This is a genomic window from Cupriavidus necator A5-1 (assembly GCF_000744095.1).
In the GTDB taxonomy this organism is placed as follows: domain Bacteria; phylum Pseudomonadota; class Gammaproteobacteria; order Burkholderiales; family Burkholderiaceae; genus Cupriavidus; species Cupriavidus necator_A.
Window position 1 is genome coordinate 1 of record NZ_JQLI01000003.1, and the last position, 56,053, is coordinate 56,053.

General features: G+C 63.1%; 58 protein-coding genes, 4 tRNA genes and 2 rRNA genes (1 of these 64 cut by a window edge). 60 read left to right on the forward strand and 4 right to left on the reverse strand.

What is annotated here, in order from left to right:
- The first annotated feature begins 275 nt into the window (after positions 1–275).
- The 52 genes from K307_RS20960 to dsbD all read left to right on the forward strand — a co-directional run bounded on the left by K307_RS20960 (position 276) and on the right by dsbD (position 43,901).
- Positions 276–3,153, forward strand: a 23S ribosomal RNA gene (locus K307_RS20960).
- A gap of 116 nt (positions 3,154–3,269) precedes the next feature.
- Positions 3,270–3,383: ribosomal RNA gene (rrf, locus tag K307_RS20965) — 5S ribosomal RNA — on the forward strand.
- Between the two features lie 292 nt (positions 3,384–3,675).
- A tRNA-Tyr gene (locus K307_RS20970) sits at positions 3,676–3,761 on the forward strand.
- Between the two features lie 51 nt (positions 3,762–3,812).
- Positions 3,813–3,886: transfer RNA gene (locus tag K307_RS20975), tRNA-Gly, on the forward strand.
- A gap of 37 nt (positions 3,887–3,923) precedes the next feature.
- Positions 3,924–3,998 (forward strand) — tRNA-Thr (locus tag K307_RS20980).
- A 44-nt stretch (positions 3,999–4,042) separates the two neighbouring features.
- A complete protein-coding gene (gene tuf, locus K307_RS20985; RefSeq protein ID WP_022536864.1) occupies positions 4,043–5,233 on the forward strand; it encodes an elongation factor Tu in 1,191 nt (396 codons plus the stop codon).
- An 85-nt stretch (positions 5,234–5,318) separates the two neighbouring features.
- Positions 5,319–5,394, forward strand: a tRNA-Trp gene (locus tag K307_RS20990).
- A gap of 59 nt (positions 5,395–5,453) precedes the next feature.
- A complete protein-coding gene (gene secE, locus K307_RS20995; protein ID WP_042882505.1) occupies positions 5,454–5,834 on the forward strand; it encodes a preprotein translocase subunit SecE in 381 nt (126 codons plus the stop codon).
- A gap of 10 nt (positions 5,835–5,844) precedes the next feature.
- On the forward strand, positions 5,845–6,426 hold the full coding sequence (nusG, locus tag K307_RS21000; RefSeq protein ID WP_010810468.1) for a transcription termination/antitermination protein NusG: 582 nt from the start codon (positions 5,845–5,847) through the stop codon (positions 6,424–6,426).
- Positions 6,427–6,585: 159 nt separating this feature from the next.
- Entirely contained in the window at positions 6,586–7,017 is a 432-nt protein-coding gene (gene rplK, locus K307_RS21005) for a 50S ribosomal protein L11 (protein ID WP_042882508.1), read from the forward strand.
- The gene (rplA, locus tag K307_RS21010) at positions 7,018–7,713 is read left to right on the forward strand and encodes a 50S ribosomal protein L1 (protein ID WP_042882511.1); all 696 of its coding nucleotides are present in this window, start codon (positions 7,018–7,020) and stop codon (positions 7,711–7,713) included.
- Positions 7,714–8,120: 407 nt separating this feature from the next.
- The gene (gene rplJ, locus K307_RS21015; RefSeq protein ID WP_042882512.1) at positions 8,121–8,642 is read left to right on the forward strand and encodes a 50S ribosomal protein L10; all 522 of its coding nucleotides are present in this window, start codon (positions 8,121–8,123) and stop codon (positions 8,640–8,642) included.
- Between the two features lie 69 nt (positions 8,643–8,711).
- On the forward strand, positions 8,712–9,086 hold the full coding sequence (rplL, locus tag K307_RS21020) for a 50S ribosomal protein L7/L12 (protein WP_012354151.1): 375 nt from the start codon (positions 8,712–8,714) through the stop codon (positions 9,084–9,086).
- Between the two features lie 428 nt (positions 9,087–9,514).
- The gene (gene rpoB, locus K307_RS21025) at positions 9,515–13,621 is read left to right on the forward strand and encodes a DNA-directed RNA polymerase subunit beta (RefSeq protein ID WP_042882515.1); all 4,107 of its coding nucleotides are present in this window, start codon (positions 9,515–9,517) and stop codon (positions 13,619–13,621) included.
- Between the two features lie 127 nt (positions 13,622–13,748).
- Positions 13,749–17,993 carry a DNA-directed RNA polymerase subunit beta' gene (rpoC, locus tag K307_RS21030; protein WP_042882516.1) on the forward strand — a complete coding sequence of 1,415 codons (4,245 nt, stop codon included), beginning with the start codon at positions 13,749–13,751 and terminating at the stop codon, positions 17,991–17,993.
- Between the two features lie 190 nt (positions 17,994–18,183).
- A complete protein-coding gene (gene recQ / locus K307_RS21035) occupies positions 18,184–20,031 on the forward strand; it encodes a DNA helicase RecQ (protein WP_042882518.1) in 1,848 nt (615 codons plus the stop codon).
- A gap of 362 nt (positions 20,032–20,393) precedes the next feature.
- A complete protein-coding gene (gene rpsL, locus K307_RS21040; RefSeq protein WP_010810460.1) occupies positions 20,394–20,771 on the forward strand; it encodes a 30S ribosomal protein S12 in 378 nt (125 codons plus the stop codon).
- 225 nt (positions 20,772–20,996) lie between these two features.
- Positions 20,997–21,467: a 30S ribosomal protein S7 gene (gene rpsG / locus K307_RS21045; RefSeq protein WP_010810459.1), complete on the forward strand. Its 471-nt coding sequence runs from the start codon at positions 20,997–20,999 to the stop codon at positions 21,465–21,467.
- A 117-nt stretch (positions 21,468–21,584) separates the two neighbouring features.
- Positions 21,585–23,693, forward strand: coding sequence for an elongation factor G (gene fusA / locus K307_RS21050; protein WP_022536865.1), 2,109 nt, complete (start codon positions 21,585–21,587; stop codon positions 23,691–23,693).
- Between the two features lie 81 nt (positions 23,694–23,774).
- Complete coding sequence (tuf, locus tag K307_RS21055; RefSeq protein ID WP_022536864.1) at positions 23,775–24,965, forward strand: elongation factor Tu; 1,191 nt, start codon at positions 23,775–23,777, stop codon at positions 24,963–24,965.
- 78 nt (positions 24,966–25,043) lie between these two features.
- Positions 25,044–25,352: a 30S ribosomal protein S10 gene (gene rpsJ, locus K307_RS21060; protein WP_006160488.1), complete on the forward strand. Its 309-nt coding sequence runs from the start codon at positions 25,044–25,046 to the stop codon at positions 25,350–25,352.
- 228 nt (positions 25,353–25,580) lie between these two features.
- Positions 25,581–26,810 (forward strand): dienelactone hydrolase family protein, encoded by a 1,230-nt coding sequence (locus K307_RS21065; protein ID WP_042882523.1) that lies wholly within the window; start codon positions 25,581–25,583, stop codon positions 26,808–26,810.
- 300 nt (positions 26,811–27,110) lie between these two features.
- A complete protein-coding gene (gene rplC / locus K307_RS21070; protein ID WP_042882524.1) occupies positions 27,111–27,761 on the forward strand; it encodes a 50S ribosomal protein L3 in 651 nt (216 codons plus the stop codon).
- A 12-nt stretch (positions 27,762–27,773) separates the two neighbouring features.
- Complete coding sequence (gene rplD / locus K307_RS21075; protein ID WP_022536862.1) at positions 27,774–28,394, forward strand: 50S ribosomal protein L4; 621 nt, start codon at positions 27,774–27,776, stop codon at positions 28,392–28,394.
- Entirely contained in the window at positions 28,391–28,705 is a 315-nt protein-coding gene (gene rplW / locus K307_RS21080) for a 50S ribosomal protein L23 (protein ID WP_006576245.1), read from the forward strand. The genes rplD and rplW overlap by 4 nt, the downstream gene beginning before the upstream one ends.
- Positions 28,706–28,707: 2 nt before the next feature.
- A complete protein-coding gene (gene rplB, locus K307_RS21085) occupies positions 28,708–29,538 on the forward strand; it encodes a 50S ribosomal protein L2 (protein WP_022536861.1) in 831 nt (276 codons plus the stop codon).
- A 22-nt stretch (positions 29,539–29,560) separates the two neighbouring features.
- Entirely contained in the window at positions 29,561–29,836 is a 276-nt protein-coding gene (rpsS, locus tag K307_RS21090; protein WP_010812394.1) for a 30S ribosomal protein S19, read from the forward strand.
- A 9-nt stretch (positions 29,837–29,845) separates the two neighbouring features.
- Positions 29,846–30,175 (forward strand): 50S ribosomal protein L22, encoded by a 330-nt coding sequence (gene rplV / locus K307_RS21095; RefSeq protein ID WP_010812393.1) that lies wholly within the window; start codon positions 29,846–29,848, stop codon positions 30,173–30,175.
- Between the two features lie 9 nt (positions 30,176–30,184).
- Positions 30,185–30,985: a 30S ribosomal protein S3 gene (rpsC, locus tag K307_RS21100; protein WP_022536860.1), complete on the forward strand. Its 801-nt coding sequence runs from the start codon at positions 30,185–30,187 to the stop codon at positions 30,983–30,985.
- A 2-nt stretch (positions 30,986–30,987) separates the two neighbouring features.
- Entirely contained in the window at positions 30,988–31,404 is a 417-nt protein-coding gene (rplP, locus tag K307_RS21105) for a 50S ribosomal protein L16 (protein ID WP_006576240.1), read from the forward strand.
- 11 nt (positions 31,405–31,415) lie between these two features.
- On the forward strand, positions 31,416–31,610 hold the full coding sequence (gene rpmC, locus K307_RS21110; protein ID WP_010812390.1) for a 50S ribosomal protein L29: 195 nt from the start codon (positions 31,416–31,418) through the stop codon (positions 31,608–31,610).
- Entirely contained in the window at positions 31,607–31,885 is a 279-nt protein-coding gene (gene rpsQ, locus K307_RS21115; RefSeq protein WP_010812389.1) for a 30S ribosomal protein S17, read from the forward strand. The genes rpmC and rpsQ overlap by 4 nt, the downstream gene beginning before the upstream one ends.
- A 280-nt stretch (positions 31,886–32,165) precedes the next feature.
- Positions 32,166–32,534, forward strand: coding sequence for a 50S ribosomal protein L14 (rplN, locus tag K307_RS21120; protein WP_010812388.1), 369 nt, complete (start codon positions 32,166–32,168; stop codon positions 32,532–32,534).
- Between the two features lie 9 nt (positions 32,535–32,543).
- Positions 32,544–32,852, forward strand: a complete 309-nt coding sequence (gene rplX, locus K307_RS21125) for a 50S ribosomal protein L24 (protein ID WP_010812387.1) — start codon at positions 32,544–32,546, stop codon at positions 32,850–32,852.
- A 25-nt stretch (positions 32,853–32,877) separates the two neighbouring features.
- Positions 32,878–33,420 carry a 50S ribosomal protein L5 gene (gene rplE / locus K307_RS21130; protein WP_010812386.1) on the forward strand — a complete coding sequence of 181 codons (543 nt, stop codon included), beginning with the start codon at positions 32,878–32,880 and terminating at the stop codon, positions 33,418–33,420.
- Positions 33,421–33,429: 9 nt separating this feature from the next.
- Positions 33,430–33,735, forward strand: coding sequence for a 30S ribosomal protein S14 (gene rpsN / locus K307_RS21135; RefSeq protein ID WP_042882530.1), 306 nt, complete (start codon positions 33,430–33,432; stop codon positions 33,733–33,735).
- A gap of 27 nt (positions 33,736–33,762) precedes the next feature.
- Entirely contained in the window at positions 33,763–34,158 is a 396-nt protein-coding gene (rpsH, locus tag K307_RS21140; RefSeq protein ID WP_010812384.1) for a 30S ribosomal protein S8, read from the forward strand.
- Between the two features lie 9 nt (positions 34,159–34,167).
- Positions 34,168–34,701, forward strand: a complete 534-nt coding sequence (gene rplF / locus K307_RS21145; protein ID WP_042882531.1) for a 50S ribosomal protein L6 — start codon at positions 34,168–34,170, stop codon at positions 34,699–34,701.
- Between the two features lie 11 nt (positions 34,702–34,712).
- A complete protein-coding gene (rplR, locus tag K307_RS21150) occupies positions 34,713–35,069 on the forward strand; it encodes a 50S ribosomal protein L18 (protein WP_026201241.1) in 357 nt (118 codons plus the stop codon).
- Positions 35,070–35,090: 21 nt separating this feature from the next.
- On the forward strand, positions 35,091–35,609 hold the full coding sequence (gene rpsE / locus K307_RS21155; protein WP_006160449.1) for a 30S ribosomal protein S5: 519 nt from the start codon (positions 35,091–35,093) through the stop codon (positions 35,607–35,609).
- Positions 35,610–35,619: 10 nt separating this feature from the next.
- Complete coding sequence (gene rpmD, locus K307_RS21160; protein WP_010812381.1) at positions 35,620–35,802, forward strand: 50S ribosomal protein L30; 183 nt, start codon at positions 35,620–35,622, stop codon at positions 35,800–35,802.
- 22 nt (positions 35,803–35,824) lie between these two features.
- Positions 35,825–36,259, forward strand: coding sequence for a 50S ribosomal protein L15 (rplO, locus tag K307_RS21165; protein WP_012354135.1), 435 nt, complete (start codon positions 35,825–35,827; stop codon positions 36,257–36,259).
- Between the two features lie 44 nt (positions 36,260–36,303).
- Positions 36,304–37,647, forward strand: coding sequence for a preprotein translocase subunit SecY (secY, locus tag K307_RS21170; RefSeq protein WP_042882533.1), 1,344 nt, complete (start codon positions 36,304–36,306; stop codon positions 37,645–37,647).
- Positions 37,648–37,670: 23 nt separating this feature from the next.
- Complete coding sequence (infA, locus tag K307_RS21175) at positions 37,671–37,889, forward strand: translation initiation factor IF-1 (RefSeq protein WP_010812378.1); 219 nt, start codon at positions 37,671–37,673, stop codon at positions 37,887–37,889.
- Between the two features lie 31 nt (positions 37,890–37,920).
- Positions 37,921–38,037, forward strand: a complete 117-nt coding sequence (rpmJ, locus tag K307_RS21180) for a 50S ribosomal protein L36 (RefSeq protein ID WP_008642959.1) — start codon at positions 37,921–37,923, stop codon at positions 38,035–38,037.
- A gap of 19 nt (positions 38,038–38,056) precedes the next feature.
- A complete protein-coding gene (rpsM, locus tag K307_RS21185; RefSeq protein ID WP_010812377.1) occupies positions 38,057–38,422 on the forward strand; it encodes a 30S ribosomal protein S13 in 366 nt (121 codons plus the stop codon).
- A 24-nt stretch (positions 38,423–38,446) separates the two neighbouring features.
- Positions 38,447–38,845, forward strand: a complete 399-nt coding sequence (gene rpsK, locus K307_RS21190; RefSeq protein WP_010812376.1) for a 30S ribosomal protein S11 — start codon at positions 38,447–38,449, stop codon at positions 38,843–38,845.
- A gap of 291 nt (positions 38,846–39,136) precedes the next feature.
- Entirely contained in the window at positions 39,137–39,760 is a 624-nt protein-coding gene (gene rpsD, locus K307_RS21195; protein WP_042882534.1) for a 30S ribosomal protein S4, read from the forward strand.
- A gap of 170 nt (positions 39,761–39,930) precedes the next feature.
- Positions 39,931–40,911 (forward strand): DNA-directed RNA polymerase subunit alpha, encoded by a 981-nt coding sequence (locus tag K307_RS21200; RefSeq protein ID WP_010812374.1) that lies wholly within the window; start codon positions 39,931–39,933, stop codon positions 40,909–40,911.
- Between the two features lie 145 nt (positions 40,912–41,056).
- Positions 41,057–41,452 (forward strand): 50S ribosomal protein L17, encoded by a 396-nt coding sequence (gene rplQ, locus K307_RS21205; RefSeq protein WP_010812373.1) that lies wholly within the window; start codon positions 41,057–41,059, stop codon positions 41,450–41,452.
- 113 nt (positions 41,453–41,565) lie between these two features.
- Positions 41,566–41,922: a divalent-cation tolerance protein CutA gene (gene cutA, locus K307_RS21210; RefSeq protein ID WP_042882537.1), complete on the forward strand. Its 357-nt coding sequence runs from the start codon at positions 41,566–41,568 to the stop codon at positions 41,920–41,922.
- 71 nt (positions 41,923–41,993) lie between these two features.
- The gene (gene dsbD, locus K307_RS21215) at positions 41,994–43,901 is read left to right on the forward strand and encodes a protein-disulfide reductase DsbD (RefSeq protein ID WP_042882538.1); all 1,908 of its coding nucleotides are present in this window, start codon (positions 41,994–41,996) and stop codon (positions 43,899–43,901) included.
- A 25-nt stretch (positions 43,902–43,926) separates the two neighbouring features.
- Here the strand turns inward: dsbD and K307_RS21220 are convergent, their stop codons facing one another.
- The 3 genes from K307_RS21220 to yihA form a co-directional block, all read right to left on the reverse strand.
- Complete coding sequence (locus K307_RS21220; RefSeq protein WP_042882540.1) at positions 43,927–45,141, reverse strand: magnesium transporter CorA family protein; 1,215 nt, start codon at positions 45,139–45,141, stop codon at positions 43,927–43,929.
- A gap of 10 nt (positions 45,142–45,151) precedes the next feature.
- Entirely contained in the window at positions 45,152–46,144 is a 993-nt protein-coding gene (hemB, locus tag K307_RS21225; protein ID WP_042882542.1) for a porphobilinogen synthase, read from the reverse strand.
- A 351-nt stretch (positions 46,145–46,495) separates the two neighbouring features.
- Positions 46,496–47,233: a ribosome biogenesis GTP-binding protein YihA/YsxC gene (gene yihA / locus K307_RS21230; protein ID WP_042882545.1), complete on the reverse strand. Its 738-nt coding sequence runs from the start codon at positions 47,231–47,233 to the stop codon at positions 46,496–46,498.
- A 522-nt stretch (positions 47,234–47,755) separates the two neighbouring features.
- Here yihA and K307_RS21235 point away from each other — a divergent pair.
- The 8 genes from K307_RS21235 to msrQ all read left to right on the forward strand — a co-directional run bounded on the left by K307_RS21235 (position 47,756) and on the right by msrQ (position 55,916).
- Entirely contained in the window at positions 47,756–48,415 is a 660-nt protein-coding gene (locus K307_RS21235; RefSeq protein ID WP_042882547.1) for a c-type cytochrome, read from the forward strand.
- A 171-nt stretch (positions 48,416–48,586) separates the two neighbouring features.
- Positions 48,587–50,815: a cytochrome c biogenesis protein ResB gene (locus K307_RS21240; protein ID WP_051975085.1), complete on the forward strand. Its 2,229-nt coding sequence runs from the start codon at positions 48,587–48,589 to the stop codon at positions 50,813–50,815.
- 59 nt (positions 50,816–50,874) lie between these two features.
- Positions 50,875–52,044: a c-type cytochrome biogenesis protein CcsB gene (ccsB, locus tag K307_RS21245; protein ID WP_196251604.1), complete on the forward strand. Its 1,170-nt coding sequence runs from the start codon at positions 50,875–50,877 to the stop codon at positions 52,042–52,044.
- A gap of 150 nt (positions 52,045–52,194) precedes the next feature.
- Positions 52,195–52,635: a lipoprotein gene (locus K307_RS21250; protein WP_042882768.1), complete on the forward strand. Its 441-nt coding sequence runs from the start codon at positions 52,195–52,197 to the stop codon at positions 52,633–52,635.
- 30 nt (positions 52,636–52,665) lie between these two features.
- Positions 52,666–53,205, forward strand: a complete 540-nt coding sequence (locus K307_RS21255) for an RNA polymerase sigma factor (RefSeq protein WP_042882550.1) — start codon at positions 52,666–52,668, stop codon at positions 53,203–53,205.
- Positions 53,202–54,044, forward strand: coding sequence for an anti-sigma factor family protein (locus K307_RS21260; RefSeq protein WP_042882552.1), 843 nt, complete (start codon positions 53,202–53,204; stop codon positions 54,042–54,044). Before K307_RS21255 ends, K307_RS21260 begins: the two co-directional genes overlap by 4 nt.
- A 157-nt stretch (positions 54,045–54,201) precedes the next feature.
- Positions 54,202–55,206 carry a protein-methionine-sulfoxide reductase catalytic subunit MsrP gene (msrP, locus tag K307_RS21265; protein ID WP_042882554.1) on the forward strand — a complete coding sequence of 335 codons (1,005 nt, stop codon included), beginning with the start codon at positions 54,202–54,204 and terminating at the stop codon, positions 55,204–55,206.
- 14 nt (positions 55,207–55,220) lie between these two features.
- Positions 55,221–55,916 (forward strand): protein-methionine-sulfoxide reductase heme-binding subunit MsrQ, encoded by a 696-nt coding sequence (gene msrQ / locus K307_RS21270; RefSeq protein WP_042882556.1) that lies wholly within the window; start codon positions 55,221–55,223, stop codon positions 55,914–55,916.
- Between the two features lie 18 nt (positions 55,917–55,934).
- On the opposite strand, the gene lysA is transcribed toward msrQ, so the two are convergent.
- A protein-coding gene (lysA, locus tag K307_RS21275) for a diaminopimelate decarboxylase (RefSeq protein WP_042882558.1) crosses the window boundary here: on the reverse strand, positions 55,935–56,053 show its end. It continues 1,141 nt past the right edge of the window; the window shows 119 of its 1,260 coding nt (coding positions 1,142–1,260); the start codon falls outside the window, past its right edge; it ends in the stop codon at positions 55,935–55,937.

Sequence of the window (56,053 nt, forward strand, 5' to 3'; positions counted from 1 at the left end):
TCAAATGAAAGCGCATCGCGACGATGAGGTTGCGAGTGTTTTCATTTGGCATTGCCAAGCGATCGCAAGATCGGCTGTTTCTTTAAAAATATGGGATGTAGTAAAGGTGTCGTGAAGCCTTTGATGAGAGGCTGCAGTACAAAACACGATACCGGGTTGTGATTGTATCAACCAAAATGTATTTAAGTGATCGAAAGATGACTTGGAATACGGCACAAATGCGAGAACTCATCCTGTAGCGACGGTTTCGAGCGATCGAGACACACTCGTTATAGGGTCAAGCGAACAAGTGCATGTGGTGGATGCCTTGGCGATCACAGGCGATGAAGGACGCGGTAGCCTGCGAAAAGCTTCGGGGAGCTGGCAAACAAGCTTTGATCCGGAGATGTCCGAATGGGGAAACCCGGCCCGTATGGTCATCCCACACTGAATTCATAGGTGTGGGAAGCGAACGCGGCGAACTGAAACATCTAAGTAGCTGCAGGAACAGAAATCAACCGAGATTCCCAAAGTAGTGGCGAACGAAATGGGAAGAGCCTTGTACTCTTTAGCAGTGGTGTTAGCAGAACGGGATGGAAAGCCCGGCCATAGCAGGTGATAGCCCTGTATGCGAAAACACGATTGTGGAACTAGGTGTACGACAAGTAGGGCGGGACACGTGAAATCCTGTCTGAAGATGGGGGGACCATCCTCCAAGGCTAAATACTCGTGATCGACCGATAGTGAACCAGTACCGTGAGGGAAAGGCGAAAAGAACCCCGGGAGGGGAGTGAAATAGATCCTGAAACCGCATGCATACAAACAGTCGGAGCCTGGCAACGGGTGACGGCGTACCTTTTGTATAATGGGTCAGCGACTTACATTCAGTGGCAAGCTTAACCGATTAGGGAAGGCGTAGCGAAAGCGAGTCCGAACAGGGCGTTGAGTCGCTGGGTGTAGACCCGAAACCAGATGATCTATCCATGGCCAGGTTGAAGGTGCGGTAACACGTACTGGAGGACCGAACCCACTAACGTTGAAAAGTTAGGGGATGAGCTGTGGATAGGGGTGAAAGGCTAAACAAATCTGGAAATAGCTGGTTCTCTCCGAAAACTATTTAGGTAGTGCCTCGTGTCTCACCTTCGGGGGTAGAGCACTGTCATGGTTGGGGGGTCTATTGCTGATTACCCCGCCATAGCAAACTCCGAATACCGAAGAGTGCAATCACGGGAGACAGACATCGGGTGCTAACGTCCGGTGTCAAGAGGGAAACAACCCAGACCGCCAGCTAAGGTCCCCAAATATGGCTAAGTGGGAAACGAAGTGGGAAGGCTAAAACAGTCAGGAGGTTGGCTTAGAAGCAGCCACCCTTTAAAGAAAGCGTAATAGCTCACTGATCGAGTCGTCCTGCGCGGAAGATGTAACGGGGCTAAGCCATATACCGAAGCTGCGGACGCGCGCAAGCGCGTGGTAGGAGAGCGTTCTGTAAGCCTGTGAAGGTGTCTTGTAAAGGATGCTGGAGGTATCAGAAGTGCGAATGCTGACATGAGTAGCGATAAAGGGGGTGAAAGGCCCCCTCGCCGTAAGCCCAAGGTTTCCTACGCAACGTTCATCGGCGTAGGGTGAGTCGGCCCCTAAGGCGAGGCAGAGATGCGTAGCTGATGGGAAGCAGGTTAATATTCCTGCACCGTCGTATGATGCGATGGGGGGACGGATCGCGGAAGGTTGTCCGGGTGTTGGAAGTCCCGGTCCCTGCATTGGAGAAGGCGCTTAGGCAAATCCGGGCGCGGAATTCAAGGATGTGGGGCGAGCGGCCTAGTGCTGCGAAGCAATTGGAAGTGGTTCCAAGAAAAGCCTCTAAGCTTCAGTCATACGAGACCGTACCGCAAACCGACACAGGTGGGCGAGATGAGTATTCTAAGGCGCTTGAGAGAACTCGGGAGAAGGAACTCGGCAAATTGGTACCGTAACTTCGGGATAAGGTACGCCCTGGTAGCTTGACTGGCCTGCGCCAGAAGGGTGACGGGGTTGCAATAAAATGGTGGCTGCGACTGTTTAATAAAAACACAGCACTCTGCAAACACGAAAGTGGACGTATAGGGTGTGACGCCTGCCCGGTGCCGGAAGATTAAATGATGGGGTGCAAGCTCTTGATTGAAGTCCCGGTAAACGGCGGCCGTAACTATAACGGTCCTAAGGTAGCGAAATTCCTTGTCGGGTAAGTTCCGACCTGCACGAATGGCGTAACGATGGCCACACTGTCTCCTCCCGAGACTCAGCGAAGTTGAAGTGTTTGTGATGATGCAATCTCCCCGCGGCTAGACGGAAAGACCCCATGAACCTTTACTGTAGCTTTGCATTGGACTTTGAACCGATCTGTGTAGGATAGGTGGGAGGCTTTGAAGCGTGGACGCTAGTTCACGTGGAGCCGTCCTTGAAATACCACCCTGGTTTGTTTGAGGTTCTAACCTTGACCCGTGAATCCGGGTCGGGGACAGTGCATGGTAGGCAGTTTGACTGGGGCGGTCTCCTCCCAAAGTGTAACGGAGGAGTTCGAAGGTACGCTTGGTACGGTCGGACATCGTACCTAAAGTGCAATGGCAAAAGCGTGCTTAACTGCGAGACCGACAAGTCGAGCAGGTGCGAAAGCAGGACATAGTGATCCGGTGGTTCTGAATGGAAGGGCCATCGCTCAACGGATAAAAGGTACTCTGGGGATAACAGGCTGATACCGCCCAAGAGTTCATATCGACGGCGGTGTTTGGCACCTCGATGTCGGCTCATCTCATCCTGGGGCTGTAGCCGGTCCCAAGGGTATGGCTGTTCGCCATTTAAAGAGGTACGTGAGCTGGGTTTAAAACGTCGTGAGACAGTTTGGTCCCTATCTGCCGTGGGCGTTGGAATCTTGACGGGGGCTGCTCCTAGTACGAGAGGACCGGAGTGGACGTACCGCTGGTGTACCTGTTGTCTCGCCAGAGGCATCGCAGGGTAGCTATGTACGGAAGAGATAACCGCTGAAAGCATCTAAGCGGGAAACTCGCCTGAAGATGAGGATTCCCTGGAGGCTTGACCTCCTTGAAGGGTCGTTCGAGACCAGGACGTTGATAGGCTGGGTGTGGAAGCGCAGTAATGCGTTAAGCTAACCAGTACTAATTGCCCGTAAGGCTTGATCCTATAACCAGTGTGTTTTACCTGGTGTGTGTGATCGTGTCTGTGCCAGATACGCACAACCCCCAACTACATCCCTATTCGTGACGCTGGCCTCAACCCCAGCGCCACAACCCCTTATGCCTGGTGACCATAGCGAGTTGGAACCACCCCTTCCCATCCCGAACAGGTCCGTGAAACGACTCCGCGCCGATGATAGTGCGGATTACCCGTGTGAAAGTAGGTCATCGCCAGGCTCTTATCCCCAAAACCCCTCGACAGCGTGTGCTGCGAGGGGTTTTGTCTTTTCCGGCCGCAGTTTCGCTCGGGCTTCCAGCTGCCTCTGACGGACCCTCAGAGCCGCCAGGAGCGCCGCTGCGAGAGCCCTATAGGGTGAGAACGCAGAAATCTAAACTGCGCTTGTGGGTGCGGTCAGGCAGCGTCAGACGCCAAGCCGGAACGTCCTCCCGAGTCTCGCCAGGTGCAGAATCCGCAACGGAAAGTGCTTGACAGATTAGGTGAGTAGGCCCATAATCGATAGTTCTCTGCGGAGAGGTGCCCGAGTGGCTAAAGGGGGCAGACTGTAAATCTGTTGGCTTACGCCTACGCTGGTTCGAATCCAGCCCTCTCCACCAGAATGCAAGACGGCAGCCGGCAGTGCCGGTGAAGAAGCAGGAAAGAACCGGGCGGGTGTAGCTCAATGGTAGAGCAGAAGCCTTCCAAGCTTACGACGAGGGTTCGATTCCCTTCACCCGCTCCAGTCGCGCGGTTGCTGTCAAAGTAGTACGTCAAGTTTCGCCCATGTGGCTCAGTGGTAGAGCACTCCCTTGGTAAGGGAGAGGTCGGCAGTTCGATCCTGCCCATGGGCACCAATACCACGCACTGGCAAAATCGCTACCGAGACAGGAGTCGCGAAATGGCAAAGGAAAAGTTCGAGCGGACCAAGCCGCACGTGAACGTTGGTACGATTGGTCACGTTGACCATGGCAAGACCACGCTGACGGCAGCGATCGCCACGGTGCTGGCTGCGAAGTTCGGCGGTGCCGCCAAGAAGTACGACGAAATCGACGCAGCGCCGGAAGAAAAGGCACGCGGTATTACCATCAATACCGCCCACGTCGAGTACGAGACGGCCAACCGCCACTACGCGCACGTTGACTGCCCGGGCCACGCTGACTATGTGAAGAACATGATCACGGGTGCTGCCCAGATGGACGGCGCAATCCTGGTCTGCTCGGCCGCTGACGGCCCGATGCCGCAAACGCGTGAGCACATCCTGCTGGCCCGCCAGGTTGGCGTGCCGTACATCATCGTGTTCCTGAACAAGTGCGACATGGTGGACGACGCTGAACTGCTCGAGCTGGTCGAGATGGAAGTTCGCGAGCTGCTGTCGAAGTACGAGTTCCCCGGCGACGACACCCCGATCATCAAGGGGTCGGCCAAGCTGGCACTGGAAGGCGACAAGGGCGAGCTGGGCGAAGTGGCCATCATGAACCTGGCCGACGCGCTGGACAACTACATCCCGACGCCGGAGCGTGCCGTTGACGGTACCTTCCTGATGCCGGTGGAAGACGTGTTCTCGATCTCGGGTCGCGGCACCGTGGTGACCGGCCGTATCGAGCGCGGCGTGATCAAGGTCGGCGAAGAAATCGAAATCGTCGGTATCCGCCCGACCGTGAAGACCACCTGCACCGGCGTGGAAATGTTCCGCAAGCTGCTGGACCAGGGTCAGGCTGGCGACAACGTCGGTCTGCTGCTGCGCGGCACCAAGCGTGAAGACGTCGAGCGCGGCCAGGTGCTGTGCAAGCCGGGTTCGATCAAGCCGCACACCCACTTCACCGGCGAGGTGTACATCCTGTCGAAGGACGAAGGCGGCCGTCACACCCCGTTCTTCAACAACTACCGCCCGCAGTTCTACTTCCGTACCACCGACGTGACCGGCTCGATCGAGCTGCCGGCGGACAAGGAAATGGTGATGCCGGGTGACAACGTGTCGATCACCGTCAAGCTGATCGCCCCGATCGCCATGGAAGAAGGCCTGCGCTTCGCTATCCGTGAAGGCGGCCGTACCGTCGGCGCCGGCGTCGTGGCAAAGATCCTCGACTAAGCTGTTCGATAGCGAACGCGGCACCAACCGGCCGCGTTCGTTGCCAGAAAAGGGGTTGGCGCATGCGTCGGCCCCCAGTTGTTTTAGGGGTATAGCTCAACTGGCAGAGCGTCGGTCTCCAAAACCGAAGGTTGGGGGTTCGATTCCCTCTGCCCCTGCCAAATCAATCAGCCGCGTCGCGAAGAACAATCGTGACGCGGCTTAGTCTCGTTTGCGAAACATGGCCAATCCCAATGTTGAAACCGTGAACGCCAACAGCGGCAAGTGGATGCTCGGCGTCGCGGTGCTGCTGGTGGTTGCCGGCGTCATCGGTTTCTATGCACTTGCACAGCAACCGTCTTATGTACGTGGCGCTGCGCTGTTCGGCGGTATTGCACTGGGTATCGTGGTTGCGCTGGTGTCGGCACCAGGCAAGGACTTTATCGGGTTCGCCAAGGAATCGTACCGGGAAGTTCGCAAGGTCGTCTGGCCGACGCGCAAGGAAGCCGGGCAAATGACGGGGCTGGTCTTCGTCTTTGTCGTCGTCATGGCGCTGTTCCTGTGGTCGGCGGACAAGCTCATCGAGTGGGTCGTCTTCTCGCTCGTGCTGGGCTGGAAATAAGAGGTAGCACATGACGGATAACGCTCAGCAGGAAACCACCGCGCCGGAATCGCCTTCGTCGAAGAAGCGCTGGTATGTCGTGCATGCCTACTCCGGTATGGAGAAGAGCGTGCAACGCGCGCTGCAGGAGCGCATCGAGCGCGCCGAGATGCAGGACAAGTTTGGCCGCATCCTGGTGCCGTCCGAAGAAGTCGTGGAAATCAAGGGCGGCCACAAGTCGGTCACCGAACGCCGTTTCTTCCCGGGCTACGTGCTGGTGGAAATGGAAATGACCGACGAGACCTGGCACCTGGTGAAGAACACCAGCAAGGTCACCGGTTTCGTGGGCGGCGCCCGCAACCGCCCGAGCCCGATTTCGCAGCGCGAAGTCGACAAGATCATGACCCAGATGCAGGAAGGGGTCGAGAAGCCGCGTCCCAAGACGCTGTTTGAAGTGGGCGAAATGGTGCGCGTCAAGGACGGCCCGTTCACCGACTTCAACGGCAACGTCGAGGAAGTGAACTACGAGAAGTCGCGCCTGCGCGTCTCGGTCACGATCTTCGGGCGCGCAACGCCGGTCGAACTCGAGTTCGGCCAGGTCGAGAAGGTTTAAGGAATTTGCCGGCTGCGGCCTGAAGGGGCGGCAACTGGCAACGGCGACGCCCCGGTGGCGGCGCCAAGAGGAGCGTGAGGCCGTGCCGATGGTGCGGCGACAGCGCGTTACGACTCAACAGGATCGCATCCCGAAAGAGCGATCCGGATTGGAGTAGAGATGGCCAAGAAAATCATTGGCTTTATCAAGCTGCAGATTCCGGCTGGTAAGGCAAATCCCTCCCCGCCCGTTGGTCCCGCACTGGGTCAGCGTGGTCTGAACATCATGGAGTTCTGCAAGGCGTTCAACGCCCAGACCCAAGGCATGGAGCCTGGTCTGCCGGTGCCGGTGGTGATTACCGCCTTCGCCGACAAGAGCTTCACGTTCGTGATGAAGTCGCCCCCCGCGACCGTGCTGATCAAGAAGGCAGCCGGCGTGGCCAAGGGTTCGCCGAAGCCCCACACCGACAAGGTTGGCAAGATCACCCGCGCCCAGGCTGAAGAAATCGCCAAGGCCAAGAACGCTGACCTGACCGCCGCCGACCTGGACGCCGCCGTGCGTACCATCGCCGGTTCGGCTCGTTCGATGGGCATCACCGTGGAGGGTCTGTAAATGGCTAAGGTTTCCAAGCGCGTCGCCGCCAACAAGGCGAAGATCGAGCGTACCAAGTTCTACCCGATCGACGAGGCCCTGGGCCTGGTGAAGGGCTGCGCCTCGGCGAAGTTCGACGAATCGATCGACGTGGCCGTGCAACTGGGCATTGACGCCAAGAAGTCGGACCAGGTGGTTCGTGGTTCCGTGGTGCTGCCCGCCGGTACCGGCAAGTCGGTGCGCGTGGCTGTGTTCGCCCAGGGCGAGAAGGCCGAAGCTGCAAAGGCAGCCGGCGCCGACATCGTCGGCATGGAAGACCTGGCTGAGCAAGTCAAGGCCGGCAACCTGAACTTCGACGTCGTGATCGCTTCGCCGGACACGATGCGTATCGTCGGTACGCTGGGCCAGATCCTGGGCCCGCGCGGCCTGATGCCGAACCCGAAGGTTGGCACCGTGACCCCCGACGTGGCCCAGGCCGTGAAGAACGCCAAGGCCGGTCAGGTCCAGTTCCGTGTCGACAAGGCCGGTATCATCCACGCCACCATCGGCCGTCGTTCGTTCGAAGACACCGCGCTGAAGAGCAACCTGGCCGCGCTGCTGGACGCGCTGGTCAAGGCCAAGCCGGCCACCAGCAAAGGCGTGTACCTGCGCAAGGTTGCGGTTTCGTCGACCATGGGCGTGGGCGTGCGTGTCGACCAGGCTACGCTGGCAGCCTGAGCTGACGGCAAATTGCTGACCGGGACCCGATAACACCGGTCGGTAAGAAGAATTGAAGATCCTCGCCACGGCGGGGATCGTCTCCGGACCACAAGGAAAGGAGCAAGGCTTTGGGCAGTGGTGCCGGCCGGATGCGAAAGCATCGGCAGGCACCGCTGGTTATCAAAGACCGCTGGTGTCCTTGTCCGCGGCAGTGATGCGGAAAGGGCTTAATCGGTCGGAACGTGCGCGAAGGCTTCCAAGCCTGAGCGACGTCTTCCGGCCAGCCAGCGCAGATGGCGCACCCGAAGGGATTGAAGAAGCCGGGCACTGCCCCGGTCGATTCGGGCCAATCGGACGCCGTTCGTTTGTGCTGACGTGAAGCCTCCGGTATTGCCGGAGACACAGCGTCATTTTGGAGCTAAACCGTGCCACTTAATATTGAAGATAAGAAGGCCGTCGTTGCTGAGGTCTCGGCGCAAGTCGCCAAGGCCCAGACCATCGTCGTGGCCGAATATCGCGGCATTGCGGTTGGCGATCTGACCAAGCTGCGTGCTTCCGCTCGCCAGCAAGGCGTGTACCTGCGTGTTCTGAAGAACACGCTGGCCCGCCGTGCCGTCGAAGGTACGCCGTTTGCAGGCCTCGCAGAGCAGATGACCGGTCCGCTGATCTACGGTATTTCCGAAGATGCAGTGGCCTCGGCCAAGGTTCTGAACGACTTCGCCAAGACCAACGACAAGCTGGTCCTGCGCGCCGGGTCGTATGACGGCAAGGTTCTCGACGCTGCCGCCGTGAAGGCGCTGGCCTCGATCCCGAGCCGCGACGAACTGATTGCTCAGCTGCTGGGCGTGATGCAGGCACCGGTGTCGGGCTTCGCCCGTCTGCTGGCTGCACTGGCTGCCAAGAACGCAGAAGGCGCTCCCGCGGAAGCGGAAGCCGCCGGCGCCTAAGGCAATCCAGGCCGCGCATCGAAAGATCGCATTACCGATACCGAATCAAATCTAGTAGGAGTATTTCAAATGGCAATCACCAAAGACGACATCCTGGAAGCCGTTGGCGCGATGTCCGTGATGGAACTGAACGACCTGGTCAAGGCGTTCGAAGAGAAGTTTGGCGTGTCCGCCGCTGCCATGGCCGTGGCTGCTGCCCCGGGCGCTGCCGGCGCTGCTGCTGCCGAAGAACAGACCGAATTCAACGTGATCCTGGCCGAAGTCGGCGCCAACAAGGTTGGCGTGATTAAGGCTGTTCGCGAAATCACCGGTCTGGGCCTGAAGGAAGCCAAGGACCTGGTCGATGGCGCACCGAAGCCCGTCAAGGAAGGCGTGGACAAGGCCGCTGCTGCCGAAGCCAAGAAGAAGCTGGAAGACGCTGGCGCCAAGGTCGACGTCAAGTAATGCATTGCTCGCGTGCCCTTGCGGCACGCGAATGGGGCTGGCAAAGGGAAATTCCCGGCGCCAGCCTTTTTGCGCTTGTGCGATTGTGTTTTAGTCACCACTCAGCACAGCGGCAAAGTCGCAAAAAGTGATGTTTGCGAGTCCCGGTAGCATTTGATTTGCCGGCAACTCAGCAGAGGCCAAACATCAGTGGCACACTAAGGGGTTGCTGCTGATGTTTGTCTTCTGAACCGACTGCAGAAGACAAGTTTGGTCGGGTGTCCCCCGGGCGAGTACAGGCGTTGCGCTGATGCGACGACCACACCGCCCGCAGCGTGCGGACACCGTCAGCCAGAGGTTGGTAGCGGCCAACCGCCAAATCCCCTCCCAGTCGCTGAACACCTCAGGCGCGGCCAGGTCCAGCCGTCCTGCGATGATTCGGAGATCCCATGGCGTACAGTTTCACCGAAAAGAAGCGCATTCGCAAAAGCTTTGCGAAGCGCGCTACGGTACATCAGGTTCCATTCCTGCTTGCCACCCAGATTGAATCCTACACCCAGTTCTTGCAAGCGGAAACGCCGACCGCGCGTCGCAAGACCGAAGGCCTCCAGGCCGCTTTCAACGCAATTTTCCCGATCTCCTCGCATAACGGGCTTGCCCGTATGGAGTTCGTCTCGTATCACCTGTCTAACCCGCCGTTCGACGTCAAGGAATGTCAACAGCGTGGCCTGACCTTCCACTCGGCGCTGCGCGCCAAGGTTCGCCTGATCATCAACGATCGCGAGAATCCTGGCAAGGTCAAGGAAGTGAAGGAACAGGAAGTCTACATGGGCGAAATCCCGCTGATGACTTCCACTGGTTCGTTTGTGATCAACGGCACCGAGCGTGTCATCGTCTCGCAGCTGCACCGCTCGCCGGGCGTGTTCTTCGAGCACGACAAGGGCAAGACCCACAGCTCGGGCAAGCTGCTGTTCTCGGCACGTATCATCCCCTACCGCGGTTCGTGGCTGGACTTCGAATTCGATCCGAAGGACATCCTGTACTTCCGCGTCGACCGCCGCCGCAAGATGCCGGTGACGATCCTGCTGAAGTCGATCGGCCTGACCCCGGAACAGATCCTCGCGCACTTCTTCGTGTTCGACAACTTCACGCTGCAGTCGGAAGGCGCGCAGCTGGAGTTCGTGCCCGAGCGCCTGCGCGGTGAAGTCGCGCGCTTCGACATCGCCGACAAGAACGGCCGCGTGGTGGTCGAGAAGGACAAGCGGATCAACGCCAAGCATATCCGCGACCTGGACTCGGCCGGCACCAAGCTGATCAGCGTGCCGGAAGACTACCTGCTGGGCCGCGTGCTGGCCAAGAACATCATCGACCCGGATACCGGCGAGGTGATTGCCAACGCCAACGACGAGCTGACGGAAACGCTGCTGGAAAACCTGCGCGAAGCCGGTGTCAAGCAGATCCAGACCCTGTACACCAACGACCTGGACCAGGGCCCGTACATGTCGCAGACCCTGCGCGTGGACGAGACCGCCGACCAGACCGCTGCGCGTATCGCGATCTACCGCATGATGCGCCCGGGCGAGCCGCCGACCGAAGAAGCGGTGGAAGCGCTGTTCCAGCGCCTGTTCTACAGCGAAGAGTCGTACGACCTGTCGCGCGTTGGCCGCATGAAGGTCAACAGCCGCCTGGGCCGCCCCACCGGCGAAGGCGCCATGGTGCTGCAGGACGAGGACATCCTCGAGACCATCAAGATCCTGGTCAACCTGCGCAACGGCAAGGGCGAGGTCGATGACATCGACCACCTGGGCAACCGTCGCGTGCGTTGCGTCGGCGAACTGGCCGAAAACCAGTTCCGCGCCGGCCTGTCGCGCGTGGAGCGTGCCGTCAAGGAACGTCTGGGCCAGGCCGAGACCGAGAACCTGATGCCGCACGACCTGATCAACTCGAAGCCGATCTCGTCGGCGATCCGCGAGTTCTTCGGTTCGTCGCAGCTGTCGCAGTTCATGGACCAGACCAACCCGCTGTCCGAGATCACGCACAAGCGCCGTGTCTCCGCACTGGGCCCGGGCGGTCTGACGCGCGAGCGCGCCGGCTTTGAAGTCCGTGACGTGCACCCGACCCACTACGGCCGCGTGTGCCCGATCGAAACGCCGGAAGGTCCGAACATTGGTCTGATCAACTCGCTGGCACTGTATGCCCGCCTGAACGAGTACGGCTTCCTGGAAACGCCGTACCGGAAGGTCGAGAACAGCAAGCTGACCGACCAGGTCGACTACCTGTCCGCGATCGAGGAAGGCAAGTACGTGGTGGCGCAGGCCAACGCGACCGTCGACGCCGACGGCATCCTGACCGACGAACTGGTGTCGGCGCGTGAAGGCTCCGAGCGTGAAACCCGTATGGTGACGCCGGACCGCGTGCAGTACATCGACGTGGCGCCGTCGCAGATCGTGTCGGCCGCCGCCTCGCTGGTGCCGTTCCTGGAACACGATGACGCGAACCGTGCACTGATGGGCGCGAACATGCAGCGTCAGGCCGTGCCTTGCCTGCGTCCGGACAAGCCGCTGGTCGGTACCGGCATCGAGCGCACCGTTGCGGTCGACTCGGGTACTGCCGTGCAGGCCATGCGTGGCGGCGTGGTCGACTACGTCGACGCGATGCGTATCGTGATCCGCGTGAACGACGACGAAGCCGTGGCCGGTGAAGTCGGCGTGGACATCTACAACCTGATCAAGTACACGCGCTCGAACCAGAACACCAACATCAACCAGCGTCCGATGGTCAAGGTGGGCGACCACGTGGCCCGCGGCGACGTCATCGCCGACGGCGCCTCGACCGACCTGGGTGAGCTGGCACTGGGCCAGAACATGCTGGTGGCGTTCATGCCGTGGAACGGCTACAACTTCGAGGATTCGATCCTGATCTCGGAGCGTGTGGTGGCCGAAGACCGCTATACCTCGATCCACATCGAGGAACTGTCGGTCGTTGCCCGCGACACCAAGCTGGGACCGGAAGAAATCACGCGCGATATCTCGAACCTGGCCGAAGCCCAGCTGGCTCGCCTGGACGAGTCGGGTATCACCTACATCGGCGCTGAAGTGGAAGCCGGCGACGTGCTGGTGGGCAAGGTCACCCCCAAGGGCGAGACCCAGCTGACCCCGGAAGAGAAGCTGCTGCGCGCGATCTTCGGCGAGAAGGCGTCGGACGTGAAGGACACCTCGCTGCGTGTGCCCTCGGGCATGAGCGGCATCGTGATCGACGTCCAGGTCTTCACCCGCGAAGGCGTGACCCGCGACAAGCGTGCCCAGTCGATCATCGACGACGAACTGAAGCGCTACCGCCTGGACCTGAACGACCAGCTGCGTATCGTGGAAGGCGACGCGTTCCAGCGTCTGGAGCGCCTGCTGCTCGACAAGACCGTCAACGGCGGTCCGAAGAAGCTGGCCAAGGGCGCCAAGCTGACCAAGGAGTACCTGGCCGATATCGACAAGTACCACTGGTTCGACATCCGCCCGGCCGACGAGGACGTGGCTGCCCAGCTGGAAGCCGTCAAGGAAGCCATCGAGCAGAAGCGCCACGAGTTCGACCTGGCCTTCGAAGAGAAGCGCAAGAAGCTCACGCAGGGCGACGAACTGCCGCCGGGCGTGATCAAGATGGTCAAGGTGTACCTGGCCGTCAAGCGCCGCCTGCAGCCTGGCGACAAGATGGCCGGCCGTCACGGTAACAAGGGTGTGGTGTCGAAGATCACCCCGATCGAAGACATGCCCTACATGGCCGACGGCACGCCTGCCGACATCGTGCTGAATCCGCTAGGCGTGCCTTCGCGGATGAACGTGGGTCAGATTCTCGAGACGCACTTGGGCTGGGCCGCGCGCGGTCTGGGCGAGCGCATCGGCAACATGCTGAAGGCGCAAGCCAAGGCAGCCGAAGTGCGCAACCTGCTCACGCAGATCTACAACGAGAGCGGCAAGGTCGAAGACCTCGACAGCCTGTCGGATTCGGAAGTCCTGGAACTGGCCGAGAACCTGAAGAAGGGCGTGCCGTTCGCGACGCCGGTGTTCGATGGTGCGCATGAGGACGAAATCCGCCGCATGCTGGACCTCGCCTATCCGGAAGAGATTGCGAAGGAGAAGGGCCTGACCGCTTCCAAGCAGCAGGTCGCGCTGTTTGACGGCCGCACCGGCGAAGCGTTCGAGCGTCCGGTCACGCTGGGTGTGATGCACATGCTGAAGCTGCACCACCTGGTCGACGACAAGATGCACGCACGTTCCACCGGCCCGTACTCGCTGGTGACGCAGCAGCCGCTGGGCGGTAAGGCCCAGTTCGGTGGCCAGCGTTTCGGTGAGATGGAAGTGTGGGCACTGGAAGCCTACGGCGCATCGTACGTGCTGCAGGAAATGCTGACGGTCAAGTCCGATGACGTGAACGGCCGTACCAAGGTGTACGAGAACATCGTCAAGGGCGAGCACTCGATCGACGCCGGCATGCCGGAATCGTTCAACGTGCTGGTGAAGGAAATCCGCTCGCTGGGTATCGACATCGACCTCGATCGCTACTGATCGGGCAGGTGAGGGGAGCCGGTTGCGGCCGGCTCCCTGTCGACACAACAGCAGCGAAGGATTTCCCACAGGATGAATGCCATCGACCCGGACAGACTCCGGGGCGGTGGCGAAACAAGGAGTTGCAATGAAAGCATTGCTCGATCTCTTTAAGCAGGTTCAGCAGGAAGAGCAGTTCGACGCGATCAAGATCGGCCTGGCTTCGCCCGAGAAGATCCGTTCGTGGTCGTACGGCGAAGTCAAGAAGCCGGAAACGATCAACTACCGTACCTTCAAGCCGGAACGCGACGGCCTGTTCTGCGCCAAGATCTTTGGCCCGATCAAGGACTACGAGTGCCTGTGCGGCAAGTACAAGCGCCTGAAGCACCGTGGCGTGATCTGCGAGAAGTGCGGCGTTGAAGTGACGCTGGCCAAGGTGCGCCGCGAGCGCATGGGTCACATCGAACTGGCCGCGCCGACCGCGCACATCTGGTTCCTGAAGTCGCTGCCGTCGCGTCTGGGCATGGTCCTGGACATGACGCTGCGCGACATCGAGCGCGTCCTGTACTTTGAAGCATTCGTGGTGCTCGAACCCGGCATGACCCCGCTCAAGAAGAGCCAGATCATGTCGGAAGACGACTACCTCGCGAAGTGCGACGAGTACGGCGAGGGCGAGTTCGTCGCCATGATGGGTGCCGAGGGCATCCGTGAACTGCTGCGCGGCATCGACATCGAGAAGCAGATCGAACAGATCCGCGCCGAGCTGCAGGCCACCGGCTCCGAAGCCAAGATCAAGAAGTTCGCCAAGCGCCTGAAGGTGCTCGAGGCCTTCCAGCGTTCGGGCATCAAGCCCGAGTGGATGATCCTCGAAGTGCTGCCGGTGCTGCCGCCTGAGCTGCGCCCGCTGGTGCCGCTGGACGGCGGCCGCTTCGCGACCTCGGACCTGAACGACCTGTATCGCCGCGTCATCAACCGTAACAACCGCCTGAAGCGCCTGCTGGAGCTGAAGGCGCCTGAAATCATCGTGCGCAACGAAAAGCGCATGCTGCAGGAAGCGGTTGACTCGCTGCTGGACAACGGCCGTCGCGGCAAGGCGATGACCGGCGCCAACAAGCGTCCGCTGAAGTCCCTGGCCGAAATGATCAAGGGCAAGGGCGGTCGTTTCCGTCAGAACCTGCTGGGCAAGCGCGTCGACTACTCGGGCCGTTCGGTCATCGTGGTGGGCCCGACGCTCAAGCTGCACCAGTGCGGCCTGCCCAAGCTGATGGCGCTCGAGCTGTTCAAGCCCTTCATTTTCCACAAGCTGGAAACGATGGGCATCGCCACCACGATCAAGGCGGCGAAGAAGGAAGTGGAAAGCCAGACCCCGGTGGTGTGGGACATCCTCGAAGAGGTGATCCGCGAGCACCCGGTGATGCTGAACCGTGCGCCGACGCTGCACCGCCTGGGTATCCAGGCGTTCGAGCCGGTGCTGATCGAAGGCAAGGCCATCCAGCTGCACCCGCTGGTCTGCGCGGCGTTCAACGCCGACTTCGACGGTGACCAGATGGCTGTTCACGTCCCGCTGTCGCTGGAAGCGCAGATGGAAGCCCGCACGCTGATGCTGGCCTCCAACAACGTGCTGTTCCCGGCCAACGGCGATCCGTCGATCGTGCCGTCGCAAGACGTGGTGCTGGGTCTGTACTACACGACCCGCGACAAGATCAATGGCAAGGGCGAGGGCATGACCTTTGCCGACATCAGCGAAGTGATCCGTGCCTACGAGAACAAGGAAGTCGAACTGGCTTCCCGCGTGAACGTGCGTATCACCGAGTATGAGCTGGTCGACAAGGACGCCGAGGGCGACGCCCGTTTCGCACCCAAGATCACGCTGCAGGCCACCACGGTCGGCCGCGCGATCCTGTCCGAGATCCTGCCCAAGGGGCTGCCGTTCTCGGTGCTGAACAAGCCGCTCAAGAAGAAGGAAATCTCGCGCCTGATCAACACCGCGTTCCGTAAGTGCGGTCTGCGCGAAACCGTGATCTTCGCCGACAAGCTGCTGCAGTCGGGCTTCCGCCTGGCAACCCGGGCCGGTATCTCGATCGCCATCGACGATATGCTGGTGCCGCCGCAGAAGGAAAAGATCATCGCCGAGGCCTCGGCCAAGGTGAAGGAATACGACAAACAGTATATGTCGGGTCTGGTGACCGACCAGGAACGCTACAACAACGTCGTGGACATCTGGGGCGCTGCCGGCGACCAGGTGGGCAAGGCGATGATGGAGCAGCTCCAGCACGAAGACGTGGTCGACCGCGAAGGCAAGACCGTGAAGCAAGAGTCGTTCAACTCCATCTACATGATGGCCGACTCGGGCGCACGGGGCTCGGCAGCGCAGATCCGCCAGCTGGCAGGTATGCGTGGCCTGATGGCCAAGCCGGACGGCTCGATCATTGAAACGCCGATTACGGCGAACTTCCGTGAAGGGCTGAACGTTCTGCAGTACTTCATCTCGACCCACGGCGCCCGTAAGGGCCTGGCCGATACGGCACTGAAGACCGCGAACTCGGGTTACCTGACCCGTCGTCTGGTCGACGTGACGCAGGATCTGGTCGTGGTGGAAGACGATTGCGGCACCTCCAACGGCGTGGCCATGAAGGCCCTGGTCGAGGGCGGTGAAGTGATCGAAGCCCTGCGCGACCGTATCCTCGGCCGTGTGACCGTGGCCGACGTGGTCAACCCGGAAACCCAGGAAACCGCGATCGAAGCCGGCACGCTGCTGGACGAAGACCTGGTCGAGATGATCGACGCGATCGGCGTGGACGAAGTCAAGGTTCGCACCCCGCTGTCGTGCGACACGCGCTACGGCCTGTGCGGCAAGTGCTATGGCCGAGACCTGGGCCGCGGCGTGCTGGTGAACTCCGGCGAAGCGGTTGGCGTGATTGCCGCCCAGTCGATCGGTGAGCCGGGCACGCAGCTGACGATGCGTACGTTCCACATCGGTGGTGCGGCATCGCGTGCGGCAGTGGCATCGAGCGTGGAAGCCAAGGCAACCGGCACCGTGCGTTTCACGGCGACCATGCGTTACGTCACCAACGCGAAGGGCGAATTGATCGTCATCTCGCGTTCGGGCGAGGCGCTGATCACCGACGACCACGGCCGCGAGCGCGAACGCCACAAGATCCCGTATGGCGCCACGCTGCTCGTGCAGGACGGCCAGGCCATCAAGGCTGGCACGCAGCTGGCCACGTGGGACGCGCTGACTCGCCCGATCGTTTCGGAATACACCGGTACGACCAAGTTCGAAAACGTCGAAGAAGGCGTGACCGTCGCCAAGCAGATGGACGAAGTGACGGGCCTGTCGACCCTGGTGGTGATCGACGCCAAGCGCCGCACGGCTGCAACCAAGGGCATCCGCCCGCAGGTGAAGCTGCTCGACGCCAGCGGCCAGGAAGTGAAGATCCCGGGCACGGACCACTCCGTGACCATCGGCTTCCAGGTCGGTGCGCTGATCACGGTGAAGGACGGCCAGCAGGTGCATGTGGGTGAAGTGCTCGCGCGTATCCCGACCGAATCGCAGAAGACCCGCGACATTACCGGTGGTCTGCCGCGAGTGGCCGAGCTGTTCGAAGCGCGTTCGCCGAAGGACGCCGCCGTGCTGGCGGAAGTCACCGGCACGACCTCGTTCGGCAAGGACACCAAGGGCAAGCAGCGCCTGGTCATTACCGACCTGGACGGCAATGCCCACGAGTTCCTGATCGCGAAGGAAAAGCAGGTGCTGGTGCACGACGGCCAGGTGGTGAACAAGGGCGAAATGATCGTGGAAGGTCCGGCGGACCCGCACGACATCCTGCGCCTGAAGGGCATCGAAGAGCTGGCGCACTACATCGTGGACGAAGTGCAGGACGTGTACCGTCTGCAGGGCGTGAAGATCAACGACAAGCACATCGAAGTGATTGTTCGTCAGATGCTGCGCCGCGTGCAGATCGCCGACGTGGGCGACACCAAGTTCATCCCGGGTGAACAGGTGGAGCGTTCGGAACTGCTCGACGAGAACGACCGCGTGATCGCCGAAGGCAAGCGTCCGGCCACGTACGAGAACCTGCTGCTCGGTATCACCAAGGCGTCGCTGTCGACCGACAGCTTCATCTCGGCGGCATCGTTCCAGGAAACCACGCGCGTGCTGACCGAAGCCGCGATCATGGGCAAGACCGACGACCTGCGCGGTCTGAAGGAAAACGTGATCGTCGGCCGTCTGATCCCGGCCGGTACCGGCCTGGCCTACCACCGCGCCCGCAAGGCGCGCGAGGCCTCCGAGCGCGAACGCGCCCAGGCGATCGCCGAAGAAGAGCAGTCGCTCTTCATCGAGCCGGCGCCGGTGGTGCAGGCGACCGAGGGTGAAGGCGACAACGTCTGATCGCAGTAAAGCAGTTTTCCGCCGCAAGGTGGACGAAAGCCCGGCTCTCGAGCCGGGCTTTTTTTTCGTCCCGTGCAACCGTCGCGCCGGCTATCGTGAGAAACATCGGACTGTTTGCCCGATGAGCGCGGACAGCGGCTTTCTTAGTGGTATGGTTACGGCTCTTCCGGCTCCAGCATTCCCGTTGTCCATGTCGCACGCACTGGCGATCCTCAAAGATGTATTCGGCTACCACGCCTTCCGCGGGCGCCAGGCCGAGATCATCGACCACGTCGCGATCGGCGGTGACTGCCTGGTGCTGATGCCCACCGGCGGCGGCAAGTCGCTGTGCTACCAGATCCCGGCGCTGTTGCGCCAGCGTGCCGGCGAGGGCGTCGGCATCGTGGTGTCGCCGCTGATCGCGCTGATGCAGGACCAGGTGGCGGCGCTGACCGAAGCGGGCGTGCGCGCCGCGGTGCTCAATTCGACGCTGACCGGTTCGGAGGCATCCGCGGTCGAGCGCGACCTGCTGGCGGGGCGGCTGGAGGTCCTATACGTCGCGCCGGAACGGCTGATGACGCCGCGCTTCCTCGACCTGCTCGAGCGCACGCGCGTGGGGCTGTTCGCCATCGACGAGGCGCACTGTGTGTCCCAGTGGGGCCACGACTTCCGCCCCGAGTACATCCAGCTGTCGGTGCTGCACGAGCGCTTCCCGTACGTGCCGCGCATCGCGCTGACGGCGACGGCCGATGCGCTCACGCGCAACGAGATCGTCGAGCGCCTCGCGTTGCACGACGCGCGCGTCTTTATCTCCAGCTTCGACCGGCCCAATATCCGCTACCGCATCGTCGAGAAGGACAACGCGCGCCAGCAGTTGCTGGCCTTTATCAAGGCCGAGCACACCGCCGCCGACGGCACCCACGACAGCGGCATCATCTACTGCCTGTCGCGCAAGAAGGTGGAAGACACGGCGGAATGGCTGCAGGGGCACGGCATCAATGCGCTTCCGTACCACGCCGGCATGGACGCCGGCACCCGCCAGCGCCACCAGGCGCGTTTTCGCGAGGAGGAAGGGCTGGTGATGGTGGCGACCATCGCCTTCGGCATGGGCATCGACAAGCCGGACGTGCGCTTTGTCGCCCACCTGGACCTGCCCAAGAGTATGGAAGGCTATTACCAGGAAACCGGCCGCGCCGGCCGCGACGGCTTGCCGGCAAATGCCTGGATGGCCTATGGCCTGGGCGACGTGGTGCAGCAGAAGCGCATGATTGACGAGTCCGAGGCGGACGAGGCCTTCAAGCGCGTGTCCTCATCCAAGCTCGATGCGCTGCTCGGCCTGTGCGAGACCGCCGGCTGCCGGCGCGTGCGCATCCTGGCGTATTTCGACGAAACCTCCGAGCCTTGCGGCAATTGCGATACCTGCCTGGAGCCGCCGGCCACCTGGGACGGCACGCGCGAGGCGCAGATGGCGCTGTCATGCGTGTACCGTACCGCGCACGCGAGCCGGGTTCACTTCGGCGCCACGCACCTGATCGACGTGCTGCGCGGCAATGCTTCCGAGAAGATCCGCCAGTGGGGCCATGACAAGGTGTCGACCTTCGGCATCGGCAAGGACCGCTCGGTGCATGAGTGGCATACAGTGTTTCGCCAGCTGATCGCCCAGGGTTTGCTGAGCATCGACCACGGCGGGCACGGCGCGCTGCTGCTCGGCGAAGGCGCGCGGGCGGTGCTCAAGGGCGAGCGGCAGATCATCCTGCGCCGGCAGGCTGCCAAGCCGGGCAAGTCCGGCGAACGGGCCGCGCGCGGGACCCGCACCGATCACACCGCGGACATGGACGCCGACACGCTGGCCAACTGGGAGGCGCTGCGCCGCTGGCGCACCGAGGCCGCACGCGAACACGGCGTGCCGGCCTATGTGATCTTTCACGATGCCACCCTGGCCGAGCTGGCGCGCACCGCGCCAGGTTCCTTGTCGGCGATGCAGGGCATTCCGGGCATTGGTGCCTCCAAGCTGGAGCGCTACGGGCAGTCCATCCTGGACGCGCTGCGCACGGTCTAGCCGGACGGCGCCTGGCGCTGGAGACGGGTCGGCTGGCCGCAAGCGGGTATACGACTTGACGGTATACGCTTCCCCTGCTAGGATGCCAGATTCGAGTTTTTGGCTTTGGATTTCGCTCGCCCGTCGGAGTTGTGGCTTTCACGCCGCTGCCGGCAAGCCTTCCGGACAGATCTTCCTGGACCGGTGGCGGCAGACGCGGGATCCGGGTGCCGGCTCGCGCTCTTTGGCATGCTGTTACCGCACAGTCCCGTCTCCAGAGCGCGTCCGCTCACCTCTCCCGCCCAAAACCCGTAGTTGCCTCTCCATTCCGGTGCATGCCGATGCGAGGGGCGTTTTTCGTAAAAACCAAGCTGGATTGAACAATGCCAACTATCAACCAACTGGTTCGCAAGCCGCGCGTCTCTGAAGTCGTCAAGAGCAAGAGCCCGGCGCTTGAGAACTGCCCGCAGCGTCGCGGCGTGTGCACCCGCGTGTACACCACGACGCCGAAGAAGCCGAACTCGGCACTGCGTAAGGTCGCCAAGGTGCGCCTGACCAACGGTTTCGAAGTCATTTCGTATATCGGCGGTGAAGGCCACAACCTGCAGGAACACTCGGTCGTGCTGATCCGCGGCGGCCGTGTGAAGGATCTGCCGGGTGTGCGTTACCACATCGTCCGTGGCTCGCTCGACCTGCAAGGCGTGAAGGACCGCAAGCAGGCTCGTTCGAAGTACGGCGCGAAGCGTCCGAAGGCAGCCTAAGCTTAAGCAGCCTGGGTCGGAAAGACCCGAAGCAACAAACGATAGCCTGTGGCGCGAGTCATGGTGCTGTCACCAGGCGGCGGTACAACGGAGCGCCTTTTTGGCAACCGTGCCGTCGAGTAAGTGGTCACCCGGCGAATTTGCTGTCTATCGCATGCAAGCTAGTTGGTGGCCGGAGAGCGGGAAAAACTGACCGCGCTCTCAACTGAATCTAAAGGAAAGAAGATGCCACGTCGTCGTGAAGTCCCCAAGCGGGATGTTCTGCCTGATCCGAAGTTCGGCAACGTTGAAGTTGCCAAGTTTATGAACGTGCTGATGCTGGACGGCAAGAAGTCGGTTGCCGAACGTATCGTCTATGGCGCGTTCGACCAGATCGAAAAGAAGGCAGGCAAGGCCCCCATCGAAGTGTTCTCCGTTGCCATCAACAACGTGAAGCCGGTGGTGGAAGTGAAGAGCCGTCGCGTGGGCGGCGCCAACTATCAGGTTCCGGTCGAAGTCCGTCCGTCGCGTCGTCTGGCATTGGCGATGCGTTGGCTGCGCGAGGCCGCGAAGAAACGCAGCGAGAAGTCGATGGCGCTGCGCCTGGCAGGTGAGCTGCTGGAAGCATCGGAAGGCCGTGGCGGCGCAATGAAGAAGCGCGACGAAGTGCACCGCATGGCCGAAGCCAACAAGGCGTTCTCGCATTTCCGCTTCTAAGCGCGCGATAGCGTTTGTTGGTTGCCGGGCGGGCTGTGTTCTTACACATCTCGCCCGTTTGTGTTAGGGGCGCGGGCCATGAGATGCCGGCGCCTCACGGACGAATAGAGGATTAAAGTGGCTCGTAAGACTCCTATTGAGCGCTACCGTAACATCGGTATTTCGGCTCACATTGACGCGGGTAAAACCACCACGACCGAGCGGATCCTGTTCTACACCGGTGTGAACCACAAGATCGGTGAAGTGCATGATGGCGCGGCCACCATGGACTGGATGGAGCAGGAGCAGGAGCGCGGCATCACCATCACGTCTGCTGCGACCACCGCCTTCTGGAAGGGCATGGCCGGCAACTACCCCGAGCATCGCTTCAACATCATCGACACCCCGGGCCACGTGGACTTCACCATCGAGGTGGAGCGTTCCATGCGCGTGCTGGACGGCGCGTGCATGGTGTACTGCGCAGTGGGTGGCGTGCAGCCGCAGTCGGAAACCGTCTGGCGTCAGGCCAACAAGTACGGCGTGCCGCGTCTGGCATTCGTCAACAAGATGGACCGTACCGGCGCGAACTTCTTCAAGGTCTACGACCAGCTGAAGACCCGCCTGAAGGCCAACCCGGTGCCCGTCGTGGTGCCGATCGGCGCTGAAGACGGCTTCCAAGGCGTCGTCGATCTGCTGGAAATGAAGGCGATCATTTGGGACGAAGCCAGCCAGGGCGTGAAGTTCGAATACCGGGACATCCCGGCTGAGCTGCAAGCCACCGCTGACGAATGGCGCGAGAAGATGGTCGAGTCCGCCGCCGAAGCCAGCGAAGAGCTGATGGAAAAGTACCTGGGCGGCGAAGAGCTGACCCGCGCCGAGATCGTCAAGGCGTTGCGTGACCGTACCATCGCCTGCGAAATCCAGCCGATGCTGTGCGGCACCGCGTTCAAGAACAAGGGCGTGCAACGTATGCTCGACGCCGTGATCGACTTCCTGCCGTCGCCGGTCGACATTCCGCCGGTTACGGGCACGGACGAGGACGACAGCGAGAAGAAGCTCGAGCGCAAGGCTGACGACAACGAAAAGTTCTCGGCACTGGCGTTCAAGATCATGACCGACCCGTTCGTTGGTCAGCTGATCTTCTTCCGCGTCTACTCGGGCAAGATCAATTCGGGCGACACCGTGTACAACCCGGTCAAGAGCAAGAAGGAACGCCTCGGCCGTATTCTGCAGATGCATGCCAACCAGCGCGAAGAAATCAAGGAAGTGCTGGCCGGCGACATCGCCGCTGCAGTGGGTCTGAAGGACGCCACCACGGGCGACACGCTGTGCGATCCGGCTGCACCGATCGTGCTCGAGCGCATGGTGTTCCCGGAGCCGGTGATCTCGCAGGCCGTCGAGCCGAAGACCAAGGCTGACCAGGAAAAGATGGGCATCGCCCTGAACCGCCTGGCCGCTGAAGATCCGTCGTTCCGCGTGCGTACCGATGAAGAATCGGGTCAGACCATCATTTCGGGCATGGGCGAGCTCCACCTCGAAATTCTGGTCGACCGCATGAAGCGCGAATTCGGCGTGGAAGCCAACATCGGCGCGCCGCAGGTGGCCTACCGCGAAACCATTCGCAAGACGGCCGAAGGCGTCGAGGGCAAGTTCGTCAAGCAGTCGGGCGGCCGCGGCCAGTACGGTCACGCTGTGATCACGCTGGAACCGCAAGAGCCGGGCAAGGGCTTCGAGTTCATCGACGCCATCAAGGGCGGTGTGATTCCTCGCGAATACATCCCGGCGGTCGAAAAGGGTATCGTCGACACGCTGCCGAACGGCATCCTGGCTGGCTTCCCGGTGGTGGACGTGAAGGTCACGCTGACGTTCGGTTCGTACCACGACGTGGACTCGAACGAAAACGCGTTCCGCATGGCCGGCTCGATGGCTTTCAAGGAAGCCATGCGCAAGGCCAGCCCGGTTCTGCTCGAGCCGATGATGGCCGTGGAAGTGGAAACGCCGGAAGACTACACGGGTACCGTGATGGGCGACCTGTCGTCCCGCCGCGGCATCGTGCAGGGCATGGATGACATGGTGGGCGGTGGCAAGATCATCAAGGCCGAGGTCCCGCTGTCGGAAATGTTCGGTTATTCGACGTCGCTGCGCTCGGCCACGCAAGGCCGCGCCACGTACACCATGGAATTCAAGCATTACGCAGAGGCACCGAAGAACATCGCCGAAGCCGTGATGACGGCCAAGGGCAAGTAATAAGCTGTTTGCCGCCGCACCCCGCGTGGGGCGCGGCGGCGTGATGAATCGACAAGACTGAATTCCATTAGGAGCTGAAAAATGGCAAAGGAAAAGTTCGAGCGGACCAAGCCGCACGTGAACGTTGGTACGATTGGTCACGTTGACCATGGCAAGACCACGCTGACGGCAGCGATCGCCACGGTGCTGGCTGCGAAGTTCGGCGGTGCCGCCAAGAAGTACGACGAAATCGACGCAGCGCCGGAAGAAAAGGCACGCGGTATTACCATCAATACCGCCCACGTCGAGTACGAGACGGCCAACCGCCACTACGCGCACGTTGACTGCCCGGGCCACGCTGACTATGTGAAGAACATGATCACGGGTGCTGCCCAGATGGACGGCGCAATCCTGGTCTGCTCGGCCGCTGACGGCCCGATGCCGCAAACGCGTGAGCACATCCTGCTGGCCCGCCAGGTTGGCGTGCCGTACATCATCGTGTTCCTGAACAAGTGCGACATGGTGGACGACGCTGAACTGCTCGAGCTGGTCGAGATGGAAGTTCGCGAGCTGCTGTCGAAGTACGAGTTCCCCGGCGACGACACCCCGATCATCAAGGGGTCGGCCAAGCTGGCACTGGAAGGCGACAAGGGCGAGCTGGGCGAAGTGGCCATCATGAACCTGGCCGACGCGCTGGACAACTACATCCCGACGCCGGAGCGTGCCGTTGACGGTACCTTCCTGATGCCGGTGGAAGACGTGTTCTCGATCTCGGGTCGCGGCACCGTGGTGACCGGCCGTATCGAGCGCGGCGTGATCAAGGTCGGCGAAGAAATCGAAATCGTCGGTATCCGCCCGACCGTGAAGACCACCTGCACCGGCGTGGAAATGTTCCGCAAGCTGCTGGACCAGGGTCAGGCTGGCGACAACGTCGGTCTGCTGCTGCGCGGCACCAAGCGTGAAGACGTCGAGCGCGGCCAGGTGCTGTGCAAGCCGGGTTCGATCAAGCCGCACACCCACTTCACCGGCGAGGTGTACATCCTGTCGAAGGACGAAGGCGGCCGTCACACCCCGTTCTTCAACAACTACCGCCCGCAGTTCTACTTCCGTACCACCGACGTGACCGGCTCGATCGAGCTGCCGGCGGACAAGGAAATGGTGATGCCGGGTGACAACGTGTCGATCACCGTCAAGCTGATCGCCCCGATCGCCATGGAAGAAGGCCTGCGCTTCGCTATCCGTGAAGGCGGCCGTACCGTCGGCGCCGGCGTCGTGGCAAAGATCCTCGACTAAGCACTTCCTGGGACATGCCCGCGGGCATGTCCCCATTCAACTGGGCATGCTGCCCAATCGCTCTTTTAAGGAAATATCATGCAGAACCAGAAGATCCGTATCCGCCTGAAGGCTTTCGACTATCGCCTGATCGACCAGTCGGCCGCCGAAATCGTGGATACCGCCAAGCGTACCGGTGCGATCGTCAAGGGCCCGGTGCCCCTGCCGACCCGCATCCAGCGCTTCGACATCCTGCGTTCGCCGCACGTCAACAAGACCAGCCGCGATCAGTTCGAGATCCGCACTCACCAGCGCCTGATGGACATCGTCGATCCGACCGACAAGACCGTTGACGCGCTGATGAAGCTCGACCTGCCGGCAGGCGTGGACGTCGAGATCAAGGTGTAATCATGCTTCGGGCCGCGCACGCGGCCTGCTGCAGCGAAACGGCGAACCGATGGTTCGCCGTTTTTGCTTTCAAGGCCTGTATGCTGCCGGTTTTCTCCCCTCTCCCGCGTCGGGAGAGGGGCCGGGGGAGAGGGCAGGCGCTGGCATACCGACGCGCTGCACGTCGCCGATGCTCCGGCCCTCACCTACCAACCGATCCCGACAAGGGACCGACAAGGAGCGCAATCCATGGGCCAGACCATCCAGATCCAGACCCCCGAAGGCAGTTTCAGTGGCTATCTCGCCATCCCGGCGGCAGGCAAGGGCCCGGGCATCGTACTGTGCCAGGAAATCTTCGGCGTCAACGCCACCATGCGCGATGTGGCCGACTACTACGCCGAGGAGGGCTACACGGTGCTGGTGCCGGACCTGTTCTGGCGCATCGCGCCGGGCATCGAGCTGACTGACCGTGGCGAGGATTTCCAGCGTGCGCTCGGCCTGTACCAGCAGTTCGACGAAGCCAAGGGCGTGCAGGACGTGGGCGCGGCGCTCGAGGCGTTGCGGGCCCGGCCGGAATGCGTCGGCCAGACCGGTGTGCTGGGCTTCTGCCTGGGTGGCAAGCTGGCCTACCTGGCGGCCTGCCGGCTGCCTGACGTGGCCTGCGCGGTCGCTTACTACGGCGTCGGCATCGAGCACGCGCTGGGCGAGGCCGGCAACGTGCGCGGCCGGCTGGCGTTGCATATTGCAGAGCGTGACGGCTTCTGCCCGCCGCAGGCGCAGGCCGCGATCCGGGCAGCGCTGGCCGGGCGCGCGACCATCGAGGTGTACGTCTACCCCGGCGTCGACCATGCTTTCGCACGCCTGGGCGGCGAGCACTTCGACAAGCCCTCGGCGCTGATCGCGCACCAGCGCTCGATCGCCGCGCTGCGCCGCGAGATGGGCCCGCACTATGACTTCTCGGCGCTGTGGGACAAGCACTGCGAGTATGAATTCGCCACCCGCGACGTCGATGCCACCATGGCCACGATGGTGCCGCAGCCCTATGTGAACCATATCCCGACCATGACCGGCGGCGTCGGCTATGCGCAGCTTCGGCGCTTCTACCAGCACCACTTCGTGCACAGCAACCCGCCCGACACCACGCTGATCCCGCTGTCGCGCACGGTCGGCGCGACGCAGATCGTCGACGAGATGCTGTTCTGCTTTACCCATACCTGCGAGATCGACTGGATGCTGCCCGGCGTGCCGCCGACCGGCAAGCGCGTGGAGATCCCGCTGATCGCCATCGTCAAGTTCCGCGGCGACAAGCTCTACCACGAGCACATCTACTGGGACCAGGCGAGCGTGCTGGTGCAGATCGGCAAGCTCGACCCGGCGGGTTTGCCGGTGGCGGGTGTCGAGACGGCGCGCAAGCTGCTGGACGAGGCGCTGCCGTCGAACACGCTGATGGAGCGCTGGCAGGCGAGCGCGGACAAGTAAGCGTCAGCGCGAGCCGGCGCGTTGATCGCGACGCGCCGCCTTCAAGCCGTCTTTTGCGCACATCTGCGTGAATCCTGCCTACAACACCCTGCGGCAAATCGCAATTGGATATTGCGCTTCCAAAGCAAGCGCGTTATAGTGTAAGGCTACCCGTGTCTCCGGGTAGTGGGTTGGCCGTTTTGGCCTGGCGCAGTCCTTTTAGCGCAGCCCTTATTCAGCGCAAATGCGGCGCAAATGCGCAAACACAGTTTTCGTGTATCAATCAGCCCCGGCCAATCGCAGCTGGGAATGGAGCAAACCATGAGCCTTGGCCTTGTAGGTCGCAAGGTTGGCATGACCCGTATTTTCACGGACGACGGTGATTCGATTCCCGTTACCGTGGTCGAGGTCGGCGACAACCGCGTGACGCAAATCAAGACGGACGAGACCGACGGTTATACCGCCGTTCAAGTCACCTTCGGCGCACGACGCGCAAGCCGCGTTACCAAGCCGCTGGCGGGTCATCTCGCCAAAGCCGGCGTGGAAGCCGGCGAAATCATCCGCGAATTCCGTATCGATGCAGCCAAGGCTGCCGAACTGCAAGCTGGCGGTTCGCTGTCGGTCGACCTGTTCGAAGTCGGTCAGAAGATCGACGTGCAGGGCGTGACCATCGGTAAGGGCTACGCCGGTACCATCAAGCGCTACCACTTCGCCTCCGGCCGTGCCTCCCACGGTAACTCGCGCTCGCACAACGTGCCGGGCTCGATCGGTATGGCGCAGGATCCGGGCCGTGTGTTCCCGGGCAAGCGCATGACCGGTCACCTGGGCGATGTTACCCGCACCGTGCAGAACCTGGAGATCGCCAAGATCGACGCAGAGCGCAAGCTGCTGCTGGTCAAGGGCGCCATCCCCGGCTCCAAGGGCGGCAAGGTCATCGTCACCCCGGCCGTCAAGGCCAAAGCCAAAGCTTAAGGAGCGCATGTAATGGAACTCAAGCTCCTCCAGGACAATGGCCAGATCGGCGCGGGCGTTGACGCTTCGCCCGAAGTGTTCGGCCGTGACTACAACGAAGCCCTCGTTCACCAGATCGTCGTCGCTTACCAGGCCAACGCTCGCAGCGGTAACCGTAAGCAGAAGGATCGTGAAGAGGTCAAGCACACGACCAAGAAGCCGTGGCGCCAGAAGGGTACGGGCCGTGCTCGTGCCGGTATGTCTTCCTCGCCGCTGTGGCGCGGGGGCGGCCGTATCTTCCCGAATTCGCCGGAAGAGAACTTCAGCCAGAAGGTCAACAAGAAGATGTTCCGTGCCGGCATGCGCTCGATTTACTCGCAGCTCGCACGTGAAGGTCGTATCAACGTGGTGGACGGTTTCACTGTCGACGCGCCCAAGACCAAGCTCTTGGCCGACAAGTTCAAGGCCATGGGCCTGGACTCGGTGCTGATCATCACCGACAGCCTCGACGAAAACCTCTACCTGGCTTCGCGCAACCTGCCGCACGTGGCAGTTGTCGAGCCGCGCCAGGCTGATCCGCTGTCGCTCGTGCACTACAAGAAGGTGCTGGTGACCAAGGCGGCCGTCGCGCAGATCGAGGAGTTGCTGAAATGACGCAAGTAGCCAAGAACGATCATCGTTTGATGCAGGTGCTGCTCGCGCCGGTGGTTTCCGAAAAGGCAACCCTGGTCGCCGACAAGAATGAACAAGTCGTGTTCGAAGTTGCCCGCGATGCCAACAAGGCAGAAGTGAAGGCCGCCGTCGAACTGCTGTTCAAGGTCGAGGTGCAGTCCGTTCAGATCCTGAACCAGAAGGGCAAGCAAAAGCGCTTCGGCCGTTTCATGGGCCGTCGCAACCACGTGAAGAAAGCTTACGTGTCGCTGAAGCCGGGTCAGGAAATCAATTTTGAAGCGGAGGCCAAGTAATCATGGCACTCGTCAAGACCAAGCCGACTTCCCCGGGTCGTCGCTCGATGGTGAAGGTGGTCAACAAGGACCTTCACAAGGGCACCCCGTACGCGCCGCTGCTGGAAAAGCAATTCCAGAAGTCGGGCCGTAACAACAATGGTCATATCACCACCCGCCACAAGGGCGGCGGTCATAAGCACCACTACCGCGTGGTCGACTTCAAGCGCAACGACAAGGACGGCATCCCCGCCAAGGTCGAGCGCCTGGAATACGATCCGAACCGCAGCGCCAACATCGCGCTGATCGTGTTCGCCGACGGCGAGCGTCGCTACATCATCGCCACCAAGGGCATGGTTGCCGGTCAGCAGCTGCTGAACGGTTCGGAAGCGCCGATCAAGGCCGGTAACAACCTGCCGATCCGCAACATTCCGGTTGGTACCACGATCAACAACGTGGAAATGCTGCCGGGCAAGGGTTCGCAGATCGCACGTGCCGCCGGCGGTTCCGCCGTTCTGCTGGCTCGTGAAGGCCTGTACGCCCAGGTTCGCCTGCGCTCCGGTGAAGTGCGTCGCGTGCACATCGAGTGCCGCGCCACCATCGGTGAAGTGGGCAACGAAGAGCACAGCCTGCGCGTCATCGGCAAGGCCGGTGCGACCCGCTGGCGCGGTATCCGCCCGACGGTCCGTGGTGTCGTGATGAACCCGGTCGACCACCCGCACGGTGGTGGTGAAGGCAAGACCGCCGCTGGTCGCGATCCGGTTTCGCCGTGGGGTACCCCGGCCAAGGGTTACCGTACCCGCAGCAACAAGCGCACGGACAGCATGATCGTCCAGAAGCGCCACAAGCGTTAATCGGTAGGTAGGAGCTAAAGATATGACTCGTTCCGCTAAAAAGGGTCCGTTCTGCGACGCCCACCTGCTGAAGAAGGTGGAAGTCGCATCGAGCGGCAAGGACAAGAAGCCCATCAAGACTTGGTCGCGTCGCTCGACCATTCTGCCGGAGTTCATTGGCCTGACGATCGCCGTTCACAACGGCCGTCAACACGTGCCGGTGTACGTTACGGAAAACATGGTTGGCCACAAGCTCGGTGAATTTGCGATTACCCGCACGTTCAAGGGCCACGCGGCTGACAAGAAAGCGAAGAGGTAAGGTGCCATCATGGAAGTGAAAGCGATTCATCGCGGTGCCCGCATCTCCGCCCAGAAGACACGCCTGGTCGCTGACCAGATCCGTGGTCTGCCGATCGAGCGCGCGCTCAATGTCCTGACGTTCAGCCCGAAAAAGGCTGCCGGGATCGTGAAGAAGGTGGTCGAATCGGCCATCGCCAACGCCGAGCACAACGAAGGCGCCGACATCGACGAACTGAAGGTCAAATCGATCTTCGTCGACAAGGCGACCTCGCTCAAGCGTTTCACGGCACGGGCAAAGGGCCGCGGCAACCGCATCGAGAAACAAACTTGTCACATCACTGTGACGCTCGGCAACTAAGGAGTCACGATGGGACAGAAGATTCATCCGACTGGCTTCCGCCTGGCTGTCAGCCGTAACTGGGCTTCGCGCTGGTACGCCAGCAACACGAAGTTCGCCGGCATGCTGAAGGAAGACATCGAAGTTCGGGACTTCCTGAAGAAGAAGCTGAAGAACGCATCGGTTGGCCGCGTCGTCATCGAGCGCCCCGCCCGCAATGCCCGCATCACCATTTACAGCTCGCGTCCGGGCGTGGTGATCGGCAAGAAGGGTGAGGACATCGAACTGCTGAAGGCCGAACTGCAGCGTCGCATGGGCGTGCCCGTGCACGTGAACATCGAGGAAATCCGCAAGCCGGAAACCGATGCTCAGCTGATCGCCGATTCGATCACCCAGCAGCTCGAGCGCCGCATCATGTTCCGCCGCGCTATGAAGCGCGCCATGCAGAACGCGATGCGCCTGGGCGCCCAGGGTATCAAGATCATGAGCGCCGGCCGTCTGAACGGTATCGAAATCGCACGTACCGAGTGGTACCGCGAAGGCCGTGTGCCCCTGCACACCCTGCGCGCCGACATCGACTACGGCTTCTCCGAAGCAGAAACCACCTACGGCATCATCGGTGTCAAGGTGTGGGTCTACAAGGGTGATCACCTCGGCCGCAACGAAGCGCCGGTGGTGGAAGAGCCGCAAGACGACCGTCGTCGTCGCCCGGGTCGTCCGGAAGGCCGCCGCCGTGAAGGCGAAGGCCGCCCGGGTGGCAACCGTCGCGGTGGCGCCGGTGCAGGTGCTGGTCGCCGCGGTGCGCCTGGCGATGCGAAGAGTGGAGAATAACGATGCTGCAACCTAAGCGCAGAAAATACCGCAAGGAGCAGAAAGGCCGCAACACGGGTAAGGCTACCCGTGGTAACGCCGTGTCTTTCGGCGAATTCGGCCTGAAGGCCATGGGCCGCGGCCGTCTGACGGCTCGTCAGATCGAGTCGGCACGTCGTGCGATGACCCGCCACATCAAGCGTGGCGGCCGCATCTGGATCCGGATCTTCCCGGACAAGCCGATCTCGAAGAAGCCCGCCGAAGTCCGTATGGGTAACGGCAAGGGCAATCCGGAATACTACGTGGCTGAAATCCAGCCGGGCAAGATGCTGTACGAAATGGATGGCGTGAGCGAAGAGCTGGCGCGTGAGGCGTTCCGCCTCGCGGCCGCCAAGCTGCCGATCGCCACCAATTTCGTGGTGCGTCAGGTCGGGACGTAAGGAGAGCAGGAATGAAAGCATCCGAACTTCGCGGCAAGGACGCCGCCGGGCTGAACCAGGAGCTCTCCGAGCTGCTGAAGGCCCAATTTAGCCTGCGCATGCAAAAGGCGACCCAACAGCTGCAGAACACCAGCCAGCTGAAGAAGGTCCGCAAGGACATCGCGCGCGTGCAAACCGTGCTGACTCAAAAGGCAAACGCGAAATGACTGAAGCTGCACAAACGGAAAAGTCGCTTCGCCGTACCCTGGTCGGCCGTGTCGTGAGCGACAAGATGGACAAGACCGTTACGGTCTTGGTGGAAAACCGCGTCAAGCATCCCCTGTACGGCAAGTACGTGCTGCGTTCCAAGAAGTACCACGCACACGACGAAGCCAACCAGTACAAGGAAGGCGACAAGGTCGAAATCCAGGAAGGCCGTCCGCTGTCGCGGACCAAGTCCTGGGTGGTTTCCCGGCTGGTAGAGGCTGCACGCGTCATCTAAGAACAACACGTTCTTAGCTTGACTTGCAAGTCCAGGATTATGTAGCTATAATCCTGGACTTCCGCTTTATTGCGTTCGCCTTAGCTGTACCACCCGGGCGGGCCTGTTGAGCGAGCCAGGGCCAGGCGGCCTCGACGATCTGTCGGGATTGCCAGGTTCCTACCGACTTCAAAGTTGATCAACCCAGACGGTGTGCTGGCGCAAGGCCGGAGCCGACGGGACCAAGACTGACCGACGGGCGCTATCGCACCTGGCGGATTAAGTTGGGAAGACAAACACCATGATTCAGACAGAAAGCCGGCTCGAAGTGGCCGATAACACTGGTGCGCGCGAAGTGCTGTGCATCAAGGTGCTGGGTGGCTCCAAGCGCCGCTACGCAAGCGTTGGCGACATCATCAAGGTGACCGTCAAGGACGCAGCGCCGCGCGGTCGCGTGAAGAAGGGCGACATCTACAACGCCGTCGTTGTGCGTACCGCCAAGGGCGTGCGCCGTGCGGACGGTTCGCTGATCAAGTTCGACGGCAATGCCGCCGTCCTGCTGAACAACAAGCTCGAGCCGATCGGCACCCGTATCTTCGGGCCGGTGACTCGTGAACTCCGTACCGAGCGCTTCATGAAGATCGTGTCGCTCGCTCCGGAAGTGCTGTAAGGAGCCGCCATGAACAAGATTCGCAAAGGCGACGAAGTCATCGTGCTGACCGGCAAGGACAAGGGCAAGCGCGGTACCGTGCAAGCCGTGCTTGGCGACAAGGTCGCGGTGCAAGGCGTGAACATCGCCAAGAAGCATGCCCGCCCGAACCCGATGCTGGGCACCACCGGTGGCGTGGTCGACAAGGTCATGCCGCTGCATATTTCCAACGTTGCGCTCGTGGATGCCAATGGCAAGCCGTCGCGCGTCGGCATCAAGGTGGAAGACGGCAAGCGCGTGCGCGTGCTGAAGACCACCGGCGCCGTCGTGGCAGCTTGATTCTGGGCACGTATAGGAGTTGAGCATGGCAGCACGTCTGCAAGAGTTTTACAAAGAACAGGTTGTGCCGAAGCTGATCGAACAGTTCGGCTACAAGTCGGTCATGGAAGTGCCGCGCATCACCAAGATCACCCTGAACATGGGCCTTGGCGAAGCGATCAATGACAAGAAGATCATTGAAAACGCCGTCGGCGACCTGACCAAGATCGCCGGTCAGAAGCCGGTCGTGACGAAGGCCAAGAAGGCTATCGCCGGCTTCAAGATCCGCCAGGGCTACCCCATCGGTGCGATGGTGACCCTGCGCGGCGAGCGCATGTTCGAATTCCTCGATCGTTTCGTCACCGTGGCCCTGCCGCGCGTGCGTGACTTCCGTGGTGTGTCGGGCCGTTCGTTTGACGGTCGTGGCAACTACAACATCGGTGTGAAAGAGCAGATCATTTTCCCCGAAATCGAGTACGACAAGATCGACGCACTGCGTGGTCTGAACATCAGCATCACGACGACGGCAAAGAACGACGAGGAAGCCAAGGCGCTCCTCGGTGCGTTCAAGTTCCCGTTCCGCAATTAAGGGGTAACCGTGGCTAAACTGGCTCTGATTGAACGTGAGAAGAAGCGCGCCAAGCTGGTGGCGAAGTATGCCGCCAAGCGCGCCACCCTCAAGGCCATTATCGACGACCAAGAGAAGTCGGAAGAAGAGCGTTACAGCGCGCGTCTCGAGCTGCAACAGCTCCCGCGCAACGCGAACCCGACTCGCCAGCGTAACCGCTGCGCGATCACCGGTCGTCCCCGCGGTACCTTCCGCAAGTTTGGCCTGGCGCGTAACAAGATCCGCGAAATCGCCTTCAAGGGCGAAATCCCGGGTCTGACGAAAGCCAGCTGGTAATTACGCACAGGCTACAGGAGAAACAGTATGAGCATGAGCGATCCTATCGCCGATATGCTGACGCGCATCCGCAACGCCCAGGGCGTGCAGAAAGCGTCGGTTGTCATGCCGTCGTCGAAGCTGAAAGTGGCAATCGCCAAGGTCCTGAAGGACGAAGGCTACATCGACGACTACGCCGTCCAGGAAGATGGCGGCAAGGCACAACTGAGCATCGGCCTGAAGTACTACGCCGGCCGTCCGGTGATCGAGCGCATTGAGCGCGTCTCGAAGCCCGGCCTGCGCGTGTACAAGGGCCGCAGCGACATCCCCCAAGTGATGAACGGCCTGGGTGTGGCGATCATCTCGACCCCACAGGGTCTGATGACTGACCGCAAGGCACGCGCCACCGGCGTGGGCGGCGAAGTTCTTTGCTACGTCGCTTAAGGAGTAACCATGTCCCGTGTAGGTAAGGCTCCCATCGCGCTGCCCAAAGGCGCGGAAGTGAACGTGGCGGCTGGCGTGCTCTCCGTGAAGGGCCCGCTCGGTACGCTGTCGCAGCCGATTCACAGCCTGGTCAAGGTCAATGTCGAGAACGACACGCTGACCTTCACCCCGGTTGACGAATCGCGTGAAGCAAACGCTCTGCAGGGCACCATGCGTGCTCTGGTGGCCAACATGGTCAAGGGCGTAACCACCGGTTTCGAGCGCAAGCTGAACCTCGTCGGCGTGGGCTATCGTGCCCAGCTGCAAGGCGCTGCGCTGAAGCTCCAGCTTGGTTTCTCGCACGACGTGATCCATGAGATGCCGGAAGGCGTGAAGGCGGAAACGCCGACGCAGACCGAGATCATCATCAAGGGTGCGGACAAGCAGAAAGTCGGTCAGGTTGCCGCGGAAGTTCGCGCGTACCGTCCGCCCGAGCCCTACAAGGGCAAGGGTGTACGCTACTCGAACGAGCGCGTCATCCTGAAGGAAACCAAGAAGAAGTAAGGGGTGCAATGATGAACAAGAAAGACGCTCGTTTGCGCCGTGCACGTCAGACCCGCGCCAAGATCGCGGAGATGAAAGTCAATCGTCTGACCGTGTTCCGTACGAATTCGCATATTTACGCCCAGGTCTTCTCGGAGTGCGGCACCAAGGTGCTGGCTTCGGCTTCGACCGCAGAGGCAGACGTCCGCAAGGAACTGACCGGCAATGGTGCTACCACCGCTGCCGCGACCGCGGTCGGCAAGCGCATCGCCGAAAAGGCGAAGGCTGCCGGCGTGGAAACCGTCGCGTTCGATCGCGCCGGCTTCCGCTTCCACGGTCGCGTGAAGGCACTGGCTGACGCTGCCCGCGAAGCCGGCCTCAAGTTCTAAGCGCACAAAGAGAGATACGTCATGGCAAAGATGCAAGCAAAAGTCCAGCAGGACGAACGCGACGACGGCCTCCGCGAGAAGATGATCTCGGTCAACCGCGTCACCAAGGTGGTGAAGGGCGGCCGGATTCTCGGTTTCGCTGCGCTGACCGTGGTTGGTGACGGCGATGGCCGCATCGGCATGGGCAAGGGCAAGGCCAAGGAAGTGCCCGTCGCCGTTCAGAAGGCAATGGACGAAGCCCGTCGCAAGATGGTCAAGGTCTCGCTGAAGAACGGCACGCTGCAACACGAAGTCGTTGGCAAGCACGGCGCCGCCAAGGTGCTGATGATGCCCGCCAAGGAAGGTACCGGCGTGATCGCCGGCGGCCCGATGCGCGCGATCTTCGAAGTGATGGGCGTCACCAACGTGGTGACCAAGTCGCACGGCTCCACCAACCCGTACAACATGGTTCGCGCCACGCTGGACGGCCTTCAGAAGATGAGCACGCCGGGCGAAATCGCCGCCAAGCGTGGCAAGTCGGTCGAAGACATCCTGGGTTAAGGTGAACGCAATGTCGCAGAAAACCGTAAAAGTGCAACTCGTGCGCAGCCTGATCGGCACGCGCGAGGATCATCGCGCCACCGTTCGTGGCCTGGGCCTGCGCCGCATCAACTCGGTGTCGGAGCTGCAGGACACGCCCGCCGTGCGCGGCATGATCAACAAGGTCTCGTACCTGGTCAAGGTTCTGGCCTGATACCGGGAACTCGGAGAGCAACATGCAACTGAACAACCTGAAACCGGCCGCCGGTTCGAAGCACGCCAAGCGTCGCGTCGGCCGCGGTATCGGCTCCGGCCTGGGCAAGACCGCCGGTCGCGGTCACAAGGGTCAGAAGTCGCGTTCGGGCGGCTTCCACAAGGTGGGCTTCGAAGGCGGCCAGATGCCGCTGTATCGTCGCCTGCCCAAGCGCGGCTTCACCTCGCTGACCAAGGCGTTCACCGCCGAAGTCACGCTGCGTGACATCGAGCGCCTGGAAGCGGCCGAAGTCGACCTGCTGGTCCTGAAGCAGGCTGGCCTGGTCGGCGACCTGGTCAAGAGCGCCAAGGTCATCAAGGCCGGCGAGCTGACCCGCAAGGTGACGATCAAGGGTCTGGGCGCCACCGCTGGCGCCAAGGCCGCGATCGAAGCCGCCGGCGGCCAGATCGCAGCCTGATACGGCATTTATCGCAGCATAGGCAGTTATAGTCGGAGCATCGTTTGGCCACGGCGAAACCCAATGCAAGCGCGCAAGCCAGGAACACGGCGAAGTACGGCGACCTCAAGCGCCGGCTGATGTTCCTGGTGCTGGCCCTGATCGTGTACCGCATCGGCGCTCATATTCCGGTGCCCGGTATCGATCCGGAGCAGCTTGCGAAGCTTTTCCAGAGTCAGTCGGGTGGCATCCTCGGGATGTTCAACCTGTTCTCGGGCGGGGCGCTGTCGCGCTTTACCGTCTTCGCGCTCGGCATCATGCCGTACATCTCGGCGTCGATCATCATGCAGTTGCTGACGATCGTGCTGCCGCAGCTGGAGTCGCTGAAGAAGGAAGGGCAGGCAGGGCAGCGCAAGATCACGCAGTACACGCGCTACGGCACCGTGGTCCTGGCCACGTTCCAGGCGCTGTCGATCGCGGTGGCGCTGGAGTCGCAGCCTGGGCTGGTGCTGGATCCGGGCCTGATGTTCCGGGCCACGGCAGTGATTACGCTGGTGACCGGCACGATGTTCCTGATGTGGCTGGGTGAGCAGATCACCGAGCGTGGTCTGGGCAACGGCATCTCGATCATCATCTTCGGCGGTATCGCGGCGGGCCTGCCCAACGCGATCGGCGGATTGTTCGAACTGGTCCGCACGGGTTCCATGAGCATCATCGCGGCGATCTTCATCGTGGCGATCGTGATCGGTGTGACCTTCGCCGTGGTGTTTGTCGAGCGGGGCCAGCGCAAGATCCTGGTGAACTATGCCAAGCGTCAGGTCGGCAACAAGGTGTACGGCGGCCAGTCGTCGCACCTGCCGCTGAAGCTGAACATGGCAGGGGTGATTCCGCCGATCTTCGCATCGTCGATCATCCTGTTCCCGGCGACGATTGCAGGCTGGTTTACGTCCCAGTCGACGGGTGCGGTTGGCCGGTTCATCAAGGACCTGGCTGCCACGCTGTCGCCGGGCCAGCCGGTCTACATCCTGCTGTACGCTGCTGCGATTGTATTTTTCTGCTTCTTCTATACGGCCCTGGTGTACAACAGCCGTGAAGTGGCAGACAACCTGAAGAAAAGCGGTGCCTTCATTCCGGGCATTCGTCCGGGCGAGCAGACGACGCGCTATATCGACAAGATTCTGGTGCGCCTGACGCTGGCTGGTGCGGTCTATATCACACTGGTCTGCCTGTTGCCGGAATTCCTGGTGCTGCGGTGGAACGTTCCGTTCTACTTTGGCGGAACCTCGCTGCTGATCATCGTGGTCGTCACGATGGACTTCATGGCTCAGGTTCAGTCTTACGTGATGTCGCAGCAATATGAGTCGCTGCTGAAGAAGGCGAATTTCAAGGGCAATCTGACCTTGCGCTGACTTCGGATCGGTACAGGCTAGGTATGGCAAAAGACGACGTCATCCAGATGCAGGGGGAGGTCCTGGAAAACCTTCCCAATGCGACGTTCCGGGTCAAGCTGGAAAATGGCCATGTAGTACTGGGCCATATCTCCGGCAAGATGCGAATGAACTACATCCGGATTCTTCCGGGTGACAAGGTGACGGTCGAGCTGACCCCATATGATCTGTCGCGCGCACGAATCGTCTTCCGGACGAAGTGAGCGAACAGGAATTGAAGGAAGAGGAAAAATCATGAAAGTGCTGGCTTCTGTTAAGCGCATTTGCCGCAACTGCAAAATCATCAAGCGCAACGGTGTCGTGCGCGTGATCTGCTCGTCGGATCCCCGCCACAAGCAACGCCAAGGCTAATCGGAAAGAGGATTGACGAATGGCACGTATCGCAGGGGTTAACATCCCGAACCACAAGCACACCGAAATCGGCCTGACGGCTATTTATGGTGTCGGCCGCTCGCGCGCTCGCAAGATTTGCGAGGCCACCGGTGTACCGTTTGACAAGAAGGTCAAGGATCTGACCGACGCCGACCTGGAAAAGCTTCGTGACGAAGTGGGCAAGGTCACGGTCGAGGGTGACCTGCGTCGTGAAACCACGATGAACATCAAGCGTCTGATGGACCTTGGTTGCTATCGTGGCATGCGTCACCGCAAGGGCCTGCCCATGCGCGGCCAGCGTACCCGGACCAATGCCCGCACCCGCAAGGGTCCGCGCAAGGCCGGCGTGGCTCTGAAGAAGTAAAGCCGAAGGCAGAGGAAGAAACTAATGGCAAAAGGTCCGAATAACGCCGCACGCGCGCGTAAAAAGGTCAAGAAGAACGTTGCCGACGGCATTGCGCACGTCCACGCCTCGTTCAACAACACCATCATCACGATCACCGACCGCCAGGGCAACGCCCTGTCGTGGGCGACCGCCGGTGGCCAGGGCTTCAAGGGTTCGCGCAAGTCGACCCCGTTCGCTGCCCAGGTTGCTGCCGAGAACGCCGGCCGTGTGGCGCAAGACCAGGGCATCAAGAACCTGGAAGTGCGCATCAAGGGCCCGGGCCCGGGTCGTGAATCGGCTGTCCGCGCGCTGAACGCGCTGGGCATCAAGATCGCGATCATCGAAGACGTCACGCCGATTCCGCACAACGGCTGCCGTCCGCCGAAGCGCCGCCGCATCTAATGCGTTGGCGTGTCCGGTCCGGCGGGTTTACCTGCCGGATTCGGATATGGTAGTATCGCGCGTTGACCTGCTGCATTTCGATGCGGCAGGTTTTCGTTTTGCTTCGAGTGAATGTCTCTTGCAGCACATTTGCTCGATGCACTGGTTATTGCTTTCAGCGTCGTAACCCGGCAACGGGGCACGCTCAATAAGCCCACCGTCCGTCGCGGTCTCCCGAATACCGGGTAGCACAGCGTTGACGGACTCGCGGCGCGTCCACACAGGCGCCGTGATCGATCAAAGGAAGACAACGTGGCACGTTATACCGGCCCGAAGGCCAAACTTTCCCGCCGTGAAGGCACCGACCTGTTCCTGAAGAGCGCCCGCCGTTCGCTCGCCGACAAGTGCAAGCTGGACAGCAAGCCCGGCCAGCACGGCCGTACCTCGGGTGCCCGCACCTCCGACTACGGCAACCAGCTGCGTGAAAAGCAGAAGGTCAAGCGCATCTACGGCGTGCTCGAGCGCCAGTTCCGCCGCTACTTCGCCGAAGCCGACCGCCGCAAGGGCAACACCGGCGAGAACCTGCTGCAACTGCTGGAATCGCGCCTGGACAACGTGGTGTACCGCATGGGCTTCGGCTCGACCCGCGCTGAAGCGCGCCAGCTGGTGTCGCACAAGGCGATTCTGGTGAACGGCCAGACCCTGAACGTGCCGTCGGCCCAGATCAAGTCGGGCGACACGATCACCATCCGCGACCAGTCGAAGAAGCAAGTCCGTATCGCCGAAGCGCTGTCGCTGGCCGAGCAGTCGGGCTTCCCGACCTGGGTCGCTGTGGATGCCAAGAAGTTCGAAGGCACCTTCAAGCAAGCCCCGGATCGTGCCGATATCGCAGGTGACATCAACGAAAGCCTGATCGTCGAACTGTACTCGCGTTAATTCCCCGAGCAGAACGATTCCAGAGCTTGCGTTCGCCGCAAAGCTTCTCTTTCAGCCCGACGCGCGCAACGCGCGGTCGGGCTTATTGCCCATCGTGCGATGGGATTTTCAGGTTCCAAACGTCAGCCTTATCGGTGTAACGAGCCGAGGGTATTGAAAAGGACAACCTAATGCAAACAGCACTCCTCAAGCCAAAAATCATCGCCGTCGAGCCTCTGGGCGACCATCACGCCAAAGTCGTGATGGAGCCGTTCGAGCGCGGCTACGGCCATACGCTCGGTAACGCCCTGCGTCGCGTGCTGCTGTCGTCGATGGTCGGTTATGCACCGACCGAAGTCACGATCGCTGGGGTGGTCCACGAGTACTCCACCATCGACGGCGTGCAGGAAGACGTCGTCAACCTGCTGCTCAACCTGAAGGGCGTGGTGTTCAAGCTGCACAACCGCGACGAAGTCACGGTGTCGCTGCGCAAGGATGGCGAAGGCGTGGTCACGGCTGCCGATATCGAGCTGCCGCACGACGTCGAGATCATCAACCCGAACCACGTGATCGCCCATCTGTCGGCCGGCGGCAAGCTGGACATGCAGATCAAGGTCGAGCAAGGCCGCGGCTATGTGCCGGGCAACGTGCGCAAGTTCGGCGACGAGTCGGGCAAGGTCATCGGCCGCATCGTGCTGGACGCCTCGTTCTCGCCGGTGCGCCGCGTGTCGTACGCCGTTGAATCCGCTCGCGTGGAACAGCGTACCGACCTGGACAAGCTGGTGATGAACATCGAAACCGACGGCGTGATCTCGCCCGAGGAAGCGATCCGCCAGTCGGCCCGCATCCTGGTCGACCAGCTGTCCGTGTTCGCCGCGCTGGAAGGCACCGAGTCGGCAGCGGAAGCGGCTTCGAGCCGCACGCCGCAGATCGACCCGATCCTGCTGCGCCCGGTCGACGACCTGGAGCTGACGGTGCGTTCGGCCAACTGCCTGAAGGCCGAAAACATCTACTACATCGGCGACCTGATCCAGCGTACCGAGAACGAACTGCTCAAGACCCCGAACCTGGGTCGCAAGTCGCTCAACGAGATCAAGGAAGTCCTCGCCTCGCGTGGCCTGACCCTCGGCATGAAGCTCGAGAACTGGCCGCCCGCAGGTCTGGAGAAGTAATTGTGGCGCGGGGCCGGTTTGCATGTGGCCTCGCACCGCGGTAACCGCCCTGGCTTCGTGCCGGGGCTCGTATGACTACCGGCCCGCGTCCAGCCGCATCGGACGATAGAAGAGCTGGTCAAACACTTAACTGAAAGGAATCATCATGCGTCACCGTCATGGTCTGCGGAAACTGAACCGCACTTCGTCGCACCGTCTCGCGATGCTGCGCAACATGTCCAACTCGCTGTTCCAGCACGAGCTGATCAAGACCACCGTGCCCAAGGCCAAGGAACTGCGCAAGGTCGTCGAGCCGCTGATCACGCTGGCCAAGAAGGACACCGTTGCCAACCGCCGCCTGGCTTTCGCCCGTCTGCGCGACCGCGACATGGTCACCAAGCTGTTCACCGAACTGGGCCCGCGCTACGCCACCCGTCCGGGCGGCTACACCCGCATCCTGAAGTTCGGTTTCCGTCAGGGCGATAACGCGCCGATGGCGCTGGTCGAACTGGTGGATCGTCCGGAAATCACCGAAGCCCCGGCCGAAGAAGCCGCGGAATAAGGTAGTTTCCCGCCCGTCGTTCCGACGGGTCCGGGCGCACCGCTTTACAATCGAGCCAGGCTAGCGCCTGGCTCTTTTGTTTTGGGCGGCTGCCCGCCGCAAGGAGAGTGTCGATGCAAAGCCATACAGACCCGGCCGAGGTGATTGTGGTGATCACCAATACTCCCGATGCAGAGACCGCGGCACACCTGTCCCAGGCCGTGCTGCAGGCCCGCACCGCGGCCTGCGTGAACCGACTGGCGCCGGTCGAATCCGAGTACTGGTGGCAGGGCAAGCTAGAGCGCGCGCAGGAGTGGCCGCTGCTGATCAAGACCACGCGCGCACGCTACGCTGCACTGGAGGCCGTGATCCGGCAACATCACCCCTACGACGTGCCGGAAATCATCGCCTGGCCCGTGGTGACGGGTTACTCGCCGTACCTTGAGTGGCTCCGGAGCGAGACAGATAGCGCCGGCCAGCCGGCGAAATAGACGCCAGGCGCCCGCAGCGCAGCAGCAGGTACGGCAGCGTGCGCAGATCAAGACAGACAGGAAACAGCTTCATGAACATCGGTTTGGCACTTCCGGAGCGAGCAGGCGGTCGGGATTGGGCGCGGCAAATCGCCGCAGCCCTGCTGGCGGCATTGGCCTGGTTGTGCCTGGCAGGCACGGCGCATGCGGCCACGGAAGACGACTTCCTGCCGCCCGAGCAGGCCTTCCGCTTCGCCGCAAGCCAGCTCGACGACAACACCGTGGAGGTGCGCTTCGAGGTCGCGCCCGGCTACTACATGTACCGCGAGCGCTTCGCCTTCGTCGCGCAACCTGCCAGTGTGAAGCTGGGTAAGCCGGACTTCCCGCACGGCAAGGTCAAGTTCGACGACACCTTCGGCAAGGAGATGGAGACGTACCGCGACAGCGTCATCATCCGCGTGCCGGTGGAATCGGCCCCGGCCGACGGCAAGTGGTCGCTGACGGTCACCTCGCAGGGCTGTGCCGACAAGGGTCTGTGCTACCCGCCGATGGAGAGCGTGTACAAGGTCGGCGGCGGTGGCCTGTCCGACCTGTTCGGCAAGCGTGGCCGCTCCGATGCGCCCGCTGCCGTGCCGGCTCCCGCTCCCGCCACGCCGAACGCGGCGCCGGTGCTGCGCGCCGACGACAGCGACCGCATCGCCGGCGCACTGGCGAGCCGCAACCTGGGCGTGATCGCCGTACTGTTCTTCGGCCTCGGCCTGCTCCTGACCTTCACGCCGTGCGTGCTGCCGATGGTGCCGATCCTGTCGTCGATCGTGGTGGGCGAGCACGTCACCCGCGGTCGCGCGCTGGTGGTATCGCTGGCCTACGTGCTGGGCATGGCCGTGGTCTACACCGCCGTGGGCGTGGCCGCGGGGCTGCTCGGGGAGGGCCTGTCGGCCGCGCTGCAGACGCCATGGGTGCTGGGCGTGTTCGCGGCGCTGATGGTGGCGCTGGCGCTGTCGATGTTCGGGCTGTACGAACTGCAGTTGCCGCAGCGCTGGCAGACCCGGCTGACCGAATCGTCCAACCGCCGCCAGGGCGGCCAGGTGGCGGGTGCGGCGGCGATGGGTGCGATCTCGGCGCTGATTGTCGGGCCATGCGTCACGGCACCGCTGGCGGGGGCGCTGGCGTATATCGCGCAGACCCGCGATGCGGTGATCGGCGGCGCGGCGCTGTTTGCGATGGCGATCGGCATGGGCGTGCCACTGGTGCTGGTGGGCGTGGGCGCGGGCAACCTGCTGCCGCGCGCCGGGCGCTGGATGGAAGTGACCAAGCGCTTCTTCGGTTTTCTGCTGCTGGGTGTGGCGCTGTGGACGCTGGGACCGGTGCTGCCGGCCTGGGCCACGATGCTGTTGCTGGCGGCGCTGCTGCTGGTGGCGGCCGTGTTCCTCGGCGCCTTCGACGGGCTGGGCCCGGAGCCGCGCAACCTCGCGCGCGTAGGCAAGGGCGTGGGCGTGTTGTTCGCGATCGCCGCGGCGATCGTGCTGATCGGCGTGGCCTCGGGCGGGCGCGATCCGCTGCAGCCGCTGGCGCACCTGAGCGTGTCGCGCGGCGGTGGTGAATCGGCCGGCAGTACCCAGGCGGTGCGTTTCGAGCGCGTGCGCAGCGTGGCCGAGCTCGACGCCCGCGTGGCGCAAGCCGCCGCCGCGGGCAAGCCCGTGCTGCTCGATTTCTATGCCGACTGGTGCGTCAGCTGCAAGGAGATGGAGCGCCTGACCTTCGTCGATCCGCGCGTGCGGACACGCCTGTCGGAGATCGTGCTGCTGCAGGCCGACGTGACCGCCAACAATGCCGACGACAAGGCGCTGCTCAAGCGCTTCGGCCTGTTTGGGCCGCCCGGCATCATCCTGTTCGGCGCGGACGGCCGCGAGCGCACCGTGCGCGTGATCGGCTACCAGTCGGCCAACCGCTTCCTGGAAAGCCTGGAACGCGCCTTCGGCACGCGCACCAGTACCTGAAGGCGTACCTGCGGCTGCGGGCGCGCTAGCGATCGAGCTGCCGCCCCAGCCCCCACAGCGCGGCCAGCGCCACCGCCACCGCTCCCATCAGGCCGATCGACCACCAGAACCCTTCCGGCTCGCGCAGCCACGGCATGCGGTCGAAGTTCATGCCGAAAATCCCGGTGATCAGCGTCAGCGGCATAAACAGCGCCGTGATCAGCGTCAGCGTGCGCATGGTGCGGTTGGTCCGGTGCGCCACCGCCGAGAAGTGGATCTGCACCGCCGACTCGATCGAATCCTCCAGCCGCCGGGCATGCGCCAGTACGCGCTGGATATGTTCCATCACGTCGTTGATGCGCACCAGCAGCACCTCGTCGCGTCCCGGCGCATTGGCCGGCGCGCCAGGCTGGTCGCTGCTGTAGCGGTTTTCGAGCAGGCTGTCGCGGAATTCCTGCAGCGCGTCGCGCTGCTCTTCGCTCAGGTGCTCGAGCTTGCGCAACTGGATGCGGGCATCGAGCAACCCTTCCCAACTGGAAAAGCTGCGGCGTGAATTGAGCAGCGCGCGCTGCCAGCGGTCGAGCTGGCGCGTCAGCGGCGCGCGCAGCTCCAGGTAGCGGTCGACCATCGCATTGAGCAGGCGCAGCATCAGGTCCTCGGGCCGGCTCGGCGGGCGCACGCCGTGCAACAGCGGCTGGCCGTTGCCGCGCGCGGGCGCGGCCTGCGGGCGCGGCGCCTGGCACAGCTCGAGCAGGCGCTGGCGCACCTGGTCGACGGTGCGCGAGGGCCCGGAGCGCACCGTCACCAGCACCGTGTCGAAGACGAAGAACGTGACCGGCTGGGTGTCAATCTTGGCCAGCGCGGGAAGGAAGCCGGGCGGATGACGCCTGGGCCGCGGTGCGCCGTCGGCCTGTGACCTGGCCGCGCCCGCCGGCGCAGCTTCTTGCGGCTCTGCCTCAGCGATCGCGCGGCTGGTCTCGAAGGTCAGCTTGCGGAAGATCACCATGTCATACGCATTGGTCGTGTCGAAATACGACGGATGCGCTGCGTTGGTGGCATCGGTCAGGTGCAGGTCCAGGATCGGCGCGCCGGCAAGCTGGCGCACGCTCTCGCGCCAGGCATCGGGCGCGGCGGTGACTTCCTCGGTGGAGAAATCCGCCCAGACAAAGAGCGCGGCGGCATTGCCGCCGAGGAAGCTGGCCGCCTCGGTGAGCGAGGCAAGCGGATGTACCAGGCTGGCCGAGAAGCCGAGCAATTGCATAGGCGCGGGATCAGGCAGTCAGCAGGCGCGCGGCGTCACGCGCGAAGTAGGTCAGGATGCCGTCAGCGCCGGCGCGGCGGAAGGCCAGCAGCGATTCCATCATGACCTTGTCGTGGTCGAGCCAGCCGTTTTGCGCGGCGGCCTTCAGCATCGCGTACTCCCCACTCACCTGGTACACGTAGGTCGGGAAGCGGAACTCGTCCTTCACGCGGCGCACGATGTCCAGGTACGGCATGCCCGGCTTGACCATCACCATGTCGGCGCCTTCCAGGATGTCCTGCGCCACTTCGCGCAGCGCCTCGTCGGAGTTGGCCGGGTCCATCTGGTAGGTCATCTTGTTGCCCTTGCCCAGGTTGGCGGCGGAGCCCACTGCGTCGCGGAAGGGGCCGTAGAACGCCGACGCGTACTTGGCCGAGTACGCCATGATGCGCGTATGGATGTGGCCGTTGTCTTCCAGCGCCGTGCGCACCGCGCCGATGCGGCCGTCCATCATGTCGGACGGCGCCACGATATCCACGCCGGCTTCGGCCTGGGCGAGCGCCTGGCGCACCAGGATCTCGACCGTCACGTCGTTGATGACGTAGCCGTTGTCGTCCAGCACGCCATCCTGGCCGTGGCTGGTGTACGGGTCGAGCGCCACGTCGCACAGCACGCCGAGTTCAGGGAAGCGGTCCTTCAGCGCGCGCACGGCGCGCGGCACCAGCCCTTCGGGATTGGTCGCCTCGATGCCATCCGGCGTCTTCAGCGACGGGTCGATCACGGGGAACAGCGCGATCACGGGGATGCCGAGCTTCACGCAGTCTTCCGCCACCGGCATCAGCAGGTCGACCGACACGCGCTCGACGCCCGGCATCGACGCCACCGACTGGCGCTGGTTCTGGCCGTCGAGGATAAACACCGGGTAGATCAGGTTGTCCGGGGACAGGCGATGCTCGCGCATCATGCGGCGGGAGAAATCGTCGCGGCGCATGCGGCGGGGGCGGTACTCGGGGAAGGTGGACATGGCAGGCTGGTTGGCGAAGAGCTGGTCAGGAGAGCGGGGCGGAAAGCGGGGCGGGATATGTGCCCGAGTCGGGCGTCATCGCATCCCGCATAGGTCCCGATTGCTAGCAATTGCGAGCCGGCAAGCACTGCGCGCGCGGCGCAAAGATGCCGGCTGAAGAAAAACTAAACTTTTGAACGTGCCCGCTATCATACTCGCGGACACATTGCGTTGCGCCCTGCGTGGCGCGGTGTCCCCCGCTACTCCTCCCTGAGCGGGTGCCCGCCCACGCGGCGGGAAAGTTTGTCCCCGTTGCTTGCAACGGGGCTTTTTTTGCGCGCTCGCCGCAACGTGGCCGAGCGTGCGTTGCGCTCACGCCGCGGGATCTGAGGCGGGCGGCTCGGTTTTTTCGGATGGCGCGGAAGCTCCGTCCTGCTGTGCAGCCTTCTGCGCGGCCTTCTCCGCGGCCTTCTGCGCTTCCGGCAGGTTCAGCCAACCCGCGATCACTCCCTGAGCTTCCTCGATGCCGCGGCGCTTCAGGCTGGAGAACAGCTGCGCCGTCAGCGGCACCGGCGTTTCCAGTTGCTCCGCATAGCCTTGCAGGATCTTGCGCGTCTCGCGCAGCGCCTTGGCGTTGTCGCTGTTGGTCAGCTTGTCGGCCTTGGTCAGCAGCACGTGGATAGGCCGAGCCGTCGGCAGGAACCATTCCACCATCTGGCAATCGAGATCGGTGAACGGGCGGCGCGCATCCATCATCAAAATCAGGCCCGACAGCTGCGGCCGGCTCTGCACGTAGTCGCTCAGCAGGCCCTGCCAGTGGTACTTGGCCGAGCCGGACACTTCCGCATAGCCGTAGCCGGGCAGGTCAACCAGGAAGGCGAGCGGATCGGGCGCCTTCACCGGCGCCACCGAAAAGTAGTTGATGTGCTGCGTGCGCCCGGGCGTGCGCGACGAGAACGCCAGCCTTTTCTGATTGCACAGGATGTTGATGGCAGTGGACTTGCCGGCGTTGGAGCGGCCGGCGAACGCCACTTCCGGCACGGCCGTGGCGGGCAGGTCGCGCAGGTGGTTGACGGTGATGAAGAAGCGGGCCTGGTGGAGGAGGGACATGCGCTCGAGCGGTGGGGCGGGGCGCCGCGGCGGCGCGCATGGCGCGTGCAGTGGCCGGGATCCCGCCAGGGTGGGATGGCAGGCGGCCATGGCCGCCGGCCGGGGGTTGATCTGGCGCAGCCCGGAGGAAGTTCATCGGGGCTCAGCGGGGCGCAAGGCATCAATCCGGCACATATCTTATTGTACAATACGCCGGTTTACGGTCTCCTGACCGGGTGACGCGTGGCATCCCTGGCTGCGTGCCTCGGCTGCCGTTGTCCGGGCGGGAAGCCTAGTGTGTCGTTCCATCGTGGGTAGTGCCTTGTTTCCGTATTGCGCGTAACGGTGTTGCCGCAGCGGATGCGGTGTGGGGCCGGGCGGCGGGGTCTGCCGGCGGCGGTGTCGTTGCGGATCGGTCGGGGGACAGGCCAGCCGCGCGCCACGCCACGATGTCAGGCCTCTGCACCGGCGCGTCCTCACCGCCAGCAGAACGCCGGCCGGCACGCATTACGGTATCCAAAACAATTCAGAGAAGGTGTGCGAATGAACCGCATTGCGAAGATTCTGGGTGTCCTGGCTCTGGCCGTTCCTGCCGCCGCCCTTTCCGGACTGGCATCTGCCGCAGAGCAGGCCGCCGCAAAGGCTGACCCGGCCAAGGGTGAAACGCTGTACACGCAAGGTGCCCCCGATCGCAATGTGCCCGCCTGCCTGAGCTGCCACGGCGCCGCCGGCAACAGTGCCGCCGCCGCCAACCCCAAGCTGGCCGCCCAGCATCCTGAATACGTCCACAAGCAGTTGGCCGACTTCAAGTCCAAGGCGCGCAGCAACGCGATCATGGTGCCGATGGCGTCCGTGCTGTCCGACGACGAAATGCGCAACGTCGGCGCCTACCTGGCCAAGCAGTCGCTCAAGCCGGCCACTGCCAAGAACAAGGACACCATCGAAGCCGGCCAGAAGATCTACCGTGCCGGCATCGCGGCCAAGGGCGTACCCGCCTGTGCTGCCTGCCACGGGCCCACCGGCGCCGGCATCCCGGCCCAGTACCCGCGTATCGGCGGCCAGTGGTCGGAATATACCGAGGCACAGCTGGTGGCGTTCCGCCAGGGCACCCGCAAGAACAACCCGGTCATGACGACCATCGCCGCCAAGATGTCGGATGCCGAGATCAAGGCGGTGGCGGACTACGTCGCTGGCGTCCGCTAAGGACTACGGCTGACGACTCCAGCTGGCGCCACCAGGCGCCGGCGCGTTGATTGGCGTGCCCCGGCATGCAACCGGACGCGCCCGTCACAATCGAAAAGGGTGGCCTGCTTGTTCAAGCATGTCCGCCCTTTTTTATTTCATAGCTGCACGTTGTTTTAGGTTTCCCTTCACATGTCGACCGCCTCCACTTCAGGGCTGCACCTGAAGACCTCTCACCGCGTGTTGCGCGACGCGGTCGAATTGTTGTCCTCGATGCGCTTCGCGATCGCGCTGCTGACCGTGATCGCCATTGCCAGCGTGGTCGGCACCGTGCTCAAGCAGAACGAGCCGTATTCCAACTACGTCAACCAGTTCGGGCCGTTCTGGGCCGATATTTTCCATGCGCTGTCGCTGCAGAAGGTCTACGGCTCCTGGTGGTTCCTGCTGATCCTGGCCTTCCTGGTGACATCGACCTCGCTCTGCCTGGTGCGCAACGCGCCCAAGATGGTGGCCGACATGCGTTCGTGGAAGGACCATGTGCGCGAGCGCAGCCTGCGCGCCTTCCATCACCGCGGCGAGTTCGACGGCGCGCGCCCGCGCGCCGAGGCGGTGACCCGGCTGTCGGCGCTGCTGCGCAACCGCGGCTACCGCCTCAAGGCGGTCGAGCATGACGGCGCCACGCTGCTGGCCGCCAAGGCCGGCGCCGCCAACAAGGCTGGCTATATCCTGGCGCACACGGCCATCGTCGTGATCTGCATCGGCGGCCTGCTGGACGGCGACATGCTGATCCGCGCGCAGATGTGGTTCGGCGGCAAGACGCCGATCAGGGGCAACGCCGTGATCAACGAGATCCCGCCGCAGCACCGGCTGCCGGCCAGCAACCCGGGTTTTCGCGGCAATGCCTTCGTGCCCGAGGGTGCTACCGTGTCCACCGCCATCCTGAACATCTCGGACGGCGCGCTGGTGCAGGACCTGCCGTTTGCCCTCACGCTCAAGAAGTTCAAGATCGACTTCTACGAGACCGGCATGCCCAAGCTGTTTGCCTCGGACGTGATCGTGACCGACCGCGCCACCGGCAAGCAGACCGAGGCCACCATCAAGGTCAACGAACCGCTGATCGTCGACGGCATTGCCATCTACCAGTCCAGCTTCGAGGACGGCGGCTCGCGCCTGAAGTTCGTCGGCTACCCGATGCAGGGCAGCGGCCATGCCACCTTTGCCATCGACGGCGCGGTGGGTGGCAACAAGCCGCTGGCGGGCACTGGCACCAGCGCGGACAGCGAGGGCATGACGGTCGAGTTCAGCGATTTCCGGCTGATGAATATCGAGAACGTCACCGATGCCTCGGGCAAGCCCGATGCGCGCGGGGTGGCACGCAAGTCGTTTAACGACACACTGGAAAAGCACCTCGGCGCCGCCGCCAGCACCGACCGCGCCAAGACGCTGCGCAACGTCGGTCCGTCGGTGCAGTACAAGCTGCGCGACCGCAACGGCCAGGCGCGCGAATTCAACAACTACATGGTGCCGGTGCAGATGGACGGCCAGTCGGTGTTCCTAGCCGGCATGCGCGAATCGCCCAGCGAACCGTTCCGCTACCTGCGCATTCCCGCCGACGACCAGGGCAGCGTGGCCGACTGGATGCGGCTGCGCGCCGCGCTGCAGGAGCGCGGCCTGCGCGGCGAGGCGGCGCGCCGATTCGCGCTGGCGTCGATGCCCGGCGATGACAAGGCCGACCTGCGCCGCCAGCTGGCCGAAAGCTCGCTGCGCGCGCTCGACCTGTTCGCCGGCGCCGCGCGGCCCACGCCCGACTCGCCGCCAGGCGGCTTCACCGCGATCGCCGCGTTCCTGGAAAAGTCCGTGCCGCCGGCCGAGCAGCAGAAGGCGGCCGACGTGCTGCTGAAGATCCTGAACGGCTCGATGTGGGAGCTGTGGCAGCTCGCGCGCGCGCAGGACAAGCTGCCGGTGGTGGCCAACAGCGCGCAGAGCGGCGCCTTCCTGCAGCAGGCGATCAACGCGCTGTCGGACAGTTTCTTCTACGGCGCGCCGGTGTTCCTGCAGCTCGATGACTTCAAGGAGATCAAGGCCAGCGTGTTCCAGATGACCCGTGCGCCGGGCAAGAACATCGTGTATCTTGGGTGTCTGCTACTGGTGCTGGGCGTGTTCGCGATGTTCTATATCCGCGAGCGCCGCGTCTGGGTCTGGATCAAGGACAAGCCCGCCGAAGGCATCACGGAGCCGGGCAGCCACGTGCTGATGGCGATGTCGACCCAGCGCCGCACCATGGATTTCGAGAAGGAATTCACCGCACTGCGGGACGACATCGGCCGCGCCTCGGGTGGCCGCGGCGATGCGCCGGATGCGTCCGCGGACGGCGCGCCCGCCACCGCCGCGTCGCCCCACGCGCCTGACCCGCGCAAGTAACCAGCGAAGTAACGAGCAGGTACGCTATGTCTTCAAATGTGAACCAGGCCAACCCCACCATGCGCGGCACCACGCGCGCCGAAACCGGCGCCGCCGACGAGGCCTATCTCGAACCTTCCTTCCTGCGCCGCCTCCGCTGGGTGGACTGGCTCTTCGCCGTGGCGCTGGCCGCCGGCGCCGGCGTGGCGCTGGCGCAATACGGAAGGTGGATGGGCGGCTACGACAAGGCAGTGCTGATCGGCGCCGTGCCGACCTTCGCGCTGCTCGGCTGGCACTGGAAGCCGGTGCGCCCGCTGATGCTGGTGCTGGCGGTGCTGTCGCTGTTTGCGATCCAGCTCTACCAGGGGCAGCTCGCGCGCGCGGACCAGGCTTTCTTCCTCAAGTACTTCCTGTCGAGCCAGTCGGCCATCCTGTGGATGAGCGCGCTGGTGTTCCTGTCCACGCTGTTCTACTGGGTCGGGCTGGCCACGCGCTCGAACACCGGCTACAGCATCGGCAGCAAGCTGTGCTGGGGCGCGATCGTGCTCGGCTTCACCGGCATGCTGGTGCGCTGGTACGAGTCGTACCTGATCGGCACGGACATCGGCCATATCCCCATCTCCAACCTGTATGAAGTGTTCGTGCTGTTCACGCTGATCACTTCGCTGTTCTACCTGTACTACGAAGGCCGCTACGCCACGCGCGCGCTGGGCCCGTTCGTGATGCTGGTGGTGTCGGCCGCGGTGGGCTTCCTGCTGTGGTACACGGTCAGCCGCAATGCGCAGGAGATCCAGCCGCTGGTGCCGGCGCTGCAGAGCTGGTGGATGAAGATCCACGTGCCGGCCAACTTTATCGGCTACGGCACCTTCGCCCTGGCGGCGATGGTGTCGGTCGCCTACCTGCTCAAGCAGCGCGGCATCCTGGCCGAGCGGCTCCCGTCGCTGGAGTTGCTCGACGACGTGATGTACAAGGCCATCGCGGTCGGCTTCGCGTTCTTCACGATCGCCACGATCCTGGGTGCGCTGTGGGCGGCCGAGGCGTGGGGCGGCTACTGGAGCTGGGATCCCAAGGAAACCTGGGCGCTGATCGTGTGGCTGAACTACGCGGCGTGGCTGCATATGCGGCTGATGAAGGGCCTGCGCGGCACGATGGCAGCCTGGTGGGCGCTGGTCGGCCTGCTGGTGACGACCTTCGCGTTCCTGGGCGTCAACATGTTCCTGTCGGGCCTGCACAGCTACGGCGAGCTCTGATCACGCGCCATGGTGCGATGCAAAAACCTGCCTTCGGGCAGGTTTTATTTCGACTTTTTTTGTGACGTGACGGAATAATGGCATCACATCAGGTGTTTACTTGAGAAGCGGTGCCGGCTGGCGGCACCGGTTTGCATGGAGAACAAGATCATGGCACGTGTGCGTCTAACCTCTGCAGCATCCCTCGTTCGTCCCGCCGCGCTTGCGCTCGGCTGTGCGGCTGTCCTGCTCGCCGGCTGCTCCAGCCTGGGCATGGGCGGTGGCGGCGGCGCCGGCAACATGCCGCCCACGGTGAAAGTGTCCGACGGCGTGCTGACCGACCCGCAAGGCCTGACGCTGTACACCTTCGACCGCGACACCGCCGGCAGCGGCAAGAGCGCCTGCAATGGCCCGTGCGCCACCAACTGGCCGCCGCTGATGGCTGCGCCGGGCACCAGCCCGACTGGCCAGTACACCATCATTACGCGCGATGACGGCGGCAAGCAGTGGGCTTACCGCGGCATGCCGCTGTACCGTTTCGGCAAGGACGCCAAGCCTGGCGACCGGGCTGGCGACAACCTCAACAACGTCTGGCATATCGCCAAGCCCTGACGGCAAGGCGAGCGCCGCGGCAGCCACGCCATGGAAGGGTTTGACGGCCAGCTCGTCGCGCTGGCGCCGCGCCTGCGGCGCCATGCGCGCGGCCTCACCGCCGACGCGGCGCTGGCCGACGATCTGGTGCAGGACACGCTCGAGCGTGCGCTGCGCTACCGCTGGCGCTTCCGCCTGCGTCCCGGCGCATGGTGGGGCGACGGTGGCGACGGCCTGCTGCCGTGGCTGCTGACGCTGATGCACCGGCTGCGCCTCAACACCTTGCGCAGGAAGGAGCTGGTGGTGGCGACCGAGATCCTGCCCGAGGTCAGCGCCCCTGCGGAAGACCCCGGCCTGCGCCGCGACCTGGTCCAGGCGCTGGCGCAACTGCCGGAGCCGCAGCGCGCGGTGTTGTTGCTGGTGAGCCTGGAACAACTGACCTATGCCGAGGCCGCGCGCGTGCTCGACATCCCGCTGGGTACGGTGATGTCGCGCCTGGCGCGGGCGCGCGAGCAGATGCGCCGGCTGCTCGACGGCACCAGCGTTTCCACGCCGGCGGCGTCCGGCAATTCCCTGCAGCGGGTGAAATGATGTCCGGCATCCACGAAGCGGACCTCCACGCCTACGCCGACGGCCAGCTCACCGGCGCGCGCCGCGCGGCCGTGGAAGCGTACTTAGCGCAGCACCCCGAGGCGGCGGCGCAGGTGGCCGCCTGGCGCCGGCAGACAGATGCGCTGCACGGCGCGCTGGATCCGGTACTGAACGAACCCGTGCCGCTTGCGGCGCTGCCCCCCGGGCTGCATGGCGATGGCCGGCGCCGCGAGAGCACGCGCCGGCAGTGGCCGCGCTGGCCGATGGCGCTCGCGGCCACCTGCGCCTCGGTGCTGCTGGTGGCCGTCGGCGGCGCGCTTGGCTGGATGGCGCATGCGCGCCTTGAGGGCACCACGGTGGCGATGGCGCCGGGCGAGCGCTTTGCGCGCGAGGCGCTGGCCACGCACACGGTCTACGCGCCCGAGATGCGCCACCCGGTCGAAGTGCCGGCGAACGACGAAGCCCACCTGATCGCCTGGCTGTCCAAGCGGCTGGGCATGTCGCTGCAGGTGCCGGACCTGCGCGCACAGGGCTTCCACCTGATCGGCGGACGGCTCGGCGTGGCCGAAGGCGGCCCGTCGGCGATCCTGATGTACGAGTCGGACGACGGCACGCGCCTGTCGCTGCAGTTGCGGCGCATGGCGCTGGGCACGCCCGATACCGGCTTCCGCGTCGAGCACATGCCGCGCGAGCGCCGCGCGCGGGTGACTTCCGGCGGCGATCCGATGGCGTTCTACTGGATCGACCGCGACATGGGCTTTGCGCTGGCCGCCCCGATCGAACGGGCACGGCTGCTGACGCTGGCGCAGGCGGTTTATCGCCAGTACCAGGGAGGCTAGCCATGCAGCCCGCAGCCCGCTCGCACGCGGTGCGACAAAGCGACGCAGGCGGGTGGCCAGCCGCGCCGGGCCAGCACTATCGGCACGCGCGGCCGGTCAAATCCTGCATACGAGCCAGCGCATGGTGCGCGCGCCCGTATGCGCAACGAGGCACAACATGCTGATTCCGTCCCCCAAGTGGCTGCGTGGTGAAGATATCGCCGCCAGCGAGATCACGCCCCGCGATGTCTTTGCCTCGCGCCGCCGCCTGCTTGGCCTGGCCGCGGCCGGCGCGGCGGGCTCGGCGCTGGCGCCCTGGCTGATGCGCGAAGCGCACGCGCAGGTCGGACACCACGGCCCCAAGCTGCCCGCCACCGCCAACAACACCTACGTCATCACGGAAAAGCGCACGCCCTTCGAGGACGTGACCACCTACAACAACTTCTACGAGTTCGGCACCGACAAGTCCGACCCGGCGCGCAACGCCGGCACGCTGCGCCCGCGCCCGTGGCAGGTCTCGGTGGAAGGGCTGGTGAAGAAGCCCAAGGTCTATGACCTGGACGAGCTGGTGAAGCTCGCCGCACTGGAAGAGCGCGTCTATCGCCTGCGTTGCGTGGAGGGCTGGTCGATGGTGATCCCGTGGACCGGCTATCCGCTGGCCGAGCTGATCCGGCGCGTCGAGCCGCTGCCCGGTGCCAAGTATGTGCAGTTCATCACGCTGGCCGACAAGAAGCAGATGCCCGGCGTCAGCAGCGGCGTACTCGACTGGCCCTACAGCGAGGGCCTGCGCATGGACGAGGCCATGCACCCGCTGGCGCTGCTGACCTTCGGCCTGTACGGCGAGGTGCTGCCCAACCAGAACGGCGCGCCGGTGCGCATGGTGGTGCCGTGGAAGTACGGCTTCAAGAGCGCCAAGTCGATCGTGAAGATCCGCTTTGTCGACAAGCAGCCGCCGACCAGCTGGAACCTGGCCGCGCCGCAGGAATATGGCTTCTACTCGAACGTGAACCCGGACGTGGACCACCCGCGCTGGAGCCAGGCTACCGAGCGCCGCATCGGCGAGGACCGCGGCAGCGGCTTTGGCGCGCTGTTTGCGCCCAAGCGCAAGACCCTGCCGTTCAACGGCTACGGCCAGCAGGTCGCCTCGCTGTACCAGGGCATGGACCTGAAGAAGTTCTTCTGAGGCAAGGCAACGGCATGGCTCTTCCCTCCACAGGCGCGGCCGCTGCGGCCACACGCAAACCGGGCGGCCTCCCACGCCTGGCCGCGCTCACGCCGCAGCGCGTGCGTGCGGTCAAGATCGCGGTCTGGCTGCTGGCGCTGCTGCCGTTCGTGCGGCTGCTGTACCTGGGCACCACCGAGCAGTACGGAGCCAACCCGCTCGAGTTCGTCACCCGCTCGACCGGCACCTGGACGCTAGTGATGCTGTGCCTGACGCTGACGATCACGCCGTTGCGCCGGCTCACGGGCTGGAACTGGCTGATCAAGCTGCGGCGCATGCTTGGGCTGTTCGCGTTCTTCTATGGGCTGCAGCACTTCCTGCTGTGGATCGGCGTGGACCGCGGCTTTGACCTGGCCTACATGATCAAGGACGTGTACAAGCGGCCGTTCATCACGGTCGGGTTCACGGCCTTCACGCTGATGATACCGCTGGCGCTGACCTCGACCAACGGCATGGTCAGGCGCCTGGGCGGCAAGCGCTGGCAGGCGCTGCACCGGCTGGTCTATGCGATCGCGGTGCTGGCGATCCTGCACTACTGGTGGCACAAGGCGGGCAAGAACGATTTCAGTGAAGTATCGATCTATGCCGCCGTGGTGTTTGCCTTGCTGGGGATGCGGGTGTGGTGGCGGCTGCGCAAGCCGGCCAGCGGGGCGCGGCAGCCCGCCGCGTAGGTGCGCTGCGCCAAGGGATCAGTCCTGCAGCAGGCGCTCGTCGCGGAACAGGTCCTCGACCAGCTCGCGCTCGCGCACCAGGTGCACGTTGGCACAGTCCACCATCACTTCGGCGGCGCGCGGACGGGTGTTGTAGT

Bases quoted from the DNA above. Each gene is read 5' to 3' on its own strand.
- rpsG (WP_010810459.1), top strand. From the start codon at position 20,997: ATGCCACGTCGTCGTGAAGTCCCCAAGCGGGATGTTCTGCCTGATCCG.
- rplV (WP_010812393.1), top strand. From the start codon at position 29,846: ATGGAAGTGAAAGCGATTCATCGCGGTGCCCGCATCTCCGCCCAGAAG.
- rplK (WP_042882508.1), top strand. From the start codon at position 6,586: ATGGCCAAGAAAATCATTGGCTTTATCAAGCTGCAGATTCCGGCTGGT.
- yihA (WP_042882545.1), bottom strand. From the start codon at position 47,233: ATGTCCCTCCTCCACCAGGCCCGCTTCTTCATCACCGTCAACCACCTG.
- K307_RS21065 (WP_042882523.1), top strand. From the start codon at position 25,581: ATGGGCCAGACCATCCAGATCCAGACCCCCGAAGGCAGTTTCAGTGGC.
- rplW (WP_006576245.1), top strand. From the start codon at position 28,391: ATGACGCAAGTAGCCAAGAACGATCATCGTTTGATGCAGGTGCTGCTC.
- tuf (WP_022536864.1), top strand. From the start codon at position 23,775: ATGGCAAAGGAAAAGTTCGAGCGGACCAAGCCGCACGTGAACGTTGGT.
- K307_RS21260 (WP_042882552.1), top strand. From the start codon at position 53,202: ATGATGTCCGGCATCCACGAAGCGGACCTCCACGCCTACGCCGACGGC.
- msrP (WP_042882554.1), top strand. From the start codon at position 54,202: ATGCTGATTCCGTCCCCCAAGTGGCTGCGTGGTGAAGATATCGCCGCC.
- rplC (WP_042882524.1), top strand. From the start codon at position 27,111: ATGAGCCTTGGCCTTGTAGGTCGCAAGGTTGGCATGACCCGTATTTTC.
- rplR (WP_026201241.1), top strand. From the start codon at position 34,713: ATGAACAAGAAAGACGCTCGTTTGCGCCGTGCACGTCAGACCCGCGCC.
- rpsH (WP_010812384.1), top strand. From the start codon at position 33,763: ATGAGCATGAGCGATCCTATCGCCGATATGCTGACGCGCATCCGCAAC.
- secE (WP_042882505.1), top strand. From the start codon at position 5,454: ATGGCCAATCCCAATGTTGAAACCGTGAACGCCAACAGCGGCAAGTGG.
- K307_RS21220 (WP_042882540.1), bottom strand. From the start codon at position 45,141: ATGCAATTGCTCGGCTTCTCGGCCAGCCTGGTACATCCGCTTGCCTCG.
- rplE (WP_010812386.1), top strand. From the start codon at position 32,878: ATGGCAGCACGTCTGCAAGAGTTTTACAAAGAACAGGTTGTGCCGAAG.
- rpsL (WP_010810460.1), top strand. From the start codon at position 20,394: ATGCCAACTATCAACCAACTGGTTCGCAAGCCGCGCGTCTCTGAAGTC.
- K307_RS21250 (WP_042882768.1), top strand. From the start codon at position 52,195: ATGGCACGTGTGCGTCTAACCTCTGCAGCATCCCTCGTTCGTCCCGCC.
- cutA (WP_042882537.1), top strand. From the start codon at position 41,566: ATGCAAAGCCATACAGACCCGGCCGAGGTGATTGTGGTGATCACCAAT.
- rpsE (WP_006160449.1), top strand. From the start codon at position 35,091: ATGGCAAAGATGCAAGCAAAAGTCCAGCAGGACGAACGCGACGACGGC.
- rpoB (WP_042882515.1), top strand. From the start codon at position 9,515: ATGGCGTACAGTTTCACCGAAAAGAAGCGCATTCGCAAAAGCTTTGCG.
- K307_RS21255 (WP_042882550.1), top strand. From the start codon at position 52,666: ATGGAAGGGTTTGACGGCCAGCTCGTCGCGCTGGCGCCGCGCCTGCGG.
- K307_RS21240 (WP_051975085.1), top strand. From the start codon at position 48,587: ATGTCGACCGCCTCCACTTCAGGGCTGCACCTGAAGACCTCTCACCGC.
- K307_RS21200 (WP_010812374.1), top strand. From the start codon at position 39,931: ATGCAAACAGCACTCCTCAAGCCAAAAATCATCGCCGTCGAGCCTCTG.
- rplA (WP_042882511.1), top strand. From the start codon at position 7,018: ATGGCTAAGGTTTCCAAGCGCGTCGCCGCCAACAAGGCGAAGATCGAG.
- rpmD (WP_010812381.1), top strand. From the start codon at position 35,620: ATGTCGCAGAAAACCGTAAAAGTGCAACTCGTGCGCAGCCTGATCGGC.
- rplD (WP_022536862.1), top strand. From the start codon at position 27,774: ATGGAACTCAAGCTCCTCCAGGACAATGGCCAGATCGGCGCGGGCGTT.
- rplQ (WP_010812373.1), top strand. From the start codon at position 41,057: ATGCGTCACCGTCATGGTCTGCGGAAACTGAACCGCACTTCGTCGCAC.
- hemB (WP_042882542.1), bottom strand. From the start codon at position 46,144: ATGTCCACCTTCCCCGAGTACCGCCCCCGCCGCATGCGCCGCGACGAT.
- nusG (WP_010810468.1), top strand. From the start codon at position 5,845: ATGACGGATAACGCTCAGCAGGAAACCACCGCGCCGGAATCGCCTTCG.
- rpsQ (WP_010812389.1), top strand. From the start codon at position 31,607: ATGACTGAAGCTGCACAAACGGAAAAGTCGCTTCGCCGTACCCTGGTC.
- rpsJ (WP_006160488.1), top strand. From the start codon at position 25,044: ATGCAGAACCAGAAGATCCGTATCCGCCTGAAGGCTTTCGACTATCGC.
- infA (WP_010812378.1), top strand. From the start codon at position 37,671: ATGGCAAAAGACGACGTCATCCAGATGCAGGGGGAGGTCCTGGAAAAC.
- tuf (WP_022536864.1), top strand. From the start codon at position 4,043: ATGGCAAAGGAAAAGTTCGAGCGGACCAAGCCGCACGTGAACGTTGGT.
- rplP (WP_006576240.1), top strand. From the start codon at position 30,988: ATGCTGCAACCTAAGCGCAGAAAATACCGCAAGGAGCAGAAAGGCCGC.
- rpsK (WP_010812376.1), top strand. From the start codon at position 38,447: ATGGCAAAAGGTCCGAATAACGCCGCACGCGCGCGTAAAAAGGTCAAG.
- rpoC (WP_042882516.1), top strand. From the start codon at position 13,749: ATGAAAGCATTGCTCGATCTCTTTAAGCAGGTTCAGCAGGAAGAGCAG.
- rplO (WP_012354135.1), top strand. From the start codon at position 35,825: ATGCAACTGAACAACCTGAAACCGGCCGCCGGTTCGAAGCACGCCAAG.
- rpmC (WP_010812390.1), top strand. From the start codon at position 31,416: ATGAAAGCATCCGAACTTCGCGGCAAGGACGCCGCCGGGCTGAACCAG.
- ccsB (WP_196251604.1), top strand. From the start codon at position 50,875: ATGCGCGGCACCACGCGCGCCGAAACCGGCGCCGCCGACGAGGCCTAT.
- rpsC (WP_022536860.1), top strand. From the start codon at position 30,185: ATGGGACAGAAGATTCATCCGACTGGCTTCCGCCTGGCTGTCAGCCGT.
- rpsM (WP_010812377.1), top strand. From the start codon at position 38,057: ATGGCACGTATCGCAGGGGTTAACATCCCGAACCACAAGCACACCGAA.
- msrQ (WP_042882556.1), top strand. From the start codon at position 55,221: ATGGCTCTTCCCTCCACAGGCGCGGCCGCTGCGGCCACACGCAAACCG.
- dsbD (WP_042882538.1), top strand. From the start codon at position 41,994: ATGAACATCGGTTTGGCACTTCCGGAGCGAGCAGGCGGTCGGGATTGG.
- rpmJ (WP_008642959.1), top strand. From the start codon at position 37,921: ATGAAAGTGCTGGCTTCTGTTAAGCGCATTTGCCGCAACTGCAAAATC.
- K307_RS21235 (WP_042882547.1), top strand. From the start codon at position 47,756: ATGAACCGCATTGCGAAGATTCTGGGTGTCCTGGCTCTGGCCGTTCCT.
- rplB (WP_022536861.1), top strand. From the start codon at position 28,708: ATGGCACTCGTCAAGACCAAGCCGACTTCCCCGGGTCGTCGCTCGATG.
- rpsS (WP_010812394.1), top strand. From the start codon at position 29,561: ATGACTCGTTCCGCTAAAAAGGGTCCGTTCTGCGACGCCCACCTGCTG.
- rplX (WP_010812387.1), top strand. From the start codon at position 32,544: ATGAACAAGATTCGCAAAGGCGACGAAGTCATCGTGCTGACCGGCAAG.
- rplL (WP_012354151.1), top strand. From the start codon at position 8,712: ATGGCAATCACCAAAGACGACATCCTGGAAGCCGTTGGCGCGATGTCC.
- rplF (WP_042882531.1), top strand. From the start codon at position 34,168: ATGTCCCGTGTAGGTAAGGCTCCCATCGCGCTGCCCAAAGGCGCGGAA.
- recQ (WP_042882518.1), top strand. From the start codon at position 18,184: ATGTCGCACGCACTGGCGATCCTCAAAGATGTATTCGGCTACCACGCC.
- rplN (WP_010812388.1), top strand. From the start codon at position 32,166: ATGATTCAGACAGAAAGCCGGCTCGAAGTGGCCGATAACACTGGTGCG.